The sequence below is a fragment of the Pseudoroseicyclus sp. CXY001 genome (genome assembly GCF_041714655.1).
In the GTDB taxonomy this organism is placed as follows: domain Bacteria; phylum Pseudomonadota; class Alphaproteobacteria; order Rhodobacterales; family Rhodobacteraceae; genus Pseudoroseicyclus_A.
On sequence record NZ_CP168219.1, the window covers coordinates 2,473,766 to 2,527,576 of the forward strand.

56 protein-coding genes (2 of these 56 only partly in view) are annotated in these 53,811 nt (G+C 70.0%); 30 read left to right on the plus strand and 26 right to left on the minus strand.

The genetic code is table 11. The features are described 5' to 3' along the window. Window positions 1-1,048, minus strand: the 5' portion of a protein-coding gene (locus tag ACAZ03_RS12035) for a S1C family serine protease (RefSeq protein ID WP_373353885.1). The gene continues 62 nt to the left of window position 1, outside the view; the window shows 1,048 of its 1,110 coding nt (coding positions 1-1,048); the start codon lies at window positions 1,046-1,048; its stop codon lies off the left edge, out of view. Window positions 1,049-1,134: 86 nt separating this feature from the next. Between ACAZ03_RS12035 and ACAZ03_RS12040 the strand changes: the two genes are divergently transcribed. Then, window positions 1,135-1,950 (plus strand): lytic transglycosylase domain-containing protein, encoded by an 816-nt coding sequence (locus tag ACAZ03_RS12040; RefSeq protein ID WP_373357078.1) that lies wholly within the window; start codon window positions 1,135-1,137, stop codon window positions 1,948-1,950. An 8-nt stretch (window positions 1,951-1,958) separates the two neighbouring features. Here ACAZ03_RS12040 and ACAZ03_RS12045 read toward each other — a convergent pair whose 3' ends face one another. Beyond that, window positions 1,959-2,525: a TetR/AcrR family transcriptional regulator gene (locus ACAZ03_RS12045; RefSeq protein WP_373353887.1), complete on the minus strand. Its 567-nt coding sequence runs from the start codon at window positions 2,523-2,525 to the stop codon at window positions 1,959-1,961. Between the two features lie 140 nt (window positions 2,526-2,665). Between ACAZ03_RS12045 and ACAZ03_RS12050 the strand changes: the two genes are divergently transcribed. Further along, window positions 2,666-3,922, plus strand: a complete 1,257-nt coding sequence (locus ACAZ03_RS12050) for an efflux RND transporter periplasmic adaptor subunit (RefSeq protein ID WP_373353888.1) — start codon at window positions 2,666-2,668, stop codon at window positions 3,920-3,922. A 7-nt stretch (window positions 3,923-3,929) separates the two neighbouring features. Beyond that, on the plus strand, window positions 3,930-7,145 hold the full coding sequence (locus ACAZ03_RS12055) for an efflux RND transporter permease subunit (protein WP_373353890.1): 3,216 nt from the start codon (window positions 3,930-3,932) through the stop codon (window positions 7,143-7,145). A 39-nt stretch (window positions 7,146-7,184) separates the two neighbouring features. On the opposite strand, the gene ACAZ03_RS12060 is transcribed toward ACAZ03_RS12055, so the two are convergent. Continuing rightward, window positions 7,185-7,322 (minus strand): hypothetical protein, encoded by a 138-nt coding sequence (locus ACAZ03_RS12060; protein WP_373353892.1) that lies wholly within the window; start codon window positions 7,320-7,322, stop codon window positions 7,185-7,187. A gap of 100 nt (window positions 7,323-7,422) precedes the next feature. Here ACAZ03_RS12060 and ACAZ03_RS12065 point away from each other — a divergent pair, with 100 nt between their 5' ends. The 7 genes from ACAZ03_RS12065 to ACAZ03_RS12095 all read left to right on the plus strand — a co-directional run bounded on the left by ACAZ03_RS12065 (window position 7,423) and on the right by ACAZ03_RS12095 (window position 13,110). After that, window positions 7,423-8,559, plus strand: a complete 1,137-nt coding sequence (locus tag ACAZ03_RS12065) for an aromatic ring-hydroxylating dioxygenase subunit alpha (protein ID WP_373353893.1) — start codon at window positions 7,423-7,425, stop codon at window positions 8,557-8,559. Window positions 8,560-8,735: 176 nt separating this feature from the next. Continuing rightward, window positions 8,736-10,037, plus strand: a complete 1,302-nt coding sequence (hisD, locus tag ACAZ03_RS12070) for a histidinol dehydrogenase (protein ID WP_373353895.1) — start codon at window positions 8,736-8,738, stop codon at window positions 10,035-10,037. A gap of 230 nt (window positions 10,038-10,267) precedes the next feature. Beyond that, complete coding sequence (locus ACAZ03_RS12075; protein WP_373353897.1) at window positions 10,268-10,744, plus strand: UPF0262 family protein; 477 nt, start codon at window positions 10,268-10,270, stop codon at window positions 10,742-10,744. A 5-nt stretch (window positions 10,745-10,749) separates the two neighbouring features. Continuing rightward, window positions 10,750-11,232 carry a low molecular weight phosphatase family protein gene (locus ACAZ03_RS12080; RefSeq protein ID WP_373353899.1) on the plus strand — a complete coding sequence of 161 codons (483 nt, stop codon included), beginning with the start codon at window positions 10,750-10,752 and terminating at the stop codon, window positions 11,230-11,232. A 10-nt stretch (window positions 11,233-11,242) separates the two neighbouring features. Continuing rightward, on the plus strand, window positions 11,243-11,647 hold the full coding sequence (locus tag ACAZ03_RS12085) for a ketosteroid isomerase-related protein (protein WP_373353901.1): 405 nt from the start codon (window positions 11,243-11,245) through the stop codon (window positions 11,645-11,647). Beyond that, window positions 11,644-12,225: a GNAT family N-acetyltransferase gene (locus tag ACAZ03_RS12090; RefSeq protein WP_373353902.1), complete on the plus strand. Its 582-nt coding sequence runs from the start codon at window positions 11,644-11,646 to the stop codon at window positions 12,223-12,225. Before ACAZ03_RS12085 ends, ACAZ03_RS12090 begins: the two co-directional genes overlap by 4 nt. A 9-nt stretch (window positions 12,226-12,234) precedes the next feature. Next, window positions 12,235-13,110 (plus strand): nitrilase-related carbon-nitrogen hydrolase, encoded by an 876-nt coding sequence (locus tag ACAZ03_RS12095; protein WP_373353904.1) that lies wholly within the window; start codon window positions 12,235-12,237, stop codon window positions 13,108-13,110. Window positions 13,111-13,180: 70 nt separating this feature from the next. Here ACAZ03_RS12095 and ACAZ03_RS12100 read toward each other — a convergent pair whose 3' ends face one another. After that, window positions 13,181-14,977, minus strand: coding sequence for a PRC-barrel domain-containing protein (locus ACAZ03_RS12100; RefSeq protein ID WP_373353905.1), 1,797 nt, complete (start codon window positions 14,975-14,977; stop codon window positions 13,181-13,183). Between the two features lie 211 nt (window positions 14,978-15,188). Between ACAZ03_RS12100 and infA the strand changes: the two genes are divergently transcribed. From infA to yacG, 4 genes are read left to right on the plus strand one after another with little or no spacing between them, the layout of a single operon-like run. After that, window positions 15,189-15,407, plus strand: coding sequence for a translation initiation factor IF-1 (infA, locus tag ACAZ03_RS12105; RefSeq protein WP_163894084.1), 219 nt, complete (start codon window positions 15,189-15,191; stop codon window positions 15,405-15,407). A gap of 9 nt (window positions 15,408-15,416) precedes the next feature. After that, a complete protein-coding gene (locus ACAZ03_RS12110; RefSeq protein ID WP_373353907.1) occupies window positions 15,417-16,001 on the plus strand; it encodes a nucleoside triphosphate pyrophosphatase in 585 nt (194 codons plus the stop codon). Next, window positions 15,998-17,035, plus strand: coding sequence for a ribonuclease E/G (locus ACAZ03_RS12115; RefSeq protein WP_373353909.1), 1,038 nt, complete (start codon window positions 15,998-16,000; stop codon window positions 17,033-17,035). The genes ACAZ03_RS12110 and ACAZ03_RS12115 overlap by 4 nt, the downstream gene beginning before the upstream one ends. Next, window positions 17,035-17,187: a DNA gyrase inhibitor YacG gene (gene yacG / locus ACAZ03_RS12120; protein WP_373353911.1), complete on the plus strand. Its 153-nt coding sequence runs from the start codon at window positions 17,035-17,037 to the stop codon at window positions 17,185-17,187. The genes ACAZ03_RS12115 and yacG overlap by 1 nt, the downstream gene beginning before the upstream one ends. A 40-nt stretch (window positions 17,188-17,227) precedes the next feature. On the opposite strand, the gene ACAZ03_RS12125 is transcribed toward yacG, so the two are convergent. From ACAZ03_RS12125 to ACAZ03_RS12140, 4 genes are all read right to left on the minus strand, one after another. Next, window positions 17,228-17,812 carry a YdeI family protein gene (locus ACAZ03_RS12125; protein WP_373353913.1) on the minus strand — a complete coding sequence of 195 codons (585 nt, stop codon included), beginning with the start codon at window positions 17,810-17,812 and terminating at the stop codon, window positions 17,228-17,230. A gap of 128 nt (window positions 17,813-17,940) precedes the next feature. Continuing rightward, complete coding sequence (locus ACAZ03_RS12130) at window positions 17,941-20,439, minus strand: FAD-dependent oxidoreductase (RefSeq protein WP_373353914.1); 2,499 nt, start codon at window positions 20,437-20,439, stop codon at window positions 17,941-17,943. Between the two features lie 129 nt (window positions 20,440-20,568). Beyond that, window positions 20,569-20,901 carry a hypothetical protein gene (locus ACAZ03_RS12135; RefSeq protein ID WP_373353916.1) on the minus strand — a complete coding sequence of 111 codons (333 nt, stop codon included), beginning with the start codon at window positions 20,899-20,901 and terminating at the stop codon, window positions 20,569-20,571. 89 nt (window positions 20,902-20,990) lie between these two features. After that, window positions 20,991-21,464, minus strand: coding sequence for a hypothetical protein (locus tag ACAZ03_RS12140; protein ID WP_373353917.1), 474 nt, complete (start codon window positions 21,462-21,464; stop codon window positions 20,991-20,993). A gap of 191 nt (window positions 21,465-21,655) precedes the next feature. Between ACAZ03_RS12140 and panC the strand changes: the two genes are divergently transcribed. Together panC and panB are read left to right on the plus strand one after the other, a co-directional pair. Continuing rightward, window positions 21,656-22,498, plus strand: a complete 843-nt coding sequence (gene panC, locus ACAZ03_RS12145; RefSeq protein ID WP_373353918.1) for a pantoate--beta-alanine ligase — start codon at window positions 21,656-21,658, stop codon at window positions 22,496-22,498. Then, window positions 22,495-23,313, plus strand: a complete 819-nt coding sequence (panB, locus tag ACAZ03_RS12150; RefSeq protein ID WP_373353920.1) for a 3-methyl-2-oxobutanoate hydroxymethyltransferase — start codon at window positions 22,495-22,497, stop codon at window positions 23,311-23,313. The genes panC and panB overlap by 4 nt, the downstream gene beginning before the upstream one ends. A gap of 83 nt (window positions 23,314-23,396) precedes the next feature. On the opposite strand, the gene ACAZ03_RS12155 is transcribed toward panB, so the two are convergent. The 3 genes from ACAZ03_RS12155 to efp all read right to left on the minus strand — a co-directional run bounded on the left by ACAZ03_RS12155 (window position 23,397) and on the right by efp (window position 24,951). Further along, on the minus strand, window positions 23,397-23,606 hold the full coding sequence (locus tag ACAZ03_RS12155) for a CsbD family protein (protein WP_373353922.1): 210 nt from the start codon (window positions 23,604-23,606) through the stop codon (window positions 23,397-23,399). An 81-nt stretch (window positions 23,607-23,687) separates the two neighbouring features. Further along, on the minus strand, window positions 23,688-24,377 hold the full coding sequence (locus ACAZ03_RS12160) for a DUF2161 domain-containing phosphodiesterase (RefSeq protein ID WP_373353924.1): 690 nt from the start codon (window positions 24,375-24,377) through the stop codon (window positions 23,688-23,690). Between the two features lie 7 nt (window positions 24,378-24,384). Beyond that, window positions 24,385-24,951, minus strand: a complete 567-nt coding sequence (efp, locus tag ACAZ03_RS12165; RefSeq protein ID WP_373353926.1) for an elongation factor P — start codon at window positions 24,949-24,951, stop codon at window positions 24,385-24,387. Window positions 24,952-25,050: 99 nt separating this feature from the next. On the opposite strand from efp, the gene epmA reads away from it, so the two are divergent. After that, entirely contained in the window at window positions 25,051-26,085 is a 1,035-nt protein-coding gene (epmA, locus tag ACAZ03_RS12170; RefSeq protein WP_373353928.1) for an EF-P lysine aminoacylase EpmA, read from the plus strand. A gap of 169 nt (window positions 26,086-26,254) precedes the next feature. On the opposite strand, the gene ACAZ03_RS12175 is transcribed toward epmA, so the two are convergent. Further along, a complete protein-coding gene (locus tag ACAZ03_RS12175; protein ID WP_373353930.1) occupies window positions 26,255-27,244 on the minus strand; it encodes a 2-hydroxyacid dehydrogenase in 990 nt (329 codons plus the stop codon). 120 nt (window positions 27,245-27,364) lie between these two features. On the opposite strand from ACAZ03_RS12175, the gene ACAZ03_RS12180 reads away from it, so the two are divergent. Genes ACAZ03_RS12180 through ACAZ03_RS12190 form a run of 3 tightly spaced genes read left to right on the plus strand, consistent with a single transcriptional unit; the run spans window position 27,365 to window position 29,312 of the window. Beyond that, on the plus strand, window positions 27,365-28,033 hold the full coding sequence (locus ACAZ03_RS12180; RefSeq protein WP_373353931.1) for an SH3 domain-containing protein: 669 nt from the start codon (window positions 27,365-27,367) through the stop codon (window positions 28,031-28,033). A 58-nt stretch (window positions 28,034-28,091) separates the two neighbouring features. Then, window positions 28,092-29,018, plus strand: coding sequence for a cation diffusion facilitator family transporter (locus tag ACAZ03_RS12185; RefSeq protein ID WP_373353933.1), 927 nt, complete (start codon window positions 28,092-28,094; stop codon window positions 29,016-29,018). A 45-nt stretch (window positions 29,019-29,063) separates the two neighbouring features. After that, entirely contained in the window at window positions 29,064-29,312 is a 249-nt protein-coding gene (locus ACAZ03_RS12190; RefSeq protein WP_373353934.1) for a hypothetical protein, read from the plus strand. Window positions 29,313-29,476: 164 nt separating this feature from the next. Here ACAZ03_RS12190 and ACAZ03_RS12195 read toward each other — a convergent pair whose 3' ends face one another. The 10 genes from ACAZ03_RS12195 to ACAZ03_RS12240 form a co-directional block, all read right to left on the minus strand. Next, complete coding sequence (locus ACAZ03_RS12195; protein ID WP_373353936.1) at window positions 29,477-31,498, minus strand: M3 family metallopeptidase; 2,022 nt, start codon at window positions 31,496-31,498, stop codon at window positions 29,477-29,479. A gap of 79 nt (window positions 31,499-31,577) precedes the next feature. Further along, window positions 31,578-32,111, minus strand: coding sequence for a hypothetical protein (locus ACAZ03_RS12200; RefSeq protein WP_373353938.1), 534 nt, complete (start codon window positions 32,109-32,111; stop codon window positions 31,578-31,580). A gap of 105 nt (window positions 32,112-32,216) precedes the next feature. Then, window positions 32,217-32,594 (minus strand): VOC family protein, encoded by a 378-nt coding sequence (locus ACAZ03_RS12205; RefSeq protein WP_373353940.1) that lies wholly within the window; start codon window positions 32,592-32,594, stop codon window positions 32,217-32,219. 12 nt (window positions 32,595-32,606) lie between these two features. Further along, window positions 32,607-33,197, minus strand: a complete 591-nt coding sequence (locus tag ACAZ03_RS12210) for a sigma factor (protein ID WP_373353941.1) — start codon at window positions 33,195-33,197, stop codon at window positions 32,607-32,609. Next, window positions 33,194-33,988, minus strand: a complete 795-nt coding sequence (locus tag ACAZ03_RS12215; protein WP_373357079.1) for an amino acid ABC transporter permease — start codon at window positions 33,986-33,988, stop codon at window positions 33,194-33,196. The genes ACAZ03_RS12210 and ACAZ03_RS12215 overlap by 4 nt, the downstream gene beginning before the upstream one ends. 9 nt (window positions 33,989-33,997) lie before the next feature. Further along, complete coding sequence (locus ACAZ03_RS12220; protein ID WP_373353943.1) at window positions 33,998-34,789, minus strand: transporter substrate-binding domain-containing protein; 792 nt, start codon at window positions 34,787-34,789, stop codon at window positions 33,998-34,000. 293 nt (window positions 34,790-35,082) lie between these two features. Then, window positions 35,083-36,141, minus strand: a complete 1,059-nt coding sequence (locus ACAZ03_RS12225; RefSeq protein WP_373353945.1) for a ThiF family adenylyltransferase — start codon at window positions 36,139-36,141, stop codon at window positions 35,083-35,085. Beyond that, window positions 36,141-36,605, minus strand: a complete 465-nt coding sequence (gene dut / locus ACAZ03_RS12230; RefSeq protein ID WP_373353947.1) for a dUTP diphosphatase — start codon at window positions 36,603-36,605, stop codon at window positions 36,141-36,143. Before dut ends, ACAZ03_RS12225 begins: the two co-directional genes overlap by 1 nt. A 71-nt stretch (window positions 36,606-36,676) precedes the next feature. Next, window positions 36,677-37,900, minus strand: a complete 1,224-nt coding sequence (coaBC, locus tag ACAZ03_RS12235) for a bifunctional phosphopantothenoylcysteine decarboxylase/phosphopantothenate--cysteine ligase CoaBC (RefSeq protein ID WP_373353949.1) — start codon at window positions 37,898-37,900, stop codon at window positions 36,677-36,679. Between the two features lie 74 nt (window positions 37,901-37,974). Continuing rightward, entirely contained in the window at window positions 37,975-38,853 is an 879-nt protein-coding gene (locus tag ACAZ03_RS12240; protein ID WP_373353951.1) for an RNA polymerase factor sigma-32, read from the minus strand. Window positions 38,854-38,945: 92 nt separating this feature from the next. On the opposite strand from ACAZ03_RS12240, the gene cobU reads away from it, so the two are divergent. The 4 genes from cobU (at window position 38,946) to ACAZ03_RS12260 (ending at window position 42,367) form a co-directional block, all read left to right on the plus strand. Further along, on the plus strand, window positions 38,946-39,455 hold the full coding sequence (gene cobU, locus ACAZ03_RS12245) for a bifunctional adenosylcobinamide kinase/adenosylcobinamide-phosphate guanylyltransferase (RefSeq protein ID WP_373353953.1): 510 nt from the start codon (window positions 38,946-38,948) through the stop codon (window positions 39,453-39,455). Further along, entirely contained in the window at window positions 39,452-40,033 is a 582-nt protein-coding gene (locus ACAZ03_RS12250) for a histidine phosphatase family protein (protein WP_373353954.1), read from the plus strand. The genes cobU and ACAZ03_RS12250 overlap by 4 nt, the downstream gene beginning before the upstream one ends. 77 nt (window positions 40,034-40,110) lie before the next feature. Next, on the plus strand, window positions 40,111-40,800 hold the full coding sequence (locus ACAZ03_RS12255; protein ID WP_373353956.1) for a glutathione S-transferase: 690 nt from the start codon (window positions 40,111-40,113) through the stop codon (window positions 40,798-40,800). A gap of 55 nt (window positions 40,801-40,855) precedes the next feature. Continuing rightward, window positions 40,856-42,367, plus strand: coding sequence for a YifB family Mg chelatase-like AAA ATPase (locus ACAZ03_RS12260; RefSeq protein WP_373353958.1), 1,512 nt, complete (start codon window positions 40,856-40,858; stop codon window positions 42,365-42,367). Here ACAZ03_RS12260 and gshB read toward each other — a convergent pair. The 3 genes from gshB to rsmI form a co-directional block, all read right to left on the minus strand. After that, window positions 42,364-43,305: a glutathione synthase gene (gene gshB / locus ACAZ03_RS12265; RefSeq protein ID WP_373353960.1), complete on the minus strand. Its 942-nt coding sequence runs from the start codon at window positions 43,303-43,305 to the stop codon at window positions 42,364-42,366. The genes ACAZ03_RS12260 and gshB overlap by 4 nt on opposite strands. A 61-nt stretch (window positions 43,306-43,366) precedes the next feature. Further along, window positions 43,367-43,759, minus strand: a complete 393-nt coding sequence (locus tag ACAZ03_RS12270) for a YraN family protein (protein ID WP_373353962.1) — start codon at window positions 43,757-43,759, stop codon at window positions 43,367-43,369. After that, complete coding sequence (gene rsmI / locus ACAZ03_RS12275; protein WP_373353964.1) at window positions 43,756-44,628, minus strand: 16S rRNA (cytidine(1402)-2'-O)-methyltransferase; 873 nt, start codon at window positions 44,626-44,628, stop codon at window positions 43,756-43,758. Before rsmI ends, ACAZ03_RS12270 begins: the two co-directional genes overlap by 4 nt. A 140-nt stretch (window positions 44,629-44,768) precedes the next feature. Here rsmI and ACAZ03_RS12280 point away from each other — a divergent pair, with 140 nt between their 5' ends. From ACAZ03_RS12280 to murJ, 3 genes are all read left to right on the plus strand, one after another. Further along, window positions 44,769-45,953 (plus strand): penicillin-binding protein activator, encoded by a 1,185-nt coding sequence (locus tag ACAZ03_RS12280; RefSeq protein WP_373353965.1) that lies wholly within the window; start codon window positions 44,769-44,771, stop codon window positions 45,951-45,953. Next, the gene (locus tag ACAZ03_RS12285; protein WP_373353967.1) at window positions 45,913-48,753 is read left to right on the plus strand and encodes a [protein-PII] uridylyltransferase; all 2,841 of its coding nucleotides are present in this window, start codon (window positions 45,913-45,915) and stop codon (window positions 48,751-48,753) included. Before ACAZ03_RS12280 ends, ACAZ03_RS12285 begins: the two co-directional genes overlap by 41 nt. Before the next feature lie 288 nt (window positions 48,754-49,041). After that, window positions 49,042-50,616, plus strand: a complete 1,575-nt coding sequence (murJ, locus tag ACAZ03_RS12290; RefSeq protein ID WP_373353969.1) for a murein biosynthesis integral membrane protein MurJ — start codon at window positions 49,042-49,044, stop codon at window positions 50,614-50,616. Between the two features lie 15 nt (window positions 50,617-50,631). On the opposite strand, the gene ACAZ03_RS12295 is transcribed toward murJ, so the two are convergent. Beyond that, window positions 50,632-51,306, minus strand: coding sequence for a rhomboid family intramembrane serine protease (locus tag ACAZ03_RS12295; protein WP_373353970.1), 675 nt, complete (start codon window positions 51,304-51,306; stop codon window positions 50,632-50,634). 76 nt (window positions 51,307-51,382) lie between these two features. Between ACAZ03_RS12295 and trpS the strand changes: the two genes are divergently transcribed. From trpS to ACAZ03_RS12310, 3 genes are all read left to right on the plus strand, one after another. Then, window positions 51,383-52,399 (plus strand): tryptophan--tRNA ligase, encoded by a 1,017-nt coding sequence (trpS, locus tag ACAZ03_RS12300; RefSeq protein WP_373353972.1) that lies wholly within the window; start codon window positions 51,383-51,385, stop codon window positions 52,397-52,399. 185 nt (window positions 52,400-52,584) lie between these two features. Next, the gene (locus ACAZ03_RS12305; RefSeq protein ID WP_373353974.1) at window positions 52,585-53,088 is read left to right on the plus strand and encodes a VOC family protein; all 504 of its coding nucleotides are present in this window, start codon (window positions 52,585-52,587) and stop codon (window positions 53,086-53,088) included. Between the two features lie 265 nt (window positions 53,089-53,353). After that, a protein-coding gene (locus tag ACAZ03_RS12310) for a branched-chain amino acid aminotransferase (protein ID WP_373353976.1) crosses the window boundary here: on the plus strand, window positions 53,354-53,811 show its 5' portion. Its footprint extends 409 nt past the window's final position; only the first 458 of its 867 coding nucleotides appear in the window; its start codon is at window positions 53,354-53,356; its stop codon lies off the right edge, out of view.

The following is a 53,811-nucleotide window of genomic DNA, read 5'->3' on the forward strand; positions in this document are numbered from 1 at the left end:
TCTCGACGCTCTCGCCCACCGCCTTGCGGTCGATGGCGGCCATTAGATCCTCCAGCCGCTGCACCGGCGTGCCGTCCACTCCGACCACGACGTCGCCCGGCGCGATGCGCCCGTCGCGGCTCATCTGCGCCGGCTGGATGCCTTCCGCTGCCGCGGCGGAACCCGGCTCCACCGCCAGCACGAGCGCACCGTCGAGCCCCTGCCGGTTGACGGCGGCATTGACGCGGGCGTCGAAGGTCAGCCCGAGCGAGGGCGGCAGGTAGCGGCCCTCCTCGATGAGCTGCGGCACCACCCTTGCCAGCACATGCGCCGGGATGGCGAGGCCGATGCCGGAGGACGAGCCCGAGGGCGACAGGATCGCCGTGTTCACCCCGATGAGCTCCCCCCGCATGTCGATCAGCGGCCCGCCGGAATTGCCGGGGTTGATCGCCGCATCGGTCTGGATCAGCCCGGTGATGGTCACGCCCGTGCTCTCCGCGAGGTCGCGGTCGAGCGCCGAGACGATGCCGGTGGTCAGCGTCCAGTCGAGCCCGAAGGGATTGCCGATGGCCAGCACCCCCTGCCCCACCCGCAAATCGGCGCTCTCGCCTATAGGCAGGGGCGCCGGCAGGTCGCCGCCCGCGATCTTGAGGACGGCGAGGTCATGGCTCGGGTCGCTCCCCACAAGCTCCGCCTCGAAGCTGCGGCCGTCGGCGAGGGTCACCGAAACGGCGCTGGCGCCCGAGATCACATGCGCGTTGGTCACGACATGCCCCTCGGCATCCCAGATGAAGCCCGAGCCGGAGGCGAGCGGCCGGTCGACGCTGGCGCGGGTGAAGGGGTTCATCCGCCGCTCGGAGGTGGTGATGGCGACGACGCTGTCGCGCGACGCCTCGAAGAGCGCGATGAGATCGGCCTCTTCGCCCGAGAGCACGATGGGCGCCGGCGGCACCGGCTCGGGCGCTTGGGCCTGCGCCCAGCCCCAGCCGATGAAAATGCCGAGCCCGCAGGCGAGGAGCATTCCGGGGCCGATCAGCGCCCCGCCCAAGGATCTGTGACGTCTTGCCATCTCTGCTCCGTTGGTCGCACCGGCTTGCGCGTGATAGGCTCTCCCTAGTGTTTGACGCTTCTCACCTCAAGGAGACTGCTCCAGTGTTGCCCCGTTCCCTCCGTTCCGCGATCTTCGGCCTCTCGGCCCTGGTCGCCCTGCCCCTCGCAGCCCCGCTCGCCGCCGCGCCCTGCGGCAATGATGCCAGCGGTTTCGCCGCCTGGAAGGCCGTCTATGCCCAGGAGGCGGCGGCCCAGGGCGTCGGTCAGGCCGGGCTCGCGGCGCTGGCGAATGCCTCCTACGCGCAATCGACCATCAATGCCGACCGCAACCAGCGCGGCGTGCGCTACGAGCTCGACGAGTTCATGCGGATCCGCTGGTCGGATGCCTACACACGCCAGGCGCGCGGCTTTCTGGCGCAGTATCCGGATTTCTGGGCCTCGCTCGAGAGCGCCTATGGCGTGCCGGCCGAGGTGATCCTCGCGATCTGGGGGATGGAGACGGGCTTCGGCGGCAACACCGGCAATTCCAACGTGCTCAACGCCATCCTGACGCTGGCCTATGATTGCCGGCGGCCGGAGTTCTTCGCCCCCCATGCGCTCGCGGCGCTGAAACTGGTGGATCGCGGCACGATCTCCGGCGGCTCGATCGGGGCGCTGCATGGCGAGCTCGGCCACACGCAGTTCCTGCCCGGCAGCATTCTGTCCTTCGGGGTCGACGGAGACGGCAACGGCCGGCTCGACATGACCAACATGACCGACGCGCTCGCCTCGACGGCGAATTACCTCCGCCAGCACGGCTGGCAGCCGGGGCAGCCCTATCAGGAGGGCACCGCGAACTTCCGCGTGATCGAGGAATGGAACGCCGCGACGGTCTATCAGCGCGCCATCGCGCTCATCGCGAGCCGCATCGCGGCCGGCTGAGCCGCGCCCTATTCGGCGGCGGCGCGCACATCCTGCGCGGCGCCGTCATAGATCGGCGCCAGTTCGACGATATTGGCGCCGATCAGCGTGAAGGGCGACGTGCCGCCCACGTCCATCCAGGATTCATAGGCCGAGCGCACGGCCGCCGTGGTGAGCGCCGCCATGAGCGGCGCGCGCTCGCCGCCGACATTGCCTCCCCGCTGGCGGAACAGCTCGGTCAGCTGCGCCTCGACACTCCTCAGAAAGTCGAAATGCAGCGCCATGAGCCGCGGGTTGCCCTCCGCCAGGTCGCGAAGGCCGCTCAGCATGTCGCGGTCCTGCGGCATGGCGGAGGCGACGGAATAGAGCAGCGTCAGCAGATCCTCCGCCACCCGCCCCTTGCCCTTGCAGAACCGAATCCGCGCCTCTTCGGGCAGCTCGACCTGCGGCGGCACAAAGGCCGCCTCCTTGAAGGGGAAGTAGTTGAAGAAGGTCCGCGGCGAGATCCCGGCCGCCGTTGCCACCTCTTCGGTCGTGACCTGGGCAATCCCGCGGTCTCTGGCCAAAGAAAGGGCACAGCGCTGGATCGCCTCCATCGTCCGCTGCCTGTTTCTCTCTCGTAAACTTGACAAGGGTACTCCGTGAACCTACCTCGCGCTCGTCTGCACTTAGTGCAAATATTGCACCATGTGCAAATAACAAGTCGCCTCGCCGGTTCTCATTTGCGGAAGTCTTTATGCGCGCGCTCAAGTCCTATGGCCTCGCCATTGTCATCACCATCATCCTTGCCCTGTGGCTGTCCACGGGCGTGTTCGTGGAGGGGGGACAGGGCCCGCATGACAGCGAAATGACCGTGGCCCAGCTCATCGAGGGCGAGGATGGCGGCCCGGTGACAGAGTTCGTCGATGCCACGGGCATCGGCCGCGAGGTCGAGCATGGCGAGGGCGAGAACGATCCCACGCTCACCATCGCGGAGCGCAACGAAGAGCGCGACGGCCCGCAGGACGACGCCCGCTCCGTCCGCACCCAGCTCTTCATCCTGGAGCAGATGCCCCTTGAGGTGACGCTGCGCGGCACCACCCGGTCGCCGGCGACCCGCGACGCGGTCGCCCAGATCAGCGATACGGTGGCCGCGATGCACGTCGTCGAGGGCCAGCGCGTCGAAGCGGGCGACCCGATCTGCACGCTCAACACAGGCACCCGCGAGGCGGCGGTGCTGCAGGCCTCCGCCCAGGTGGCGCAGGCCGAGGCGGCGCTCGAGGCGGCGCAGACCGATTTCGACACGAACACGCGCCTGCGGGAAAGCGGCATCGCCTCGCCGAACTCGGGCGAGGCCGTCGCCTCGCAGCTCCGCCTCGCCGAGGCCAATCTCGAAAGCGCCCGCATCGGGCTCCGCCAGCGGCAGGACGATCTCGCCCATACCGAGCTGACGGCCACCGCCGCCGGCTTCGTGCAGCGGCCGGTCGCCAATGTGGGCGACCTGCTGCCCATCGGCGGCTCCTGCGCCCAGATCGTGCAGCTCGACCCGATGCGCTTCCAGGGCTCGGTGCCGCAGGCCTATATCGACCTGGCGCGCCGCGGCCTGCCGGCCGAGATCACGACGATCACCGGCCAGGAGGCGACGGGCGAGATCACCTATGTGGCCGTCTCCGCAGACCCCGCCACGCGCAGCTTCGAGGTGGAGATCGAGTTCCCCAACCCCGACGGCGCCATCCGCGACGGCGTCACTGCCGAAGCAGACATCAGTCTCGGCACCGTCCCGGCGCATCTGCTGCCGCAATCCGCCCTGACGCTCGACGAGAACGGTCGGATGGGCGTACAGCTCGTGGATGAAGACAGCGTGGCGCGCTTCGTCGAGATCGAGGTTCTGAACGATACGACCGAGGGAATCTGGGTTTCCGGCCTGCCGGCCGAGGCGCAAGTGATCACCATCGGTCAGGAATACGTAACCGATGGTCAGGTGGTGAATGCCACCCTGGTCAGCGAGGAGTAGACCCCTCATGGTCGATTTCATCGAAAAACTGCTGAGGATGCCGCGGGCGGTCCTGACCGTCATGATCCTGCTGATCCTCGGCGGCGCCTCGGCCTATGTCTCGCTGCCGAAAGAGAGCTTTCCGGCTATCGACGTGCCGTATTTCTACATCTCGGCAAGCCAGACGGGCATCTCGCCCGGCGATGCCGAGCGCCTGATCGCCAAGCCCATCGAGGACCGCGTGAAGGATCTCGACGGGATCGAGGCGGTCACCTCGACCTCGACCCAGGGCCATGTCTCGGTCTTCCTCGAATTCGACGTGAACACCGACAAGGACGAGGCCTATTCGGACATCACCGACGCACTCAACGGCATCGCCGCCGACCTGCCGGAGGATGCCAGCGAGCCCGGCGTCTTCGAGATCGCGCTGACGGACATCCCCGTCCTCTCCGTGGCGCTCTACGGCGACGTGTCCGAGCGGACGCTCATCAACCGCGCGGAGGAGCTTCAGGAGGTCCTCGAGAATGTCGAGGGCGTCCGCGAGGCTGAGCTGCGCGGCGTGCGCGACGAGGTGCTGGAAGTCACCGTCGATCAGCTGACGATGGAGGCCTACAACCTCACGGCGCCGATGCTGCTGAATGCGCTGCGCCAGAACAACACGATGGTGCCAGGCGGCACGCTCGACACCGGCCAGGGCTCGTTCAATGTCGAGATGAACGGCCTCATCACCAGTTCCGCCGATGTCTTCAACATGCCGGTGAAGACCGTGGACGGCACCGTCGTCACCTTCGGCGACATCGCCACGGTGACGCGGACCTTCCTCGACGCGACCGAGTATTCCTACGTGAACGGCTCGCCGGCGATCATCATCGAGGTGGGCAAGGAGCTCGGCTCCAACATCATCGAGGTGGCCGAGATGGTGCGGGAGGCCAGCGACGCCGTCACGGCCGACTGGCCGGACGGGGTGCAGACCTCCTTCCTCCTCGATCAGTCGGTCTCGACCCAGTCGATCTACCTCTCGCTCGAGGCGGCGGTGATGACGGCCGTCGTGCTCGTGCTCATCATGTGCGTGGCGACGCTGGGCCTCCGGCCCGCGATCCTCATCGGCATGTCGATCCCGCTCAGCTTCATGATGGCCTTCCTGGTGCTCCAGATCATGGGCATCACAGTCAACATGATGGTGATGTTCGGGCTGGTCATCGCCGTGGGCGTGCTCGTCGACGACCCGATCGTCGTCGTCGAATATGCCGAGCGCAAGCTGGCGGAGGGCGTCAGCCGCAAGGAGGCGTTCATCCTCGCCGCCCGCAAGATGTTCATCCCCGTCGTCTCGGCGACGGCCACCACGCTCGCCGCCTTCGTGCCGCTCCTCTTCTGGCCCGGCATCATCGGCAAGTTCATGAGCTACCTGCCCATCGTGGTGATCGTCACCATGTGCGCCTCGCTCGTCTCTGCCCTCCTCTTCATGCCCGTGATCGGCGCCTTCATCGCCAAGCACGAGACCAGCAAGGAAGAGCAGGAGGCCGCCGACGTCGTCATGTATCCCGAGAAGTTCCACCCCTCAAAGGTGCGGGGCATGATCGGCGTTTATGTGCGGATGATGAACAAGCTCCTGCACCGGCCGATCATCACGCTAGCGCTCGGCTTCGCTCTGATCGCCGGGGTCTTCGTGCTCTATGCCAAGAACCCCACGGGCGTTGAGGCCTTCCCCTCGATGGAGCCCGAATACGGCACCGTCTCGGTCGTCACCCGCGGCAATTACTCGCCGGTCGAGGTGCGCGACATGCTGCTCGAGGTGCAGGACGAGGTGCTGCAGGTCGAGGGCATCCAGGACGTGATCCTGGCCTTCGGCGGCGGCGACGGCTCGCCGCCCGACACGATCGGCAACCTGCAGCTGCAGCTCCAGCCCTGGTCGGCCCGCCGCACGGCGGAGGAGATCTTCGCCGACATCCGCGAGCGGACGGCCGACATCTCCGGCCTCGAGATCCAGATCTCCGAGCAGGAAAGCGGCCCGCCGGCCGGCAAGGCCATCAACCTGCGCATCGAGGGCTCGAGCTATGCCGATGTCGAGGCCGCCGTCGCGCGGATGCGCGAGCATCTCGAGAGCATCGAGGGCGCCGTCGACATCGAGGACGGCCGCCCTGCCCCGGGCATCCAGTGGAGCCTCGATTTCGACCGGGCGGAGGCCTCCAAATACGGGCTCGGCCTGACCGACATCGGCCCCTATATCCAGCTCGTCACCTCGGGCGTCACCATCGGCTCCTACACGCCGAGCGACGCCACCGACGAGATCGACATCGTCGTGCGCCTGCCCGAGGCCGACCGTACGCTCGACACGCTCGACGAGCTGCGCATCGTCACGCCGCAGGGCCTCGTCCCCGTCTCCAACTTCGTGGAGCGCCGGGCGGCGCCGAGCGTCGGCGAGATCACGCGGCGGAACGGCATCTACTCGATCAACGTCGCCGCGGGCCTCCTGCCCGGCTACGACACCGCCGCCACCGTGGCCGCGGTGCAGGCCTGGGATGCCGAGCAGGAGTGGCCGGGCGATGTCGACGTCATCTACGGCGGCGCCGAGGAGCAGATGGGGGATGCCAATGCCTTCATCGCGCAGGCCTTCACAGCGGCGATGTTCCTGATCTTCTTCGTGCTGCTCCTCGAGTACAACAGCTTCTACCAGGTGTTCGTGACGCTCTCGACGGTGCTCATGTCCATCGCCGGGGTGCTTCTCGGCATGGTGGTCACCGGCATGAGCTTCTCGGCGATCATGTCGGGCCTCGGCATCGTGGCCCTGACGGGGATCGTGGTGAAGAACGGCATCGTGCTCATCGACACCTACAACCACTACCACCGCGACGATAATGTCGACGCCATCACCGCCATGCTCCTGACGGTCGCCCAGCGCATCCGCCCGGTGCTGCTGACCGCGACGGTGACGGCGCTCGGCGTCATCCCGATGGCCTTCAACATCGAGTTCGACTTCATCCGCCGCGAGATCCAGCTCGGCGGCCTCGCCGGGCAGTTCTTCGTGCATCTCTCAGCGGCGCTGGTCTCCGGCCTCTTCATGTCGACGCTGCTGACGCTGATCATGGTGCCGGTCATGATCACCGCGCCGACGGTGATCCGCGGCAAGCTCGCCTCCGTCTGGAGCCGCATCCGGCGCCGCAAGCCGGAGACCGAGCCTGAGCCGGAGGAGGAGGTGCGCCTGACCCCGGCCCACAAGCCGGCGCCACCGCTCGCCGCAGAATAACACTCAAGGGCGCCCCGTCGGGCGCCCTTTTGCTATGCCCTAGGGCGCGTCGGCCGGATCGTCGGGATCGGTGAACGAGCGCGTCTGCGCCTTCTTGGTCGCCCGATAGCCGAGCCAGGCGCCCAGCGAGAACAGCAGGATGAAGGCGACGATGGCGATGAGAATGTAGAGTTTCACGTGGCCCCCTCCGGCGGCAGAGCGCCGCCTTGCCGGAGTTTGTCTCGACTTCCGCCCCAAAAGAAAAGACCCTTGCCGGGTCAGAGAGCCGGAGGCCCCCATGAAGGACGAGATTGCCACGCCCTCCCCCCTCGCCGAGCTGCGCGACGCCCTTGCCGGCCCCTTCGCCGAGGCGCGCGCCATGCCGAAGAGCGTCTATACCTCGCCGGAGTTCCTGGCGCTGGAGCAGGAGCGGCTCTTCGCCCGCGACTGGGTCTCCGCCGGCCGCGCTTCGCGCCTCAAGGTCCCCGGCGACTACCTGACGCTGGAGGTGGCGGACGAGCCGGTGATCGTGCTGAGGGACAGGGACGGGGCGCTCCGCGCCATGTCCAACGTCTGCCGGCACCGGATGTCGGTGCTGCTGGAGGGCGAGGGCAACACCCGAACCATCACCTGCCCCTACCACGCCTGGACCTACAATCTCGATGGCACGCTCCGCGGCGCCCCGGGTATGGGGCTGAACGAGGCCTTCTGCCGCGGCGACATCGCCCTGCCTCAGATCGCCTGCGAGGAGTGGAAGGGCTGGATCATGCTCTGCCTCGACCCCGCGGCGCCGCCGCCCTCCGAACGGCTCGGCGCCCTCGATGCCCTCATCGGCCACTACCGGATGGAGGATTACGTCGAGCTCTTCCAGGAGCGCTTCCGCTGGGCGACCAACTGGAAGGTGCTCGGCGAGAACTTCATGGAAAGCTACCACCTTCCCGCCTGCCACGCCGGCACCATCGGCGGCACGGTCAGCCTCGAGGAGATGACCTGCCCGCCGGGCGAGGAGGGCTTCAACTACCACTGGATCCTCAAGAACGAGAGCGCGAAACTCGCCCTCGCCCATGAGGCGAACACCTGGCTGGAGGGGGAGGACCGCCGCAAGACCTGGCTGATCTCGCTCTATCCCTCGCTCTTCATCACGCTCACCCCCGGCTATTTCTGGTATCTATCGCTGACCCCAGTCAGCCCCGGCGAGGTCGACGTGCTCTATGGCGGTGGCCTTGCGCCTGAGTTTCTCGGCGAGGCGGAGGCGGAGGAGAATTTCCACGCGCTGAAGACGCTCCTCGACGAGGTGAACCGCGAGGACAAGGGCTGCACCGAGGCCGTCTACCGCGGCCTCACCTCCCGCCTTGGCAAGCCCGGCCCGCTCAGCCATCTGGAACGCCCCAACTGGGATTTCGCGCAGTATATCCTCAGCCGGCTCGACGCCTGAGGCCCCCCAGTCTTCGCTCCCAGAAAATCCTCGGGGGGTTCGCCATTGGTGCGCCATTGGTTCGAGTACCAATGGCGACGGGGGCAGGCAGCCCCCGGCCTCTCAGCCAGCGCAACGCCCGCATCTTGCTCCCTCCGCCCCCCCGGGCTATCCGCCACCCCGGAGGGACCTTGCCCATGCCCATCACGCTCACCACGACCGACCCCGATTTCGAGACCGCCTTCACGCAGCTTCTCTCGATGAAGCGCGAGGAGGCGCCGGATGTCGCCGAGGCGGTCGCCGGCATCATTGCCGATGTCCGCGCCCGGGGCGATGCGGCGCTGATCGAGCTCACCTCGCGCTTCGACCGGCTGGACCTCACGCCCGAGACCTTGCGCATCTCGCCAGAGGAGATCGCCGCCGCCGTGGCCGAGGTCCCCCCCGAGGAGGCCGAAGCCCTTGCCCTCGCCGCCGAGCGCATCGCCGCCTATCACGAGCGCCAGCTGCCGGAGGATGCGCGCTTCACCGACGCGGCCGGCGCCACATTAGGCTGGCGCTTCACGCCCATCGAGGCCGCCGGCCTCTACGTGCCGGGCGGGCTCGCCTCCTACCCCTCCTCCGTCCTGATGAACGCCCTGCCCGCCCGCGTCGCGGGGGTGGAGCGGCTGGCCATCACCGTGCCGGCGCCTGATGGCGTGCTGAACCCGCTGGTGCTGCTCGCGGCGAAGCTCGCCGGGGTGGACGAGATCTACCGGGTGGGCGGCGCCCAGGCGATTGCCGCCCTCGCCTACGGGACGGAGACGATCGCCCCCGTCGACAAGATCACCGGGCCCGGCAATGCCTTCGTTGCCGCCGCCAAGCGCGCCGTCTTCGGCAAGGTCGGCATCGACATGATCGCGGGGCCTTCCGAGATTCTCATCATCGCGGACAAGACGGCGGACCCGGAGTTCCTCGCGCTCGACCTCCTCGCGCAGGCGGAGCATGACGCGAGCGCCCAGTCGCTGCTCGTCACGCCTTCCGCCGAGCTCGCCGCCGCCGTCGCGGCGGAGGTTGAAAAAGTGCTGCAAACACTGCCCCGTGCCGCGATTGCCGGGGCAAGCTGGTCGGATTTTGGTGCATTGATCGTCACGCGCGACCTCGCCGAGGCCGCCGCGATCTCAAACCGGGTGGCCCCCGAGCACCTCGAGATCTGCACGGAGGAGCCCGAGGCGCTCCTCGATCACATCACCCATGCCGGCGCCATCTTCCTCGGGCAATGGACGCCGGAGGCCATCGGCGATTACGTCGGCGGGCCGAACCACGTCCTGCCGACGGCGCGCTCGGCGCGGTTCTCCTCCGGGCTCTCGGTCATGGATTTCCTCAAGCGGACGACCATCGCCCGGATGACGCCCGAGGCGCTGAAGGCCATCGGCCCGGCGGCGGAGGTGCTGGCGCGGGCCGAGGGCCTCCATGCCCATGGCGCCTCCGTCACCGCGCGCCTGCGCAAGCTCAACCTCTGAGCTATAGGGGGCTCCCCCCTCACCCTTGCCCAACGGTGCCGCGCAGGGCGAGCGCCGGCCCTCACCAGAGCGCCGACCCGCGGGACGGGCCGGCGCTCGTCCTGCGCCGTGCCGGCGCGTATCGGGCGGGGGCGTCGTTCGAGCGTTGCGCCAACGGCGGGCCAAGCCCGCCCCAACTTGTCAGCCCCGGCCCCGGCCGCTAGGCATCGAAGACATGCCCCGGGGGCCTCATGAGCCGCATCTGTCAGATCGACATCGACGATTCCAACCTGCCGCCTCCGACACCGGAGATAGAGCAGGAGCGGCGCGTCGCCATCTTCGACCTCCTCGAGGAGAATTCCTTCACCCCGCTCCGCGCCGGCGTCTCCGTGCCCGAAGGCCCCTACCGCCTGTCGCTCTGCATCCGCGAGCGGCGGCTGGTGATGGACATCGCGGCAGAGGACGGCGCAGAGGTCGGTGCCATCCAGCTCGCCCTCGGCCCCTTCCGGCAGGTGGTGAAGGATTACGCGCAGATCTGCGAAAGCTATTTCGACGCGGTGAAATCCATGCCCGCCAGCCAGATCGAGACGATCGACATGGCCCGCCGCGGCATCCACAACGAGGGCGCGCGCCTCCTGGTCGAGCGGCTGGAGGGCAAAGCCGAGCTCGACATCGACACCGCCCGGCGGCTCTTCACGCTCATCTGCGTTCTCAACGTAGGCGGGTGAGCGCGATGGAGGGGCAGACGCGCAAGACCTCCGCCGAGCTGCCCCAGTCCGTGCTCTTCTGCTGCGATCACAACGCCGTCCGCTCGCCCATGGCGGAGGGCATCATGAAGAAGTTCTACGGCACGGATTGCTACATCCAGTCCGCCGGGGTGCGCAACGACATGGAGATCGACGGCTTCGCCATCTCCGTCTGCGCCGAGATCGGCGTTGCGCTCGAGCGGCACCGCTCGCGCAGCTTCGAGGAGATGGTGCAATGGGGCGACGACCTCACCTCCTTCGATCTCATCGTGGCGCTGACGCCGGCCAGCCACCGCATGGCGCTGGAACTGACCCGCGTCGTGCATCTGGAGATCGAATACTGGCCGATCCTCGACCCCACCGGGCTCGGCGAGGGCCGCGAGGAGAGGCTTGCCTCCTACCGCAAGACGCGGGACATGATCGCAGAGCGCCTTCAGGCGCGGTTCGGCCCGCCCCGCAACCCCTCATGACGGAGCTCCCATGCGCGAGACCACCGAAGCCCTGATCGCGGCCTATTACGAGGCCTTCAACGCCAAGGACACCGGCGCCATGCTGGCCCTCGTGTCGGAGGATGTGGCCCACCACGTCAACGAGGGGCAGGTTCGCACCGGGCGCGCGCTCTTCGCGGAGTTCTGCGACCACATGAGCCGCAGCTATGACGAGCGGCTGACCGAGATGGTCATCTTCGCGACGCCCGACGGCTCCCGCGCCGCCGCCGAGTTCATGGTGAACGGCACCTATCTGGAGACGGACCCGGGCCTGCCCGAGGCAAACGGTCAGGGCTATCGCCTGCCGGGCGGCGCCTTCTTCAACGTGGCCGAGGGCAAGATCAGCCGCGTCACCACCTATTACAACCTGGCCGACTGGGTCGCGCAGGTCTCGTGAGCCTCCGCTTCGAGACCCTGACGGGCGCGGAGGTCGAGGCGCGGCTCGATGCGCTCGCGGCGCTGCGCATCGAGGTGTTCCGCGACTGGCCCTATCTCTACGACGGCGATCTCGCCTACGAGCGGCGCTACATGGCGAGCTATCAGGGCAGCCCCCGCGCCATACTCGTGGGCGCCTTCGCCGGCGAGGCGCTGGTCGGCGCCGCCACCGGCACGCCGATGGAGGATCATGCGGAGGATTTCGCCGCCGCCTTCGCCGGGCGGGACCTGACCGAGATCTTCTACTGCGCCGAATCGGTGCTCCTGCCGGAGCATCGCGGCCAGGGCGCCGGCCATGCCTTCTTCGACGCGCGCGAGGCCCATGCGCGGGCGCTCGGGCGCCGCTATTCCGCCTTCTGCGCGGTGGAGCGGCCCGCCGATCATCCGCTCCGGCCCGAGGGCTACCGGCCGCTCGATCCCTTCTGGCGGGCGCGGGGCTATGCGCCGCTCCCCGGCGCCGCGGCGACCTTCCACTGGAAGGATGTGGATAAGGCGGCGGAGACGGACCACCGGCTGCACGTCTGGATGAAGTCACTCTAGGGGCACGAGATGAAGATCGCGGTATCGGGATATGCGCCGGAATGGCGGGAGAGCTGGGCGGCGCTGGAGGATCACCTCGACGCCCATGTGGCCGAGGCGGCGGGCGCGGGGGCGGAGCTGCTCGTCTATCCCGAATACGGCGGCATCGCCTCGGCCCTGATCGGGGCGCGGCAGGACGCCACGGCGGCGGACTGGGCCGCCCGGCTTGCCGAGACGGCCGAGGATTGGGCCGCGCTCAACCGGCGGCTGGCCGCGGCGCATGGGGTGCATATCCTCGCCGGGTCCACCTGTGCGGAGGCCGCGGGCGGCCTCGTCAACCGCACCTGGCTCTGCACGCCCGAGGGCACGGCCGGCGTCTATGACAAGGCAATCCTGACGCCCTACGAGCGGCAGGAGATGGGGCTGATCCCGGGCGAGGCGCTCCCCGTCTTCGACACGGCGCTCGGCCGGATCGGGGTGCTCATCTGCTATGACAGCGAATTCCCCCTCCTCGCCCGGGCGATGGTGGAGGCGGGGGCGGAGCTGCTGCTCGTCCCGTCCTATACCGACCTCCCCGCCGGGGCGACGCGGGTGCGGCAATCCTGCCGTGCGCGGGCGATCGAGCAACAATGCCTCATCGTCAACGCGCCGCTCCTCGGCACCTGCCCCTCCTGCGAGCTCTATGACCTGGGCCGGGGCATCCCCGCCCTCTTCGGCCCGCCCGACAAGGGCCAGCCGCCCTCCGGCATCCTCGCCGAGGCGGCGGACGAGACGCCCGGCTGGCTGATCGCCGAGGCGGACCCGGCGGCCATCGCCGCACCGCGCCTCACCGGCGAGGTCGGCAACCATGCCCACTGGCCGGAACAGGCGCGCTTCGGGGCCGCGCGCATCGTGACGCCAGGCTGAGCCCCCCAAGCGAAACGGGCCGCCCGAAGGCGGCCCGCTTGCAGTGCTTTCCTCAGAGAGGGGGCGGAGCTCAGTCGAGCTGGGCCGGCTCCATCTCTTCGAGCTGCTCTTCGGTGTAGTCGGCATAGACGCGGATGTCGTCACCGTCGTCTTCCACCATGACCGTCAGCGTGTCGAAGGCGATGGCAACGTCCTTCTCGCCGAGGCCCAGGAAACCGCCGACTTCGACGATGACCGAGGTCACCTGGCCGCTCTCGTCAAAGACGAGGTTGCCGATGTCGCCGATGGCGTTGTCGTCGACACCATAGAGCGTCCGGTCGAGGAGCTGGTCAGCCGGGATCGCGTTGAATTCGGCGGCGGTGTAGCCGTCGAGCGCAACTTCGGGGCCGCTGCCGACCATGGCCTCGCCATCCATCTCGGCGTCGGCTTCCGCCATCTCGCCTTCGACTTCATCAGCGGCTTCGTCGATCTCGGCACCGGCTTCCGCCACTTCGCCTTCGATCTCTTCGCCAGCATCGTCCATCTCGGCTTCGGCTTCGGCCATTTCGCCTTCGACAGCGTCACCGGCTTCTTCGATCTCGGCGCCGGCTTCCGCCACTTCGCCTTCGATCTCGTCGCCAGCTTCATCCATCTCGGCTTCGGCTTCGGCCATCTCGCCTTCGACTTCCTCACCGGCGTTGTCGAGGGCGGCATCGGCCTCGGCAGCTTCCTCCTCGATCTCGTCACCGGCTTCGGTCATCTCGGCTTCGGCTTCGGCCGTGACCTCTTCGGTCTCTTCGGCCATCTCATCACCGGCCTCGTCAAGGGCGGCAACAGCTTCGGCGGAGTCGTCATCCGCCTCGGCGTCGACATCAGCCTCGGCAGTATCGGTCTCGGGCTCGTCCGCCTCGGCGGTGCCTTCGGCCTCGGCGAAGGTCACAGTGGCCTCGCCGCTCTGCACCCAGTCGACGACCGGCTCGCCGGAGGTGGCGATCTCGATGTTCGGCTCGGCGCTCTCGTAGGTGACCGTCGGCTGGCTGCGCTCGATCGACACATTCGCGGCAGTGTCGTTCTCGGCGAAGGTGACGCGCGGCTGGTTGGCCGTCATGTTCACCTGCGCATCGGTGACCTCACGCTCGGCGCCGGCCTGACCCGTCTGGTAGGTCTCGCCGGTCGCGCGGTCGGAGACCTGCACGCCTTCGCTCGCCTCTTCATCGGTGGCGCGGCGCAGCTCGAGCTCGACGCGGGGCTGGGCCTGCGTCACCGTGATGATCGGCTCGGCCTGGCGCACCTCGACCTGCGGCTCGGAGGTGGCGACATCGACGCCCGGCTCGGGCATCGTGATGATGATCTCCGGCGCCGGCTGCTCGATGCGGATGGTCGGCTGCGGCATCTCGAGCGTGATGGTCGGCGCGGCCTGGCGGACGACGATCTGGGCCTGACCTTCGGTCACGCGCACATCGGGGGCCGACTGGCTGACCGAGACTTCGGCGTCGCCGCCTTCGATATCGACGGTCGGCGGGCTCTGCTCGAGATAGACCATGCCCTCGATGACGGCTTCGTCCTCGAGTTTCACGGTCGTCTGCTCCTGATCGACGAGCTCGGCGTCAGCCATGTCTTCGTCCATGTCCTCATCGGCCATGTCCTGCGACGTCTCGCCGTCCGTGGTGAACTGAACCAGAAGCAGCTGGCAGCTTTCGACGTCGCCGGCTTCGATGGCGGCCATCATTTCTTCGGTTTCGGCATCCGTCGCCTCGATGGCGCCGTCGTCGAAAGCCGCCTGCAGATCGGCACAGATTTGAGCTTCCGCATCCTGGGCAAGCGCTGCGCCGCCCATCGGGATGGTCAGCGCCGTTGTCATGAGACACGCGCGGGTGATAGCGTTCATGGGGTGGTCTCCCTGTCGTTGCTGTTCGTTGACACACACACAACGGCGGGAGCGCGGTGACGTTCCTAAAAAAGTGAAGGCAATGTCATCGCAGCAGCCGATCCGGGGCCAAAGCTCCGGGTCGGCTGCGTTTACGGCCTTGAATTTCTGCGGCTCCGGTAGCATATCCCACGGCACCCGTCTGGAGCGGGTGACGAAGCATGGAGATCACATGGCCAAGGAAGACACGCTCGAATTCCCTGGTGTCGTGAAGGAACTCCTGCCGAATGCGACGTTCAGGGTCGAGCTTGAAAACGGCCATGAGATTATCGCGCATACGGCGGGCAAGATGCGCAAGAACCGCATCCGTGTTCTGGCTGGCGACAAGGTCCAGGTAGAGATGACCCCCTATGATCTGACCAAGGGTCGGATCAACTACCGCTTCCGGTAAGCCGGAAGCGTGACTCCCTCCTCCCCGAGGCTGATCCTCGGCTCGGCCAGTCCGCGCCGGCTGGAGTTGCTTGCGCAGCTCGGCCTGACCCCCGCCGACATCCGCCCGCCGGAGATCGACGAGACCCCGGCGAGGGCCGAGACCCCCCGAGACTACGTGCGCCGCATGGCCCGCGAGAAGGCCGCCGCTGTCCCCGTAGGCGCCGGTGAGGTGGTGCTCTGCGCCGACACGACCGTCGCGCTCGGCCGCCGCATCATGGGCAAGCCCGAGGATGCGGCGGAGGCGGAGGCGTTCCTGCGGCTCCTCTCCGGACGGCGCCACCGGGTGATCACAGCCGTCGCCGTGGCCCGCGAGGGGCGGCTCTGGGAGCGCGACGTGGTGACGACCGTCGCCGTGAAGCGCCTCTCGGATGTCGAGATCCGCGGCTATCTGGCGACGGATGACTGGCGCGGCAAGGCCGGCGCCTATGGCATCCAGGGGCCCTTCGGGGCGCTCTGCCCGTGGATCCAGGGCTCCTTCTCCGCCGTCGTCGGGCTGCCGCTCGCCGAGACGGCGCAGCTTTTGCAGGCGGCAGGTCTGGAGGTCTGGCGATGAAGGGCCGGCGTATCGTGCTCGACCATCTGGGGGCGCGCCCGGCCGCGGCGCTGATGGTGGACGGGCGGCTCGACGATCTTCTGATCGACGATGAGGGCACCCGCCCCGGCGCCATCTTCCGCGGCATCTGCGACCGGCCGATGAAGGGCCAGGGCGGCATGTTCCTCCGCCTTGCCGGCGGCCAGCGCGGGTTCCTGCGCGGCGCGTCGGGCCTCAAGCCCGGCCAGCCGCTACTCGTGCAGGTCACCGGCATCGCCGAGCCGGGCAAGGCGATCCCGGTCACCGAGCGGCTGCTCTTCAAGTCCCGCCTCGTCATCGTCACCCCCGGCGCCCCCGGCATCAACATCTCCCGCGCCATCAAGGGCGAGGAGGAGCGGGCGCGCCTACGCATCGCCGCCGAGGAGGCGACGGACGGCGCCCATGGCCTCATCCTCCGCTCCGCCGCCGAGACGGCGGAGGAGGAGGAGATCGCCGAGGACATCGCCACGATGGAAGCCCTTGCCGCTGCCGTGCTGGCCGATGCGGAAGGGTCCGAGCCCGAGGCGCTGACCGAGGGCGACGGCCCGCATGAGCTCGCTTGGCGCGACTGGTCGGCGCCCGAGGTGGTGACCGAGCCCGGCGGCTTCGTCCGCGAGGGCGTGCTCGACGCCATCGCGATGCTGGAGAGTGCGGATGTCGACCTCGGCGAGGGCTTCCTCAGCATCGAACCGACGCGCGCGCTTGTGGCGGTCGACGTCAACACCGGCGGCGACACGACGCCCGCCGCCGCGCTGAAAGCCAACCTCGCCGCCGCCCGCGCCCTGCCCCGGCAGCTCCGCCTCCGCGGTCTAGGCGGCCAGATCGCCGTCGATTTCGCGCCGATGCCGAAGTCCCAGCGCAAGCAGCTCGAGCAATCGCTCCGCGCCAGCTTCAAGGCCGATGCCATCGAGACCTCGCTGGTCGGCTGGACGCAGATGGGCCTCTACGAGCTGCAACGGAAACGCGAGCGCGCGCCCATGGCGCCGATCCTCGCCGGCCTCCGGGAGCACCTTTGATGACCTGTCCGACCTGCGGCAAGCCCGCGACCCCTGAGCACCGCCCCTTCTGCTCCGCCCGCTGCAAGGAGGTCGACCTCGGCCGCTGGCTGAAGGGCGCCTACCGCATCCCGACACCGGAAGCGCCGACCGACGAGCCCGACGAAGAGTAGGGTGGGTTTGTAACCCACCATCCGGCGTCGGCCGCCCCCCTCAGTCGTGCATCCCCTTCCCCTGAAGGATCGCCGGCCGCCACTTCTCGATCCGCCGCTCCCGCGTCTCGGCCCTCTTGGCGTCCGAGATGTGGATCACATAGCCCCGCTGCCGCCCCGGCGTCAGCGCCTCCCAGGCCTCCTGCAGCTCCGGATCGCCCTCGAGCGCGGCCACAAGCTCCTCGGGATAGTCGAGCTCCTCCGGCTCCAGCTCGACCTCGCGCCCGTCCTTCACGAGCTGGATCGCCTCCTCGACGTAAGCGGTGATGAGTCCCTCGGCCGCCTCCACCTCCTCGAGTGAGCCGAAGACCAGCTTGCGCATCGCCCGCGAATGCTTGCCGGGCGCCACCAGCACCCCCTCGGGGTCGCTCAGGAGCACGCCCCTGTGAAAGCCCACCGCGCAATGGTCCTTGTAGCCCCAGATGACGCAGACATTGCCCTCCGCCGCGCCCTCCCCCCAGACGTAGCAGGGCTGGTTCCACTTCCAGGTCTCGCGCGCCTCGGTGGCGCGGACGATCCGGCGGAGGAGCCGCCGCTCCTCCACCCAGATCTCCCGGCTGGCATACCACTCATCGGCCTTGGTCATCGGGGGCCCTCCTTGGCTCCCAAAATATCACCCGGCAGTTATACGTCCACCGGCTCCCCCTTCACCTGGCCGAAAGTACCTCGGAGGTGTGGAGGCAGCGCCTCCACCCGGCCCGGAACGGGCCGGCCCTACCCGTCCACCCGGATCCGCGCATTCGTCGGGTCATATGGCGAATCCTCCGCCACCTCGGCGTCATAGAGCTCCCGGAACATCCGCACCTTGAGCTTCGTGCCCACCGCCGCCAGCGCCTCGGGCACATAGCCCATGCCGATCTGCTTACCGAAGGCGACGGACCAGCCGCCGGAGGTCAGCCGGCCGACCTTCTCGCCCTCGTGGAAGATCCCCTCCTTCCCCCAGGGGTCGGCATCCGCCGGCCCGTCGATCAGCAGCGTCACGCATTTCGAGCGGATGCCGACCGCCTCCATAGCCGCCTTGCCATGGAACTCCTTTCCGAGGTCGACGAACCGGTCGAGGCCCGCTTCCAAAGGCGTCGCGTCGCGGCCGAGCTCTGTCCCGAAGGCGCGGTAGCTCTTCTCCTGCCGCAGCCAGTTCTGCGCGCGGGCGCCGACCAGCTTCATCCCCAGCGGCTCGCCCGCCGCCATCAGCCGATCGAAGAGGTGGTTCTGCATCTCGATCGGGTGGTGCAGCTCCCAGCCGAGCTCGCCGGTATAGGCGACGCGGATGGCGTTCACCGGGACCATGCCAAGCTCGATCTGACGGGCCGAGAGCCAGGGGAAGCGCTTGTTCGACAGCGCCGTCTCCGGCTCCGCATCGCGGATCAGTTTCGCGAGGATCTCCCGCGACTTCGGCCCGGCGAGCGCGAAAACGCCCCACTGGGTCGTGACGTTCTGCACCTCGATCCGGCCGAACTCGGCCTCCTTGTCCTCCACGGCTTTCCGCAGGAAGTCGGCATCGTAATCCGTCCAGGCGCCGGCGGAGACGAGGTAGTAGCGATCCTCGGCGAGCCGCACGATCGTGTATTCCGTCCGCGTCGTTCCCGCCGCCGTCAGCGCATAGGTGAGGTTGATCCGCCCGACCTTCGGCAGCTTGTTGGTGGTGAACCAGTCGAGGAAGGCCGTCGCCCCCGGCCCCGTCACCATGTGCTTGGTGAAGGCGGTGGCGTCGATCAGCCCGGCGGTCTCGCGGACGGCCCGCGCCTCGGCCTCGGCGAACTCCCACCAGGCGCCCCGCCGGAAAGACCGGCTGTCGTGATCGAACCCCTTCGGCGCATCCAGCGGCCCGAAGTAGTTCGGCCGCTCCCAGCCGTTCACCTGGCCGAACTGGGCGCCGCGCGCCGCCTGCCGGTCATAGGCGGGCGAGGTGCGCAGCGGCCGCGCCGCCTCGCGCTCCTCGTCCGGGTGGTGGAGGATGAAGACGTGGGAATAACATTCCTCGTTCTTCTTCTCCGCATATTCCGTGGTCATCCACGAGCCGTAGCGCTTGGGATCCAGCGAGGCCATGTCGATCTCGGCCTCTCCCTCGACCATCATCTGGGCGAGGTAATAGCCCGTGCCGCCCGCCGCCGTGATGCCGAAGGAGAAGCCCTCGGCCAGCCACATGTTGCGCAGCCCCGGCGCCGGGCCGACCAGCGGGTTGCCGTCGGGCGTGTAGCAGATCGGGCCGTTGAAATCGTCCTTCAGCCCTACCTCCTCCGACGAGGGAATCCGGTGGATCATGCTCATGTATTCCTCCTCGATCCGCTCCAGATCGAGGGGGAAGAGGTCGGCGCGGAAGCTGTCCGGCACACCATAGGAGAAACGCGCCGGGGCACCCTCCTCATAGGGGCCGAGGATCCAGCCACCCCGCTCCTCGCGCACATACCATTTGGCATCGGCATCGCGGAGCACCGGGTGCTGGTCGTGGGTCTTGCGCCATTCGACCAGCGCCGGATCCGGCTCGGTGACGATATACTGGTGCTCGACCGGGATCGCCGGGATCTTCAGCCCGAGAAGCTTCGCGGTCCGCTGCGCATGGTTGCCGGTGGCCGTCACCACATGCTCGGCGTGGATCACCTCATGCTCGTCCGAGGGCACGAGATTGCCGCCCTTCTCGACCATCTTGGTGACCGAGACCTCCCATTCGGAGCCCGTCCAGCGGTAGCCGTCCACCTGCCACTTGCGCTCGATCGCCACCCCGCGCTGCCGGGCGCCCTTGGCCATGGCCATGGTGACATCGGCGGGGTTGATGTAGCCGTCCTGCGGATGGAAGAGCGCGCCCTTGAGGTCCTCCGTGCGCACCAGCGGCCAGCGCTCGCCGATCTCCTTGGGGCTGAGGAATTCGTGGTAGACCTCCGCCGTCTCGGCGATGGAGGAGTAGAGCCTGTACTCGTCCATCCGCGCGTCGGTCTGCGCCATGCGCAGGTTGCCGACGATGTAGAAGCCGGCGTTGAGCCCGGTCTCTTCCTCCAGCGTCTTGTAGAAATCCACGGAATACTTGTGGATATGGGTCGTGGCGTAGCTCATGTTGAAGAGCGGCAGCAGGCCGGCGGCATGCCAGGTCGAGCCGGAGGTCAGCTCGTCGCGCTCCAGCAGCATCACATCGGCCCAGCCGGCGCGGGCGAGGTGATAGGCGATCGAGGTGCCGACGGCGCCGCCGCCGACCACCAGAGCTTTGACATGGGTCTTCATGAGATCTCCCCGGGGGTTGCCGGCGCCAATCTGGCGCAAACCCGTGAGAAAGGGGAGAATACGGCGACGCCTCGCGCGCGAAATGCGACGCGGGGGGGTGCGCGGGGGGGCCCGCAGGTCCGGGCTAGCCTAGTCGGAGAGCGCCCCGGCGCGGCGGATGCGCGGCAACGCGGAGCGCTCGGTGGCGGCGATTGTCAGTTGCCCCGCCTGGGCGTCGATCCCGTAGAGATGCTGGAAGGGCGCGCGCCGGGCGGTGTCGAGCGCCTCGACATCGAGCCCGACCCTGTGCTCCGCCTCGATGGCGATGAGGCCGCGCGCCTCGGCGGCGGCGAAGGCCTGCCCGCCGGTCTCTTCCGGCTCCTCCGCCGGGGCGACGGTGGCGGTGAGCGACTGGGCGATCGGGCCGGCCGCGAGGATGAGCCCGAGGCCGAACACGAGATGCTTGATGCCGAATTGCGCCATGGCAGGACTCCCGCCGTCAGGTTGGAATTCCTGAAAATTGGCGGAAAAATCGGGCTGAATTTAGGCGATATGCGCGAAAAATCGAAAGGTCAGTCGCTGAGCGCGCCCGCCCGCCGGATGCGCACGGCCCCCTCCTCGCGGCTCGCCCCGCCCGGCAGGACGCCGGAGGAGAGCTGACCGGGCGGCAGCGCCCCCTCCTCCATCGCGGGCCACTGGCCGGGAATCTGGGACGGGACGGCCCCGGCGTTCGTCAGCGCCTCGGGGAACAGCTGCGGCAGGCGGCCTTCCGCGACATGGGCGTTGTAATCGTCGAACGCGCCGGCGTCGTTCAGGAGGTTTCCGGCGACGGCGGTGATGTACTCGCTCATCGCCCGGCCGGCGGCACTGTCGGCGACGCCGTGGAGGAAATCGAGGTCAATGCCGGTGATCTCGCCGGTGGCAAGGTCGATGCCGAACTCGGTGCCGAAGACGGCATTCAAGGGCGATTCGCCGCCGGTCAGCACGCCGGTATTCGCCGTCACCGCGGCGCTGAGGAGGAGATAGTTGAGCGTGCGAAAGATCATCCGCGCCCCTCGCTGAAAACCCCTCCCCTCCTTGCCGGGAAGACCGGCACAAATGGGGCGGGGCCGGCACGATGATGTGGCGCCGCCCCCTCGCCAGTCGCGCCCCAAAGACCAACAGCCCCCAAAGCACGGCGGTTGCGGCCCCTCCGCCGCCGCCGTATCACGGGGCGCCGAAGACCGAGGGGGCGCTCATGAAGCTCTGCCGCACCATTGCGGACATCCGCGCCGATGTGGACGGCTGGCGGCAATCGGGCGCCAGCGTCGGGCTCGTCACCACCATGGGCGCGCTTCACGCCGGCCATATGGCGCTGGTGGCGGCGGCGCGCGGTGCCTCCGACCGGGTCATCGCGACGATCTTCGTGAACCCCACGCAGTTCGGCGACCCGAAAGACCTCGAGGCCTATCCCCGCACCGAGGCGGAAGACCTCGCGCTTCTGGAGGAGGCCGGCGTCGACGCCGTCTTCCTGCCCGATGTGGCCGAGATGTATCCGCCCGGCGACGAGACCATCGTCGAGACGACCGGCCTCGGCCAGCGCTACCACGGCGCCGTCCGGCCCGGGCATTTCCGCGGCGTGGCGACGGTGGTCACGAAGCTCTTCAACATCACCGGCGCCGACGCCGCCTGGTTCGGCGAGAAGGATTACCAGCAGCTCGCCGTCATCCGCCGCATGGTCCGCGACCTGCACATGCCCATCGCCATCCATGGCGTGGCGACGCTGCGCGAGCCCGACGGGCTTGCCATGTCCTCGCGCAACCGCCGCCTGACGGCGGAGGACCGCGCCGCCGCGCCCGTCCTCTCCCGCGCGCTCGATGCGGCGGAGGCCATGGCGCCCGGCTCCAGCGTCGAGGCCATCGCCGAGATCATCCGCGCCACCATCGCCGCCGAGCCGCGCGCCCGCCTCACCGGGCTCGACATCGTCGACGCCGCGAGCTTCGAGCCGGCCACGGGGCCGATCACCCGGCCCGTCGGCATCATGATCTCCGCCCTCTTCGGCGAGATCCTTCTCATCGACCAACGGGAGATCGCCCCATGAGCGCAGAGCCGCAGATCCGGCGCACCACCGCCCCCGAGATTGCCCGCCGCAAGGGCGGCGAGCCCATCGTCTCGCTCACCTCCTACCACGCCCACACGGCCGCCATCGTCGACAAGCACGCCGATTTTATCCTCGTCGGCGACTCGCTCGGCATGGTCATGCACGGCATGGAATCGACGGTCGGCGTGCCGATGGAGCTGATGATCATGCATGGCCGCGCCGTGGTGCGCGGCACGCGCCGGGCGCTCATCGTCGTCGACATGCCCTTCGGCTCCTACGAGGAGAGCCCGAACGTCGCCTTCCGCAACGCCGCGACCATTATGAAGGAAACGCAATGCGGCGCCGTGAAGCTCGAGGGCGGCGCCCGCATGGCCGAGACGATCCACTTCCTCACCCAGCGCGGCATCCCGGTCATGGCGCATGTGGGCCTCACGCCGCAATCGACGCACACGCTGGGCGGCTTCAAGACCCAAGGGCGCGACGAAGAGAGCTGGCCCGCCCATATCGCCGACATCAAGGCGGTCGCCGAGGCCGGCGCCTTCGCGGTGGTGATCGAGGGGGTGGTCGAGCCGCTCGCGGCCCAGATGACGGCGGTGGTGGAGATCCCCACCATCGGCATCGGCGCCTCGCCGGTCTGCGACGGGCAGATCCTGGTGCTGGAAGACATGCTCGGCCTCAACCCCCGGCCGCCGAAATTCGTGAAGGTCTATGGCGCGCTCTCCGACGCCATCGAGGAGGCGGTTGCGGGCTATGCCGAGGACGTGCGTACGCGCAGCTTCCCCGGGCCGGAGCATGTCTACAAGCCGAAGAGCTGAGCCCCTCATAGCAGAACGCCGGGCCCATTGGGGCCCGGCGCTTGTCTCTACAGGCGTCTAGAGTGACGCCGATCGGGCCTGGATCAGACCGCTTCGTTCTGGCGGGCAACCCAGTCGTCGACCGAGCGCTGCGCCTCTTCCTTGGTCTTGCCGTAGCGCTCCTGAATGAGCCCTTCGAGCTGGGTGCGGTCACCCTCGATGCGGTCCATGTCGTCGTTCGTGAGCTCGCCCCATTCGGTCTGGGCACGGCCCTTGAACTGCTTCCATTGGCCTTTGACTTGATCCCAATTCATGGCGTTTCCTCCATTCTGCGCCCCCGCATGGGGGCATTTGACAGGAAAACGCGGGCGGGCGCGGGCAAGTTCCCCTTCACGTCAATCGTGATCGCCCGCCGCCTCGGGCCCGCCTGCCGGCAGGGCGGCGCGCCCCTTCTCCGTCAGGCCGTAGACCCCGCGCGAGACGCGCTCGAACCAGCCGAAGTAATCGTCCGCCATCATGCGCGTGGCCCGGGCCACCCCCGTCGCCCGCGCCACCTCGGCGCCGCGGCAGGGGCCGTGGGCGGCCAGATGCGCTGCGATGCGCTGCGCCTCCTGCCTATAGGCGGTGACGACGCCGCCCCGCCGCGCCATGCCGCCCACATTGGGGTCCCCCTCGCGGCGGGCGAATTCCTTGAGAAGCCGCGCCTTCCGCGCCGCGCTCTGCCGGGGCGTGTAGGGCGCGGGGTCGAGCGCCACCTCGACGGTCTCGCCCGCCACGAGGATCAGCCCCAGCCCGAGCCGCCGACAGAGCGCCCGGTTGGCCCGCATCGCCGCCTGCCAGCGCCGCCCGCGGCCCCGCTCGACGGCGAGGTAGACGGCATCCGTCACCGCCTGCCGGGCGATGCCCTGATGAACCAATGCCAGAGAGAAGGCGCGCTTCAGCTCGACGATGAGCGGCGGCTCCTCGCCGCGAAGCGCCACGAGATCGGCCGCGCCGATCTCGGCCTTGACCACATAGCCCTGCCCCTCGAGCAGCGCCTTCACCGGCGCGTAGAGATCCTGCTCGCGGGGCGGGGCGGCCGTCACCCGGCGCTCACTCCTTGAAGCGCTCGACGTAGGACAGATCGTCGGTGTTGATCACCACCTTCGTGCCGGCGTCGATATGCGGCGGCACCATGATCCGGAGGCCATTGGTGCAATCGGCCGGCTTGTAGGAGGAGGACGCGGTCTGCCCCTTCACCACCGGCTCGGTCATCTCGATCTCGACCACCGTCTTCTGCGGCAGCTCGATGGAGATGGCGCGCTCCTCGTGGATGGCGAGGATTACCTCGATCCCGTCGGTGAGGAAGACCTTGCTGTCGCCGATGATATCGGGCGAGACGGCCACCTGCTCGTAGGTGTCGGGCTGCATGAAGTGGAAGCCCTCTCCATCCTCGTAGAGGAAGGTGAACTTCATCTCCTCCACATGCGCGCGCTCGACGCCCTCGGTGGTCTTCCAGCGCTCGGAGACCTTGGTGCCATCGGAGATGCGGCGCATGTCCACCTGCGTGACGGGCGTGCCCTTGCCGGGGTGGAAGTTCTGGGCGGTGAGCACGACATAGAGCTTGCCGTCGATGTCGAGCACGTTGCCCTTGCGGATCTGCGAGGCGATGACTTTCAAGGTGGTCTCCTGTCGCCGCCCGGCGTGACGGCGGGGGCATTGAACTCTGTGGCCCGAGGGCCTAGCGGAAAGCGCCCGGGAATTCCAGATGGGACCGACATGACAGAGAAGCCCTGGTGGCATCCCGCACGGCACGAGGGCCGGCGCCCGCTCCTTCACGCCCGCGCAAGGCTGGCGGCGGCGCTGCGCGGCTGGTTCGCCGAAGAGGGATTCTGGGAGGCCGATCCGGCGGCGCTCCAGGCCTCGCCGGGCAACGAGGTGCATCTGCACGGGCTGGCGGCGGAGCTCACCCTCCCTGACGGGAGGTCTCGCGGCATGTACCTCCACACCTCGCCCGAATTCGCCATGAAGAAGCTGCTGGCGGCGGGGGAGGAGCGCCTCTTCTCCATGGGTCATGTCTGGCGCGGCGGCGAGCGGGGGCCGCTCCACCACCCCGAGTTCACCATGCTCGAATGGTATCGCGCCCGGGCGCCCTACGAGGCGCTGTTCGAGGATTGCGCCGTGATCCTGCGACTTGCCGGGGAGGTGGGCGGCGGCCCCCTCCGCTGGCGCGGCGCCACCTGCGACCCGAGCCTGCCGCCGGAGCGGCTGACGGTGGCGGAGGCCTTCGCCGCCCATGCCGGCATCGATCTGGACGCGACGCTCGGCCCGGATGGCACTCCCGACCGCGCTGCCCTCGCGGCGCAGCTGCCGGAGGGGATCCGCGCCGCCGAGGACGATACCTGGGCCGATCTCTTCGCCAAGATCCTCACCGCCCGCGTCGAGCCGAATCTCGGGCAGGGTCGCCCCACGATCCTCGACCGCTACCCCGCCTGCGAGGCCGCCCTCGCCCGCCGCGCCCCGGGCGATCCACAACATGCCGAACGCTTCGAGCTCTATGCCTGCGGCGTCGAGCTCGCCAACGGCTTCGGCGAGCTGACGGACCCCGCCGAGCAGCGCGCCCGCTTCACCGCCGACATGGACGAGCGCCGCCGCCGCTACGGCTCCGCCTATCCGCTCGACGAGGAGTTCCTCGCGGCGCTCGAACACATGCCCCCCGCCTCCGGCATCGCCCTGGGGTTCGACCGGCTGGCGGTGCTGGCGACGGGCGCCCCGAACATCGAAGCGGTGCTCTGGGCGCCGGTGCCGGGCTAAGGGGGCGCTGCCCCCGCGAGCGGCCAATTCACTCCCGGAGTATTTGCAAGCGAGAGGCAGGGCGCGCCCCTCCTCGCTTTTCCGCAAATACCGGCGAGGGAGGTTGAGGGGGCTGCAGGCACCTCATCGCACAAAGGGAATGCGCCGCAGGCGCTCCGCCGAGCAGCCGTCACGGCGCGCCCGGCACCACGAGGTCCGGAGGCCGGTGCCCGTCCTGGAAGGTGCGGATGTTGACGATGACCTTCTCGCCCATCTCCACCCGCCCCTCGATCGTCGCCGAGCCCATATGCGGCAGGAGCACGACGTTCGGCAGTTCGCGCAGCCGCGGGTTGATGTCGGCGCCGCCCTCGTAGACGTCGAGCCCGGCCCCGGCGAGCTCGCCGGCGCGGAGCCCGCGGGTGAGGGCATTCTCGTCCACCACATGTCCGCGCGAGGTGTTCACGATCACTGCCGTGGGCTTCATCAGCTTCAGCCGCCGGGCGTTCATCAGGTGATAGGTCGCGGGCGTATGCGGGCAGTTGATCGACAGGATGTCGACATGCGCCACCATCTGGTCGAGGCTCTCCCAGTAGCGGGCGCCGAGCTCCGCCTCCGTCTCGGCGCGCAGGCGATGGCGATTGTGGTAATGCACGGAGAGCCCGAAGGCCCGCGCCCGCCGCGCCACGGCCTGGCCGATCCGCCCCATGCCGAGGATGCCGAGCGCCTTGCCGCCGACCCGCCCGCCGAGCAGCGTCAGGGGCGACCAGCCCGACCAGACACCGGCCTGCATCATCGCCAGCCCCTCCGTCATCCGGCGGGTGACGGCGAGGATCAGCGCCATCGTCATGTCGGCGGTATCCTCGGTCACGACGCCGGGCGTGTTGCTGACGAGGATGCCGCGCTGCCGGGCGGCGGCGACGTCGATATGATCGACCCCGGCGCCGTAATTGGCGATGAGCCGGAGGCTCGCCCCCGCTTCGTCCATCAGCGCCGCATCGACGGGCTCCGACAGCGTCGGCACCAGCACCTCCGCCCCGCGCATCGCCGCCGCCATCGCCGCGCGGGTCATCGGGCCGTCGTCCTCTTCGCGCAGGCGCGCGTCGAAGAGCTCGCGCATCCGCGCCTCGACAGGCGCCGGCAGCCGTCGCGTCGTAACCACACTCAGCGGTTTGTTGGCCATAAGAGCGCCTTCCGCTTTCCTGCCCCGTTCCTTCGGGTCTAATAGCATGAGCCGGCGGACGGGGCACAAGAACCCCGCTGACAAGACCCGCCGGCCCCGGGGCGATCATCGAGAGGGAGCATGTCCAGACGCGCGACCGGCTGCGGCCTTCTTCTGGCCCTGGCGCTTCTCGCCGCCCCCGCCGGCGCCGAGCTGCGCCCCGTCGCGCGCCCGGCTGACCTCACCGGCCCGATTGCCGCGCCCGAGGCCTCTCTCGCCCCGACAGACATCGCCGTCACGCCCGAAGCGCGGCCCGCCGAGCTCGGGTCAGGAGCCGGGGCCGAGGACGCGCCGGCGCTCGCCAGCGCCGACCCGGCCCAGCGCCTCGGCCCCGTCACCCATCTGCCGCTGCCCCGTTTCGTCACGCTCAAGACCTCCGAGGGCAATGTGCGCCGCGGCCCCTCGCTCACCCATAGGATCGACTGGGTCTTCGTCCGCCGCGGCATGCCGCTCATGGTCACCGCCGAATACGGCCACTGGCGGCGGGTGGAGGATGTCGAGGGCTTCGGCGGCTGGGTCCATTACGCGCTGATCTCCGGCACCCGCAACGTGCTAGTGGAGGAGGATCACGCCCCGCTCCACCGCCGCCCCGACGCCAGCTCCCCCGAGGTCGCCGAGCTCGAGGAGGGCGTCATCGCCCGGCTCGAGGAATGCACCCGCGACTGGTGCCGGCTGAGCGTTTCAGGCTTTCGCGGCTGGGCCGAGAAATCGGCGCTCTGGGGCGTCTTCCCCGAGGAAGTGCTCGACTGAGCGCCCCCACCCGCCGCCCGCTCTTGCCGCTCCGGGCCCGGGTGGCTAGGTGAGCGACATGGAGAGCCAGGGTCCGCAACGCCACGCGATGAACCTCTCCGCCGGCGGCCTCGCCGTCGGAATGGCCGGCCTCCTTGTGCTCCTCAAGCTCTGGGCGCTCCTGCAGACCGGCGCGCTGTCCATCGGCGCCTCGCTGGCCGACAGCGGGCTCGATCTGCTCATGTCGGGCGGCGGGCTCTTCGCCATCGTTTATGCGGCCCGGCCGGCCGATGAGGACCATGCCTTCGGCCACAGCGCCGTCGAGGATATCGTCGGCCTGTTCCAGGCCTCCTTCATCACCATATCCGCCATCGTCCTCCTCACCGCCGCCCTCGCCCGGCTCGCCTCCGGCGCCCCGCCGGAGCTGGAGGCGGAGGGCTTCGGCCTCGCCATCATGCTTCTGGCGCTGGCGCTGACCTTCGGCCTCGTTCTCTGGCAGCGCCGCGTCGTGGCGAAGACCGGCAACCGCGTCGTCGCCGCTGATGCGCTCCATTACACCGGCGATCTCGTGCCCGGCCTCGGCGCGCTGGCGGCGCTCGGCGCCTCGGCGCTCTGGGGCTGGACCTGGGTCGACCCGGTGGTGGCCATCTGCGCGGCGCTCTTCCTCCTCCGGGGCGCCTTCGGCATCGGCCGCGGGGCGTTCGACGCGCTGATGGACCGGCGCGTGGATCCCGACGTGCTGACCCGCATCACCCGTCTCGCCGACAGCTTCCCCGGAGTGCTCGGTCATCACGACCTCAAGACCCGCCGCTCCGGCTCGCGACTCTTCATCAACCTGCATCTGGAGCTCGACGGCGCCCAGACGCTGGAGGAGGCCCATGCCATCGGCGCCGCGCTCCGCCGCGCCATCGTGGCGCTCTATCCCGAGGCCGACGTCCTCATCCACAAGGATCCCGTCGGCACCCCGCGCCACCCCGACGATCCGCGCCGGCAGGGCTTGCCGTAGCGGGCGGAAGCTCCTAGCCCTGTGACCATCCAGGGAGGAACCCCCATGTCCACCAGCCCCGAAAGCCTCGAAGGGCGGCTCATCGCCCAGCGCAAGCTGCTCGTCCGCCTGATCGCGGCGCTCGACCTGCCGGAGGTCGAGGATTTCCTCGCCAGCCGCGACCATGTCGAGCTGCAATCGGAAGATCCGGGCGCGGAACCCGACCCGGCCTTCGCCATCGAGGAGGGGATCGCCGCCGAGCTGCGCCTCATCGCGCGCCTCGTGACCGAAGTGCGGGGCTCGCCGGCCGACTAGCCGGCCTGTCCGTCCCCCGTCTTTGCTCCCGAAAAATCCTCGGGGGGAGTCGGCCTTCAGGCCGACGGGGGGCAGACAGCCCCCCTCCCCGTCCGCAACCGGGCGCGCCGCCGCCGCGGGGGCCCAAAATTCTTCTCGGAGAATTTTAGGCCCGCCCGCACGCCTCAGCCCGCGACCAGCCCCCGGCCCTTCAAAAGCGGCTCCACCCCCGGCATCCGGCCGCGGAAGCGGGTGTAGAGCTCCGCCGCCTCTTCGGATCCGCCCTTCGAGAGGATGTTCTCCTCGAGGCTCTTCGCGAGGCCCGGGTCGAAGGCATCGCCCGCCTCGGTGAAGGCGGCGAAGGCGTCGGCATCCATGACCTCGGACCAGAGGTAGGAATAATAGCCCGCCGCATAGCCCGAGCCGGCGAAGACATGGGCGAAATGCGGGGTGGCGTGGCGCATGGTGATGGCGCGCGGCAGGCCCGCCTCTTCCAACACCTCGGCCTGGCGCTGCATCGGGTCCGCCGGCGGCGGACCCTCGTGGAAGGCGAGGTCGACCATCGCCGAGGCGAGATATTCGACCGTCTGGAAGCCCATGTCATAGGTCGAGGCCGCCAGCACCCGGTCGCGCAGCTCCGCCGGCATCGGCTCACCCGTCTCGGCATGGGTCGCGAATTCGTCCAGCACCGCCGGCACTTCCAGCCAATGCTCGTAGAGCTGGCTCGGCAGTTCCACGAAGTCGCGGGCGACGGAGGTGCCCGAGATGCTCTCGAAGGTCACGTCCGACAGCATCTGGTGGAGCGCATGGCCGAACTCGTGGAAGAGCGTCCGGGCGTCGTCCCAGCTCAGGAGCGCCGGCTGGCCCTTCGGCGGCTTCGAGAAATTGCAGACGTTGAGCACGATCGGCGTCACATCGCCATCGAGCCGGTTCTGCTGTCTCATGGCGGTGCACCAGGCGCCGGAGCGCTTGGAGCCGCGGGCGAAGTAATCGCCCATGAAGAGCGCCACATGCCTGCCGTCCCGCGTCACATCCCAGAGGCGCACATCGGGATGGTAGAGCGGCCCCTCGGCCGGGGTGAACTCCAGCCCGAAGAGGCGGTTCGCGCAGGCGAAGGCCGCCTCGATCATCCGGTCCAGCTGGAAATAGGGCTTCAGCGCCCCCTCATCGAGGTCGTGCTCCGCCACGCGGCGCTTCTCGGCATAGTAGCGCCAGTCCCAGGGCTCGAGCGGCCCGGCGTGGCCGTCGGCATGGAGCATCTCCTCCAGCACCGCCGCATCGGCCTCCGCCGCGGCGCGGGCGGGGCCCCAGACGGCCTCCAGAAGCTCGCGGACGGCGGCCGGCGAGCCGGCCATCTCGGTCTTCAGCTTCCAGTCGGCATAGCTCGTCTCGCCGAGGAGCGCGGCGCTCTCGGCGCGGAGCTTCAGCGTCTCCGCCGCGATGCCGCGGTTGTCGGTCTCGCCGCCATTGGCGCCGCGGGCGGCCCAGGCGGCGAAGGCTTTCTGCCGGAGCGCGCGGTTGTCGCAAAACTGCAGGAAGGGCGTGATGAGCGAGCGCGAGGTGGTGACGACCGGGCCTGTCCCCTTCTCCTCCCCCGCCGCCGTGGCGGCGTTCTGGACGAAGCCGGGGAGCTTGGCGAAATCCTCCTCGGGGATCTCCATTGACCAGCCGCGCTCGTCGGCGAGGAGGTTCTGGGTGAACTCCGTTCCCAGCACCGAGAGGCGCGAGCGGAGGGCGGCCATGCGGTCGGCCTCCTCCCCCTCGAGCGCCGCCCCGGCGCGGACGAAGCCGCGGCGGGTGAGGAAGAGCACACGCTCCTCCTCCGCCGAGAGGCCGAGCTCGTCCTTGCGGGTCCAGAGGTCGTCGATGCGCGCAAAGAGCGCCTTGTTGGAGATGACCTCCGAGCTGAAGGCCGAGAGCTTCGGCGCGAAGTCGCGCTGCAGCGCCTCGCGGGCCGGCGTCGAATCCGCGCCGGCCACGCCGTAGAAGGCGCCGAGGATGCGGCCGAGCTCTTCGTCGTTGCGCTCCATCGCGGCGATGGTGTTGGCGAAGGTCGCAGCCTCCTCGTTGCCCGCGATGGCGGCGATGCCCTCGCGGGCGCGGGCGAGCGCGGCATCGACCGCGGGGGCCCAGTCGTCGTCGCTTATGGCGTCGAAGGGGGGCAGGCCGAAGGGCGTCTCCCAGTCCTGCAGCAGCGGGTTCGACATCGGGGGGCTCCTCTTGCGGTGTCCCCCCGAGGTATTTTGCACCGGGGGCCGGTGCAAGGGCGCGGGCCGCCCCCGCCGCTCAGCTCCGGCGGAAGAACGCCGCCGCGCCCGCGAAGAGGGCGGCGAAGCCGGCGTTGAGGCCCAGGATCTCCACCACCGGGCTGCCGCCGCCCCAGCCGGCCGGTATGGCGAGCACGCCGACGGCGATCAGCGCCACGGCGGTGGCGATCATCGCCCGCGCCATGCCCGCCGGCTCCAGCCGCGCGCCGATGGCCCCGCCGAGGCCGATGCCGATCACGCCGAGATAGAGAAGGTTCGCCGGATTGCCCTCGCTGCCGAGAAGGCCGACCGCGCCGCAGGCCCAGACGAGCGTGACGGCGCCGAAGAGCGCCAGCGCCAGCCCGGCGCGGTAGCGCCAGGACCGGCCCGCGCGGATGCCGATCTCGAAGGCGGCGCCGGCGCCGCCGAGCATGGTCGCGGCGAAGAGGAAATCGCCCGCCGACCAGTCGACCCCGGTGCCGAGCTGCATCGCAACGAGGGGCACGAGGAGCAAAAGCCCCGCCCCGCCCCAGAGCGCCAGCCGCAGCTGGCCGGCCCGTGCCAGATTGCCCATCGATGAAATCTCCCCTCGACATGATCGGTTCAAAGGGAGGCTAGCACCGGGGCGGGGCCGATGTGCGCAGCACTCGTGCAGGCGGCGGCGGGGCCGGCCCCGCCCTCAGCGCGGCTTGGCGCCGTCCTGATAGAGCGAGACGATATGCCCGTCGGGGTCCGTCACCTCGGCCGACCAGCCGCCCGGGGCATGGCTGACGGGGGTCATCAGCGTCGCGCCGCCGGCGACGAGGCTGTCCACCACGGCATCGATGCCGCCCTCGTCGAGATCGAAGACGATCATCGGGCAATTGCCGGTCTTCGGTTCGCCCTTGAAGAACAGCAGGTCCACCCCGCCAGCGGTCGGCGCCATGAGGAAGTCGCCGGTGTCGTCATCGAGAATGCGCGTGACCTCGAGCCCGACGACGTCGCGCCAGAAGGCCTCGGTCCTGTCGATGTCGCTGACCCAGTAGAAGATGTTGGTGATGGTCTTGGCCCCGAGCATGGCTGGCTCCTTTCAGGTTGTCTCACCGGGATGTTGCCGCGGCGGGCGGTTCCGTGAGGCGGAGACGAGAAAAAAATGTCCGTCGGGGTCGTGGCTGGCGAAGAGCGCCTCCGGCCGGCGGGCCAGCGCCGCGCCGAGCGCGGGGCGGAGCGCCCCGCCGGCGCCGGGCCGCTCCGGCGGGCGGGGCCGGCCGGCGAGCTGACGGCGGAGCGCCGAGAGGCGCTGGCGCAGCGCCGTGTCGGTGAGGCCGAGGAGCCAGCGAATCTCGGCCCGGGTGCAGCCGGCGGCGGCGAGCCGGGCCACCTGCGCGAGGGCGGGCGGCAGCGGCGGCAGCGGCCCGGTCTCGGGCGGCTGGTCGGGGGCCGCGGCCTCCGCCCAGGCAATCTCCCGCGCGCGCCGGCGCCCCGCCCCCCGCGCCGCCATCGCGGCCTGGCGGCGGATCACCCCGGCGATCCAGGGCAGGTCCGCCTCGGTCAGGCGCCCGGCCTCGTGGGCGGCGACCAGCGCCTCCTGCACGAGATCCTCCGCCTCCTCCGCCCGGCGCGCATGACGGCGCGCGAGCGCCAGGAGCCGGCCGCGATGCGCCGGCGTGAGGGCACTCACCGCCGGTTCATCCCGCGCTCGATGCGCCGGAGCCCCAGGGACAGGCCGATGGTCATGGTGAGGTAGAGGAGCGCCACGACATTGTAGGTCTCGAAATAGCGGAAGTTGCCCGCCGCCGTGACCTTGCCGAGCTGGGTGATGTCGGTGACGCCGAGCACCGAGACCAGCGAGGAATCCTTCACCATGGCGACGAAATCGTTGCCGAGGGGCGGCAGGATCAGCCGGAAGGCCTGGGGAAAGGTCACGAGCCGGAAGCGCTGCCAGCGCGACAGGCCGAGCGAATCTGCCGCCTCGAGCTGGCCCTTGTCGACAGCCAGAAGCCCGGCGCGGAAGACCTCCGCCAGAAAGCTCGCATAGGCGAGGATGAGCGCGATCACCGCCCGCCAGAGCAGCGGGAAGTCGCGGCCCCGGAGCGGTTCCATCCCCGTCCAGGCGGTCGCCCAGTTCCAGAACGAGACGAGCGCCGGGGCGAGGACGAAGGCGACGTAGAGCAGGAGCACGATGATCGGCACCCCGCGCATCACCTCGACATAGAGCCGCGAGACCTCGCGCAGGATCCGGCTCTTCGAGAGCTGCATCGCGGCGAGGCCGAGCCCGAGAAGGCAGGCCCCCGCATAGCCGATCACCGTCACGAGGACGGTGATGAAGATCCCCTTGCGCAGCGTGGAGAGGACGGCGGCGTAATGCTCGTCGGTCAGCACCTGCCAGAACAGGTAGACCCCGGTGACGGCGAGGATCGCCAGCCACCAGGGGAATTCCCGATCGGGGGACCGTCCCGTGCGGGGCGGCAGAAGCAAGCCTTATTCGCCCATCTTGTAGTCGAGGAACCAGGTGGTGTTGAGCGCGTCGAGCGTGCCGTCGGCTTCCATCGAGGCGATGGCGGCGTTGATCGGTTCGACGAGCTCGGAGCCCTTCGGGAAGATGAAGCCGAAATCCTCGGTGCCGAGCGGCTCGCCCACGACCTTGAGGCTGCCCTCGGAGGCGGCGACATAGCCGTTGCCGGCGGTGCCGTCGGTCAGGACGAGGTCGACATCGCCGTTGCGGAGCGCCTCGACGCCGGCGCCGAAGGTCTCGAAGAGCTTGATGCGGGGATTGGCCTCGTCGCCGTCGAGCACGTCGTAGACGCCGACGTAGAAGGGCGTCGTGCCCGGCTGGGCGGCCATGAGGAGGTCTTCGTCGGCGGCGAAGGAGGCGGCGTCGGAGAAGCGCTCCTCATCGCCGCGGACAAGCATGACCATCTGCGAGGTCATGTAGCTGTCGGAGAAGTCGACGACCTCGGCGCGATCCTCGCGGATGGTGATGCCGGTCATCCCCATGTCGAACTGGCCCTCGGCCACGGCGGGGATCATCGCATCCCAGGAGATGGTCTCGTAGGTCACCGTGGCGTTGAGGCGCTCGGCGATCTCGGCCATGGCGTCATATTCCCAGCCGATGGGCGTGCCCTCGGCATCGAGGAATTGCAGCGGCGGATAGGCGTTCTCCGTCGCGATGACGATCTCCTGCCCGCCGAGGTCCGGCAGGTCCTGGGCGGCGGCGGGGGCGGAGAGCGCGGCGATGGCGGCGGCAGCCGCGGCGGCGAGGGTGAGGCGCATGTGAGGGAACTCCCTGTTGAGGTCAGGATTGCGGCGGCGAGTATGACCCGCGGCGGGGCGGAGGCAAGGGTCGTGACGACTTTATCGCTGGGGTTGGAGGGGGATCTCAACGTGCTGTCGGAGGCGTGGGCGCGCCTCCCAAAAAATTCTTCGAGAAGAATTTTGGCCCCCGATCCGGCCGGCGGACCCGGCGGAGAGGGCGGAGCCGGGGGGCTGTCTGCCCCCGGTCGCCCTGAAAGGCGACTCCCCCCGAGGATTTCGGGGAGCAAAGACATGGGGGGCCGGGCGCTGGCCTAGCCTGCCGCCTCCCCGCAGACCGGGCAGTCGGGGCGGCGCTTGATGGCGATGACCTGCGTCTCGGCATGGAGCCCGTCGTAGATCATCAGCCGGCCGCGGAGGCTCTCGCCCGCGCCGGTGATCGCCTTCACCGCCTCCATCGTCATCATCGCCCCCAGCACCCCCGGCAGCGGCGCGGCGACGCCCGCGACGGCGCAGGAGGGCACGAGCTCGGGCGCCGGTGCCTCGGGAAAGATGCACCGGTAACAGGGCCCGCCGCCGGCTGGGTGCCAGAGGCTGATCTGCCCCTCCCAGGGCGTCAGCGCCGCGCCGATCAGCGGCACGCCCGCCGCCACGCAGGCGGCGTTGACGGTGTAGCGGGTGGCGATGCTGTCGGTGCCGTCGAGGACGAGGTCATGGCCGGCGACGAGCGCGGGCGCGTTGGCCTCGGTCACCGGCTCCGCCACCGGGACGATGTCGACATGGCGGTTGAGGGCGCGGAGGGCGGCTGCGGCGCTCTCGACCTTCGGGCGGCCGACCATGGCCTCGGTATGGATCACCTGGCGCTGGAGGTTCGTCTCTTCCACCACATCGCCATCGGCGATGGTGATCCGCCCCACCCCGGCGGCCGCGAGATACTGCAGCGCCGGCGCTCCCAGCCCCCCGGCCCCGATGACGAGCACCCGCGCCGCTTTCAGCCGCGCCTGACCGGGGCCGCCGATCTCCTGCAGGATGATGTGGCGGGCATAGCGGCGGAGCTCGGCCTCGCCGAGGGCGCCCGGGGGCGGCGGCTCCTCCGCCCCGGCGTCCAGATGCCCCGGCCGCGCCCGGGCGCGGAGCCAGCGGAGCCCGGCGCCATAGGCCGCGGCGATCACCAGCGCCGCCAGCACCAGCGCCCAGAGGCGGGCGTCGCCCCCCGTCGCCATGCGGAGCGGATGGCCGGCCGGCAGGGCAAGCTGCGCAGCGAGGACCAGCGCGAAGAGCGCGCCGACGGTCACGAGCCGGGCCCGCCGGCTGGCCCCGAAGAGCCGGCCGAGGAGCCACAGGCCCAGCGCCAGCGCGAGCACCAGCAGCATCAGCCCGTCCCGGTGGAGCCGAAGCCGCCGCCGCCCCGCGCCGTCTCGCTCAAGGCCCCCACCACCCGGAAGGCGGCGCGCGTCACCGGGGCGAGCACCGCCTGCGCCACGCGCATCCCGTGCGTCACGTGGATCGGCTCGGCCCCGGCGTTGAGGAGGATCACCCCGAGCGGCCCCCGGTAATCGCTGTCGATGGTGCCGGGGCTGTTGGGCAGCGTCAGCCCGTGCTTCAGCGCGAGGCCGGAGCGGGGGCGCACCTGCAGCTCATAGCCCTCCGGCACCGCGATGCGGAGGCCGGTGGGGATCAGCGCCCGCCCGCCGGGGGCGATCTCCACCCCCTCCCGCGCGCCCTCGGGGAAGTTGGCGCGCAGATCCGCGCCCGCCGCGCCCGCCGTCTCGTAGGCCGGCAGCGGCAGGGAGGTGTCGGCGCCCTCCACCCAGGTGATCTGGACCTCGATCTCCATCCTGTCTCCTCGACGGCGGCCTGCCCCGGCTAAGCACGCCGGAAGAAAGGCCGCCCCCCTCTCGCTTTCTTTCAAATACTCCCGCCGGAGGCTCCCGACCCTGTCGCCAGCGCCTCCGCCAGCTTCATGGCGAGCCGCTGCGCCACCTGGCGCTTCGACATGCGCGGCCAGTCCTCCGCCCCCTCGGCGGTGATCAGCGTCACCGCATTCTCGGTGCCGCCCATGATGCCGGTGCCGGGGGAGACGTCGTTGGCGAGGATCCAGTCGCAGACCTTTCGCTGCCGCTTGGCGGCGGCGTGCTCGGCCACCCGCTCCGTCTCCGCCGCGAAGCCGACGACCAGCCGGGGGCGCTGCGGCCCGGGGGTGGAGAGGCGGGCGAGGATGTCGGGGTTCTCGACGAGGCGGAGGTCCGGCAGGCCGCCCGCCTCCTTCTTCATCTTCTGGCCCGAGGCCTCCGCCACGCGCCAGTCGGCGACGGCGGCGGCGCAGATGGCGGCATCGGCGGGCAGCGCCGCCTCGGCGGCGGCCAGCATCTGGGCGGCGGTTTCGACGCGCACGACCTTGACGCCCCCGGGCGGCGGCACCTCCGCCGGGCCGGTGATGAAGGTCACCTCCGCCCCGAGGCCCGCCAGCGCATCGGCAATCGCCGCCCCTTGGGCGCCGGAGGAGCGGTTGGCGATGTAGCGCACCGGGTCGATCGGCTCATGCGTGGGGCCGGAGGTCACCAGCACATGGCGGCCCTTGAGCGGCCCGTCGGCCAGCGCGGCGCCCACCGCGGCGACGATGGCCGGCACCTCGGCCAGCCGGCCGGGGCCGAATTCGCCGCAGGCCATCGGCCCCTCGTCCGGCCCGACGAAGAGGATGCCGTCGCCCTCCAGCACCTCCCGGTTTCGCCGGGTCGCCGGGTGGCCCCACATGCGCACGTTCATCGCGGGTGCGAGGAGCACCCGCTTGTCGGTGGCGAGGAGCAGCGTCGAGGCCATGTCATCCGCCAGCCCGGCCGCCATCTTCGCCATCAGATTGGCGGTGGCCGGGGCGACGACGATCAGGTCGGCGGCGCGGGAGAGCTCGATATGCCCCATCTTCGCCTCCTGGGAGAGGTCGAAGAGCTCGGTGATCACCTCGCGGCCCGCCAGCGCACCGACGGAGAGGGGCGTCACGAATTCCGCCGCCGCGCGGGTCATCACGGGCGTGACCTCGGCGCCGGCATCGCGCAGGCGCCGGATCAGATCCAGCGCCTTGTAGGCCGCGATGCCGCCGCCGATGATGAGAAGGATGTGCCGTCCGGCCAGCATGCCCGTGCCCCCTACTGCACCCGGTAGTCAGGCGCAAAGCTAGGCGCTCCGCCGCCCGGGGGCAATGAGGGCGCTCAGTGCAGCAGTTCGCGCAGGCCTGGCTGATGCGTCTCGAGATCGCGGCGCATCTTGCCGAAGGCGCCGGCCTCGAGCTGCCGCACACGCTCCTTGGAGAGGCCGAGCTCCGCGCCGAGGCTCTCCAGCGTCCGCGGGTCTTCCGTCAGGCGCCGTTCGCGCAGGATGAACCGCTCGCGCTCGCTGAGCGCATCCATCGCGACGCGGAGCCAGCTTTGCAGCGCTTCCAGCCCCTGGCGGCCCGAGACCTCGGTCTCGGGATCGGCATCCTCCGAGGGGATCGTCTCGATCCAGTCGCGGCCGCCCTCCTCGTCGCCGCCCTGGGCGACGTTGAGCGAGAAGTCGGAGCCGGCGAGCCGGCCCATCATCATCTCGGCGTCGCGCTGCGGCACACCCAAAGCCTTGGCGATCGCATCGGCCCGCTCGACGGGCGACACCTGCCGCCCCTCGGCGGCGGCATTCGCGTCGATCTCGGCCGAGACCCGGCGGAGGTTGAAGAAGAGCGACTTCTGGCTGGCCGTCGAGCCCGTCCGCACCAGCGACCAGTTGCGCATGACGTAATCCTGCACCGAAGCGCGGATCCACCAGATGGCATAGGTCGAGAATCTGAGCTGCCGTTCGGGGTCGAATTTCTCCGCCGCCTTCATGAGGCCGAGCGAGGCTTCCTGCACCAGATCGGCCATCGGCGCGCCATAGCGCCGGTAGCGACTTGCCACCGAGATCGCCAGCCTTAGGTATGCGGTGGTGAGGCGGTGCAACGCCGCCTCGTCCCGGTCATCCCGCCAGGCGCGGGCAAGTGCGAACTCGGTCTCGGCGTCGAGCCATTCGGCGCGGAGCGCCTCGTCCTTAAGATCGTGATCGGGGTCCGTTCTTGCCATACTTTTTTTAAGGCCAGCGGGCTGGCCCTTCCCTCTCTGTGGCTCCACTCTGAAAAGTCAAACGCGCGGAGCGGCCGAAGGGTTCTTAAAAAATGTTGAACGGACTCACTTTGGTGATCGGCGGGGCGGCCTCAGGCAAGTCCGCCCATGCCGAAAGGCTGGTGATGGAGGGGCCGGGGCGCCCCGTCTACATCGCCACGGCCGAGGCGCATGATACTGAAATGTCAGAGAAAATCTTGCGCCATCGAGAGCGGCGGGACCAAGCCTGGCGCGAGGTCGAAACCTCCGCCGGGCTGCCGGCGGAGCTCCGCTCATGCGCCGCGGACGAGGTCGTGCTGGTCGATTGCGCCACCATGTGGCTGACGGCGCGCTTTCTTGCCGAGGAGGACCTTGCCGCCGCGACCGAGGCCCTGCTGGACGCTCTCGCCGCCTGCCCGGCGGCGGTGGTGATCGTCACCAACGAGATCGGCCTCTCGCCGGTGCCGGACCATCCGATGGCCCGCGCCTTCCGCGAGGCGCAGGGCGCGCTCAACCAGCGGTTGGCGGCAGCGGCGGATCGCGTCGTGGCCGTCTGGGCCGGCCTGCCCCTGGTGCTCAAATGAGCGGCTGCACCTGGCACTGGGTCCGCCACGGGCCGACGCATGAGAAGGCCTTCACCGGCTGGCGCGACGTGCCGGCCGACCTCTCCGACACCGCCGCCATCGCCCGGCTCTCCGCCGCGCTGCCGGAGGAGGCGATCCTCGTCGCCTCCGACCTGGCCCGCGCCTCCGCCACGGCGGACGCGCTCGGCACGTCGCAACAGCACCGCCGCCGCCTGCCCGACAGCCGCGCCCTCCGCGAGTTCGACTTCGGGGCCTGGGACGGCGCCACATTCGATGTCGTCGCCAGCCGCTGGCCCGACCTCTCCCGCGCCTATTGGGAGGATCCCGGCCCCCATGCCCCGCCCGAGGGCGAAAGCTGGGACGCGGCCGCCGCCCGCGTCGCCGCCGGCGTCGCCACGTTGGAGGCCGCCCACCCGCGCGCGACCTTCATCGCCGTCGCGCATCTGGGAGTGATCCTCACCCGCTTTGCCGCGGCGGCGGGGCTCCCCCCGCGCAAGGCCATCGGCCAGCACATCGCCCCCCTGTCGGTCACCACGCTCTCCCCCGGCAGCGTACAGCGCATCAATCACTGTCCGTGATCGTCTTCGCCACAATTCATCGCTTCCCGTGATGCGGGGGCGCCCCTAGGCTCCGCCGAAACTTGCAGGAGACACGCATGGGCTACCGCCTCTTTATCGGCGATCAATCCTTCTCCAGCTGGTCGCTGCGCGGCTGGCTGATGTTCGAGGCCTTCCACCTGCCGGCGGAGGTGGTCGAGGTCGGGCTCTATTCCGGCACGATGGCGGAGGATCTCGCGCCCCTCGCCCCGGCGCGGCTGGTGCCGGCGATGAGCACGCCCGAGGGCGCGGTGGTCTTCGACACGCTGGCGATGGCGGAGACACTGGCCGAGCGGCACCCGGGCCTTTGGCCCGACGATCCCGCCGCCCGCGCCTTCGCCCGCTCGATCACGGCCGAGATGCATTCGGGCTTCACGGCGCTCCGCAGCGAATGCCCGATGTATCTCCGCCACGCCTGGGCGGGCTTCACGCCGTCGGAGGCGGTGACGGCCGACCTCGCCCGCATCGAGCTCCTCTGGCGGACCGCCCGCGCCCGCCACGGCGCGCCGGACAGCCCCTGGCTCTTCGGCCGCTATTCTCTGGCCGATGCCTTCTATGCGCCCGTGGCGCTCCGCATCGCCGGCTACGGCCTGCCGGTCAGTGACGAGGCGGCCGCCTATGTCGCCGCCCATCTGGCGCATCCCGCAGTCATCGCCTGGCGCGCTGCGGGTCAGGCGAAGAGCTACGAGACCCTGCCCTACCAGCAGGACCTGCCAGAGGCCCCCTGGCCCGGGCCGGAGGAGCCTTAACGCTTTCTAAACCATCCCGCCGCAGGCTTGCCCGAGGGCAATCACGCGGGGGCACATGGTGGCACTGGCCTATGGCGTCGCCTTCGAGGGCGTGGAGGCGCGGCTGGTCGAGGTGCAATGCGCGATGTCGCCGGGCCTGCCCGGCTTCGCCCTCGTCGGCCTGCCCGACAAGGCGGTCAGCGAGGCGAAGGAGCGGGTGCGCGCCGCGCTCGGGGCGCTGAACGTCGCTCTGCCGTCGCGGCGCATCATCATCAACCTCTCCCCGGCGGATCTGCCGAAGGAGGGCGCGCATTTCGACCTCGCCATCGCGCTCGCCCTCCTGGCCGCGCTCGATGTCGTCCCCGCGGAGGCGGTGGCCGGCGCCGTCGCCATCGGCGAGCTGGCGCTTTCCGGCGCGCTCCTGCCGGTGATCGGCGCGCTCCCCGCCGCCATGGCGGCGGCGGAGGCGGGGCGCGGGCTCTTCTGCCCGCGCGCCGTCGGGCAGGAGGCGGCGTGGGTCGGCGGCGCCGAGGTGATCGCCGCCGCCAGCCTCGGCGAGATCATCGGCCACCTGACCGGCGCGCATCCCCTCGCCCCCTCCGAACCCGGCCTCGTCACCGAGCCTCCGGGCGCCCGCGACCTCGCCGAGGTCAAGGGGCAGGAGCGCGCCAAGCGGGCGCTGGAGATCGCCGCCGCCGGGCGCCACCATATGCTGATGGTCGGCCCGCCCGGCTCCGGCAAGTCGATGCTCGCCGCCCGGCTGCCCTCGATCCTGCCCGATCTGACGCCCGAGGAGGCGCTCGAGACCTCGACGATCCATTCCCTCGCCGGGCTGATCTCCGAGGGCGGGCTTTCCCGCACAAGGCCCTTCCGCGAGCCGCATCACTCCGCCTCGATGGCCGCCATCGCCGGCGGCGGGCGGAAGGCGGCGCCGGGCGAGATCAGCCTCGCCCACAACGGCGTTCTCTTCCTCGACGAGCTGCCGGAATTCTCCCGCGTCGTGCTCGAGACGCTCCGCCAGCCGATCGAGACCGGCGAGGTGGTCATCGCCCGCGCCAATGCCCACAGCCGCTATCCCTGCCGCTTCCTGCTGATCGCCGCCGCCAACCCCTGCAAATGCGGCCATCTGGCCGACCCGAACCGCGCCTGCAACCGCGCGCCCAATTGCGGCGAGGATTACCTCGGCCGCATCTCGGGGCCGCTGATGGACCGGTTCGACCTGCGCGTCGACGTGCCGCCGGTCGCCTTCCGCGACCTCGACCTGCCGGCCTCGGGGGAGGGCTCGACGGAGGTGGGGGCGCGGGTCCGTGCCGCGCGGGCGCTGCAGGCGAAGCGATTCGCGGGCAGCCCCCTCCGCCAGAACGCCGATGCCGAGGGAAAGGCGCTGGAGGAGTTGGCGACGCCCGATGCCGAGGGGCGCGAATTGCTCCTCAAGGCCGCCGAGCGCTTCTCGCTGACGGCCCGGGGCTATCACCGGGTGCTGCGCGTGGCGCGGACGATCGCCGACCTCGCGGGCTCGGCCGAGGTCCGCCGCCCGCATGTGGCCGAGGCGGTGAGCTTCCGCCTGAAGATCGCGCCGCCCTCCTAGGCGCGCTTCGCCTCGATCGCGTCCCAGATCAGCGCGGCGCCATTGGTGCCGTCGAAGCGCTCCAGCTCCTGCAGGCCGGTGGGGGAGGTGAGGTTGATCTCCGTCAGCCAGTCGCCGATGACGTCGATGCCGACGAAGATCTGCCCCTTCTCCTTGAGGAGCGGGCCGATGGCCGCGCAGATCTCGCGGTCGCGCTCGGTCAGCGCCACCTTCTCCGCCCGGCCGCCGACATGCATGTTCGAGCGGGTCTCGCCGGCCTGCGGCACGCGGTTGATGGCGCCGATGGGCTCGCCATCGACGAGAATCACCCGCTTGTCGCCCTTCGCGACGGCCGGCAGGAATTTCTGCGCGATGAGCGGCTCGCGGCTGATCTGGCTGAACATCTCGTGGAGCGAGGCCAGGTTGCCGTCCTCCGCATGCAGCTTGAAGACCCCGGCGCCACCGTTGCCGTAGAGCGGCTTGACGATGATGTCGCCGTGTTTCGCACGGAAGGCGCGCAGGGTGGCGAGGTCGCGGGCGATGGCGGTGGGGGGCGTGAGCTCGGGGAAGGAGAGGACGAGCAGCTTCTCGGGGTAGTTCCGAACCCAGAACGGGTCGTTGACCACGAGCGTACCCGGGTGGATCAGGTCGAGAAGATGCGTCGAGGTGATGTAGGACATGTCGAACGGCGGATCCTGCCGCAGCCAGACGACGTCGAACGCCTTCAGATCGACCTCCTCCTCCGCCCCGAAGCTCACATGGTCGCCGCGCACCCGGCGCAACTCCGCCCGGCGACCCCGCGCCGTCACCCGGCCCTCCTGGAAGGCGAGCTTGTCCGGCCCGTAGACGAAGATCTCGTGCCCGCGCTCCTGCGCCTCCAGCGCGATGCGGAAGGTGGAATCGGCGTCGATATCGACGCCCTCGATCGGGTCCATCTGGAAGGCGACCTTGAGGGCCATGGCTGCTCCGGCTTTGTTGCTGCGATGCCTCGCCGATCAGCCGGGAGGTCCTCCCGCCGACTTAGGCCTCAAAGACGGCATTGTGAAGGACGCGCACCTCTCCCCTGCCATCGACCAGCGCCACGTCGATACGGAACGGGGTCATCAGCCCGCGCGGGCGGCGGGAGACATAATCGCAGGCCGATTGCATGATCCGCTCCTGTTGGCGCCGGCTCAGGCGCAGCGCCGCGGCATCATGGGTGGCGGCCTTCTTGACCTCGATGAAGACGATGTCTTCGTCGTCCTCGGCGATGATGTCGATCTCGCCGTAAAGGCCGCGCCAGCGCCGCTCCATGATCTCGTGGCCGTCGGCGGCGTAATGTTCGGCGACGATCTCTTCGGCCGCCTGCCCGGCGACATGGCTGAGCCGCCCGCGCCGCGCGCGGATCTCGCCGAGACTGGCGGCAGCAGTCATCGCTGCTTCTCCAGCTCGAGCGCCGCCTGATAGACCTGCCGCTTCGGCAGGCCGAGGGCGCCGGCCACCGCATTCGCGGCATCCTTCACCCGCATCGTCTGCATGGCCTCGCGCAAGGCAGCCTCCATATCCCCGGTTTCGGCGCCGCCCTTGGGCGCCCCGCCGATCACGACCACGATCTCGCCCTTGGGCGCCTCCGCGAGCCCCTCCGCCAGCGCGCCGAGGCTGCCCCGGCGCACCTCTTCGAAGCGCTTGGTGAGCTCGCGGCAGAGTGCCGCCGGCCGGTCTGTTCCCAGAATATTCACCAAATCACTGAACAATTCGCTAACGCGCCGCGGCGATTCATAGAGCACCATGGTGAAGGGATGCGCGCGAAGCTCGGCCAGCGCGGTCCGCCGCGCCTCGGCCGCGGCCGGCAGGAAGCCGAGGAAGGTGAAGCGGTCCGTCGGCAGGCCGGCCACCGCCAGCGCCGCCAGCACGGCCGAAGCGCCGGGCGCCGAATGGACGGGCACGCCCGCCGCCACCGCATCACGCACCAGAGCATAGCCGGGGTCTGACACCAGCGGCGTTCCCGCCTCGCTGACATAGGCGAGCGAGCCGCCGGTCTTGAGGGGCTCCAGCAGCGCCGCCCGCGCCGCCGCGCCCGAATGGTCGTGATAGGCCGTCAGCCGGCGCCCGCCGAGCTTCACCCCGTGGATATCCATCAGCTTGCGCGCCGTCCGCGTGTCCTCCGCCGCCAGCGCATCGGCCCGGGCCAGAAGATCGAGCGCCTTCAGGGTGATGTCATCCGCCGCGCCGATCGGCGTGGCCACCAGATGCAGCCCCGGAGGGATCGGCGCGCCGCCGGAAACCTGTCTGCCGGAATTCATGCCTAGACCCTTTCGTCCCCCGCCCTATGATATTGGCAACCGCCGCCCCGGCCGCGCGCCCCCCGCGCGCAAGGCCTCGGCAGGACAACCATGCCCCGAAGAGCCAGACCGGCCGAAGGGGAGCGAGGGAGAGGACCCCTATGTTCGCCCAATTTACCATTACCGGCAAGGCCGCCGCCTCGCGCCTTCTTGCCATCCTGTCACTCGTCTGGCTCTCGGCCTGCGCCGTCTCGACGGCGCCCGGCAGCGGCCCCGCGCCCGAGCTGGAATCCGGCGCCGCCGTGCCGGTGGCGCTGCTCGTCCCCGCCGGCTCGGGCGTTTCGACCGATGAATTCGTCGCCCGCTCGCTGGAGAACGCCGCCCGGCTCGCGATGGCCGATCTCACGGGCGTGCAGATCGACCTGCGGGTCTATCCGACCGGCGCCTCGCCCTCCGGCGCCACCTCGGCCACGGTGCAGGCGATCAACGACGGCGCCAAGATCATCCTCGGGCCGCTCTATGCCGAAAGCGCCAATGCTGCCGGCGTGGCCGCGGCCAGCTCCGGCGTCAACGTCCTCGCCTTCTCGAACAACCCCTCCATCGCCGGGGGCAATGTCTTCATCCTCGGGCCGACCTTCGCCAGCATCGCCGACCGGCTCGTGAGCTACGGCGGGCGCCAGGGGCTCGACACCTATCTCGTCGCCTATGGGGACGACCTGCAGGGCCAGCTCGGGCGCGACGCCATCGTCAGCGCCGTGAACCGCTTCGGCGGCACCGTCGCCGCGGTCGAGAGCTACAACCTCACCCAGCAGGACATCGTCGCCGCCGCGCCCGGCATCGCCGCCGCCGCCCGCTCCACCGGCGCCGATGCGATCTTCCTGACGGCCGGCGTCAATGCCGACCTGCCGATCATCGCCACCGCCCTGCCGGACAACGGCATGACGCCCGATACCGTCCGCTATCTCGGCCTGACGCGCTGGAATGCCGTGCCGCAGGCGCTGACCCTGCCCGGCCTGCAGGGCGGCTATTTCACCCTGCCGAACGAATCGACCACCCGCGCCTTCGAGAGCCGCTACTCCGCCGCCTATGGCGAGGCGCCGCACCCGGTCGCCGGGCTCGCCTATGACGGCATGGCCGCCATCGGTGCCCTTGCCGCCTCGGGCCGCGGCGACGCGCTCAGCCGCGCCGCGCTCACCCAGCGCCAGGGCTTCTCGGGGACGCAGGGCATCTTCCGGCTCCTCGGTGACGGCACCAACGAACGCGGCCTCGCGGTCGCCACGATCCAGAACTCGCAGGTTGTCATCGTTGACCCAGCTCCCAGCAGCTTCGGTGGCGCCGGCTTCTAGGCCCGGCGACACCGACACGTTCCAACGCTTCACCGCACCGCCCCCCGGCGGGCTCTGCCGTCCGCCGGAGGTCATCTTCGACGAGCCCCGGGTGCGGGCCGAGCTCGCGGAGGCCCTAGCGGCCACCGCCGAAGCCGGGGGCGGCCCGCGTGACAAGCGGACCGCCGCGGCGAAGGTGCTCATGGCGGCCCGCCAGCGCGGCATGGCCGAGATCGAGGCAGCGCTCGCCGCCGAGCCCCGCCGCGCCGCGCCCGTCACCCATGCCATCGCCTGGCTGACGGATTGCCTGACGACCCTGGTGCTCGAGACCTGCCAGACGCATCTGCATCCGCAGGGCACCCCGAGCCAGGCCGAGCGCATCGCGATCGTCGCCGTGGGCGGCTACGGCCGGGGCGAGATGGCGCCCTCCTCCGACGTCGATCTGCTCTTCCTGACCCCCTACAAGATGACCGCCTGGGCGGAGAGCCTCATCGAATCGATGCTCTATCTGATGTGGGATCTGAAGCTGAAGCTCGGCCACGCCTCGCGCACCATCAAGGAATGCCTCCGCCTCGCGCGCGACGATTTCACCATCCGCACCTCGCTCCTCGAGGTCCGCCACCTCGCCGGAGACCCCGCGCTCACCAGCGAGCTCTCCCGCCGGCTCCGCCGCGAGCTCTTCATGGGCAGCGAGAGCGAGTTCGTCGCCGCCAAGCTGCAGGAGCGGGACGAGCGCCACCGCAAGCAGGGCGGCCAGCGCTATGTCGTCGAGCCGAACGTGAAGGAGGGCAAGGGCGGCCTCCGCGACCTGCAGTCGCTCTACTGGATCGCCAAATACGTCTATGACGTGCGCTCCGCCGCCGCGCTCGTCCGCAAGGGCGTCTTCCGGCCGGAGGAATATGCCGCCTTTGCCGCGGCGGAGGATTTCATCTGGGTGGTGCGCTGCCACCTGCATGTGCTGACCGGCCGCGCGATGGACCAGCTCACCTTCGACCTGCAGGTCGAGGTGGCCGAGCGCATGGGCTACCGCGACCGGGGCGGCCGCCGCGCCGTCGAGCAGTTCATGACCGAGTATTTCCGCCATGCCACCCAGGTGGGCGAGCTGACGCGGATCATGCTGACGGCGCAGGAGGCGATCCACGTCAAGGCGGCGCCGAAGCTGACCTCGCTCATGCGCCGCCGCCCCCGCGTCCGCCCGCCCTATGCGATCAAGCAGAACCGGCTGACAATAGGCGACGAGGCGCTCTTTCTCGCCGACAAGCTGAACATCCTGCGGATCTTCGAGCAGGCCCTGCGCGCCGGAACGCTCGTCCATCCGGATTCGCAGCGGCTCCTCTCGGCCCATCTCGACCTCATCGACGACGAGATGCGCGAAGACAAGACGGCGAACCGGATCTTCATCGACCTGCTTCTGAAACACGGCAACCCGGAGCGGGCGCTCCGGCGGATGAACGAGATCGGCGTCCTCGGGGCCTTCATCCCCGAATGGCAGCACATCGTCGCAATGGTGCAATACAACATGTATCACCATTACACGGTCGACGAGCACACGATCCAATGCGTCTCAACGCTGGCGCAGATCGAGCGCGGGCTCCTCAAGGAAGAGCTGCCGATCGCCAGCCGCATCCTCGAGGCCGGGGTCAACCGCAAGGTGCTCTATGTCGCCGTGCTGCTGCATGACATCGGCAAGGGGCGGGACGAGGATCATTCGATCCTCGGCGCCCAGATCGTCCGCCGCCTCGCGCCCCGGCTGGGGCTCAGCAAGCGCGAGGTGACGACGGTCGAATGGCTGGTGCGCTACCATCTGCTCATGTCCGACATGGCGCAGAAGCGCGATATCTCCGACCCGCGCACCGTGCGCGACTTCGCCAAGCTCGTGACCAGCAAGGAGCGGCTGGACCTGCTGACGGTGCTGACGGTCTGCGACATCCGCGGCGTCGGCCCGGGCACCTGGAACAACTGGAAGGCCATGCTGATCCGGGGCCTCTACCGGGCGACCGAACAGGCGCTGGCCGGCGGGCTCGAGGCGCTCAACCGCACGGCGTTGGAGAACGAGGCGAAGCGCGACCTCCGCGCCGCGCTGGAAGGCTGGGACGCGAAGGACGTCCGCACCGAGATCGCCCGCCATTACGGGCCCTACTGGCAGGGCCTGCCGGTGGAGGCGCATGCCCGCATCGCCGAGATGCTGCGCGAGCTGGGGCCCGACGAGATCCGCCTCGACCTCACCCCCGACGAGGGCCGCGACGCGACGCGGGTGCTCTTCTCGATGGCCGATCACCCGGGCATCTTCAGCCGCGTGACCGGCGCCCTGGCCCTCGCCGGCGCCAATGTGGTCGACGCGCGCATCTACACGACCCGCGACGGCTTCGCGACGGCGGCCTACTGGGTGCAGGATGCGGAGGGCCATCCCTACGAGACGGAGCGCCTGCCCCGGCTCCGCCAGACGATCCTGAAGAGCCTCAAGGGCGAGGTGGTCACCCGCGACGCCATCCGCGGCCGCGACAAGATCAAGAAGCGCGAGGCGCGCTTCACGGTGCCGACCTCGATCACCTTCGACAACGATGCCTCCGACATCTTCACCGTGATCGAGGTGGATACGCGCGACCGGCCGGGCCTGCTCTACGATCTGACGCGGCAGCTCGCGAACATGAACGTCTACATCTCCTCCGCCGTCATCGCGACCTATGGCGAGCAGGCGGTGGACACGTTCTACGTGAAGGACATGTTCGGCCTGAAATTCCAGTCTGAGTCGAAGCGCGCCCAGGTGGAAAAGCGGCTCCGCGAGGGCATCGCCACCGGCGCCGAGCGCGCGCGCTCCTGACCCTGCCGCGCGCCGCCCCCTTGCGGTAGCGTCTCGTGAGCCGGCTGGCGGGGCGCGCGCCCTGCCCTTATGATCGCCGGCGACCGCGCCCGCGAAGAGGCGCCAGGGGGCAGTCATGACCGAGCACAACCTCATCCACCCGATCCTCCTCCCCCTTTCATCTGGCCGAAAATACCTCGGGGGTCGCCATTGGTGCGCCATTGGTTCGAGAACCAATGGCGACGGGGCTGGCCCCCACTCCCGCAGGTGCCACCCGCGCCGCCGCCCGCAGCTTCAGGAGCACCGCCCGTGAAGGCCCCCACCCTCATCCGCGGCTTCGTCACCGTCGGCGGCTGGACGCTCCTCTCCCGCGTGCTCGGCTTCGCCCGCGACATCGCCATCGCCGCCGCGCTCGGCGCCGGGCCGGTGGCGGAGGCCTTCCTCGTCGCCTTCTCGCTGCCCAACATGTTCCGCCGCTTCTTCGCCGAAGGGGCGTTCAACATGGCCTTCGTGCCGCTCTTCTCCAAGAAGCTCGAGGGCGATGCGGAGGAGGCGGGAGACTTCGCCGCCGATGCCTTCGCCGGCATGGCCTTCGTCCTGACGCTCTTCTCGGTGGCGGGCGTGCTCCTGATGCCGCTGCTCGTCGTCGCCATGGCCTCGGGCTTCCTCGAAGACGAGCGCTTCCCGCTCGCCGTCGCCTATGGCCGCATCGCCTTTCCCTATATCCTCTTCATCTCGCTGGCGGCGCTCCTCTCCGGCGTGCTCAACGCCTCGGGGCGCTTCCTCGCCGCCGCCGCCGCGCCCGCGCTGCTGAACATGATTTTCCTCGCCGCGCTCGTGGTCGGCTGGCTCCTCTTCGGCGCCGAATTGGGGGAGGCGACAGTCGAGCGCTTCGGCCTCGCGCTCGCCTGGGCCGTGCCGCTCGGCGGCGTCTCCCAACTCGCGCTCGTCTGGCTCGCCGCCGCCCGCGCCGGCTTCCGCCTGAAGCTCCGCCGGCCGCGCCTGACGCCGGACCTCCGCCGGCTCTTCCGCATCGCGGTGCCCGCGGCGCTGGCGGGCGGCGTCGTGCAGGTGAACCTCCTCGTCGGCCGTCAGGTCGCGAGCTTCTTCGAAGGTGCCGTCGCCTGGCTCAACTATGCCGACCGGCTCTACCAGCTCCCCCTGGGGACCGTCGGCATCGCCATCGGCATCGTGCTCCTGCCCGATCTCTCGCGCCGCCTCGCCGCGGGGGACGTGGCCGGCGGCCGCGACGCCTTCTCGCGCGCGGTCGAATTGTCGCTCGCCCTGACGCTGCCCGCCGCCGTGGCTCTGGTGGCGATCCCGCTGCCGCTGATCTCCGTCCTCTTCGAGCGGGGGGCCTTCGATGCGGGGGACACCGCCGCCACGGCGCTGGCGCTCGCCATCTACGGCGCGGGCCTGCCGGCCTTCGTGCTGCAGAAGGCGCTCCAGCCGCTTTACTACGCCCGCGAGGACACGCGGGCGCCCTTCCGCTTCGCGCTTGTCGCGATGGTGGTCAATGCCGTCGTGGCCATCGGCCTCGCGCCGGTCATCGGCTTTCAGGCGGCGGCCTGGGCGACGACGCTGGCGGGCTGGGCCATGGTGGCGCTCCTCTGGCACGGCGCGCGGGCCATGGGGCCGGCGGCCCGGCTCGACGCCCGCGCGCTCGCCCGCCTGCCGCGCATCCTCGCCGCCTCCTTCGGCATGGGCGTGCTGCTGGTGCTGCTGGCCGCCGGGCTCTCGGGGCCGCTCGGCTCGGAGCATTGGCGCTACCCGGCGCTGGCGGGGCTCGTGCTCGCCGGAATGGTCAGCTACTTCGCGCTCGGCCACCTCGTCGGCGCGTTCCGCCTGTCGGAGTTCCGGCGCAACTTCCGGCGGCGGCGCTAGAGGGTCCGGGCGCGCTCAGCGCATCCGCAGGCGCGCGACGAGCTGTCTCGTGCCGCCGGGGATGAGCAGGATGGAAAGGAGGAAGCCGGCGACGAAGCCGCCGAGCTCCGCCACCCAGACCGGGTCATTGCCGAAGAGCAGCGAGAAGACGAGCTGGATCGCCAGAAGCACGCCGACGAGCCGGAAGGCGACGAGCTGGTTGCCGCCGGTCTGCCGCAGGCGCAGCCACATCAGGCAGGTGAACCCGCCGATCAGCCCGTAATCGAGCGGCCAGAGCCCGAAGAGCGGCACCCGCCCGGGCACGAAGATGCCGAAGGCCACCGCCCCCGCCGCGCCCGAGACGATCATCAGGAGGAGGAGCCTCCACGGGCCGATCACCTCCCCCACCCATTTGCCCAAGGCGAGCAGGATGGCACCGCCGAAGAGCGCCTGGATCGCCGAGCCGTGGACGACGAGGTAGGTCAGGAGCCGCATCACCATATCGGGCGCCAGGTTGCCGCGCCAGATCTGCTCCCAGACCGCCGGCGAGAAGCCGAAGCGGCCGATCGCCTCAAGCCGCCAGCCGATACCCGTCGGGCCGCCGACGAGCCCGTAGTCGGCGAGGCTGAGCACCACTTCCATCGCGACCACGATGGCGGCGACGGCCAGCACCGGCCACGGCAGGGCATTGATGGCGCTCTCGCGTTGCATGGGCGGCGGCTCCGGTTGACCTCAATTCCGCGCCTCTGGTAAGCCAGCCCGCAGCCTTTTGCCAGCGAGACGCCTCATGACATCCCCCAGCTTCGCCCCCCGCGTGTTTTCCGGGATCAAGCCGTCCGGCGGCCTGACGCTCGGCAATTACCTCGGCGCGATCAAGCGCTGGGTCGGGATGCAGGGGCCGGATTTCGAGACGATCTACTGCGTCGTCGACCTGCACGCGATCACCGTCTGGCAGGACCCGGCCGAGCTGGCCGCCGCGACCCGCGAGGTTGCCGCCGGCATGCTCGCCTCGGGCATCGACCCCGAGCATTCGATCCTCTTCAACCAGGCTGCGGTGCCGGAGCATGTCCAGCTCGGCTGGATCTTCAACTGCGTCGCCCGGGTCGGCTGGATGAACCGCATGACCCAGTTCAAGGACAAGGCCGGCGACAATGCCGAGGCCGTGTCGCTGGGGCTTTATGCCTATCCGGCGCTGATGGCCGCTGACATCCTTCTCTATCACGCGACGCATGTGCCGGTCGGCGAGGACCAGAAGCAGCATGTCGAGCTCACGCGCGACATCGCCCAGAAGTTCAACCATGACTTCGGCCGCGAGTTCTTCCCGCTGACCGAGCCGGTCACGGAAGGGCCGGGGATGCGGATCATGAACCTGCGCGACGGCACCAAGAAGATGTCGAAATCGGGCGAGAGCGACATGGAGCGCATCAACATGCTCGACGATGCCGACACGATCGCCAAGAAGTTCAAGAAGGCGAAGACCGACCCCGAGGGCCTGCCGGAGGATGTCGCGGGCCTCAAGGCCCGGCCGGAGGCGAAGAACCTCGTCGACATCTACGCCGCGCTCTCCGACCAGTCCGCCGAGGCGGTTCTGGCGGAGTTCGGCGGGGCGGGCTGGGGCCGCTTCAAGCCGGCGCTGGCCGATCTGGCGGTCGACAAGCTCGCCCCCATCTCCAGCGAGATGCGGCGGCTGATGGCCGACCCGGCGGAGATCGACCGGCTCCTCGCCCGCGGCGCCGAGCGCGCCCGCGGCATCGCGGCGCCGATCCTGAAAGAGACCTACGAGATCGTCGGCCTGGTCTCCTGAGACCCCCATCGGTCACCTCCGGGTGACCTCTTGCGGCAAGGGCGTGGCCGCCCGATCTTTGCAGGGCAGATGCAACAGGAGACGGCCATGATCGCCATCGCTCTCTCAGCCCTCGCCCTCGCGGCGCTCGCCCGTGCCGCCCGGCCCGCTCCGGTGCCGGTCCCCATCCCGGTGGAGACCCGGCGATGAGCAAGGCCCCGCCCGAGACGCGCATCGGCCATGTGCACCTGAAGGTCTCCGACCTCGAGCGGTCGATCGCGTTCTACCGCGACGTGCTCGGCTTCGACGAGGTGATGCGCTACGGCCCCTCCGCCGCCTTCCTCTCGGCCGGCGGCTATCACCACCATATCGGCCTGAACACCTGGGACTCGCGCGGCGGCCCGCCGGCGCCCCGGGGCAGCGCCGGGCTCTATCACACCGCGATCCTCTATCCCGACCGGGCCTCGCTCGCCGAGGCGCTGCAGCGGGTCATCGCCGCCGGCGTGCCGCTCTCCGGCGCTGCCGATCACGGCGTCTCGGAGGCGATCTATTTCGACGATCCCGACGGCAACGGGGTGGAGATCTACCGCGACCGGCCCCAGGCCGACTGGCCGCGCGCGGCGGACGGCAGCATCGCGATGAGCAACACGCCCCTCGATCTGCAGGCCCTCCTCGCCGAGGCGGCGCCAGACAGGCTGTCACAAGACTGAATCGGGGCGCGCCTAACCTGCCGTCACCCGGGACTCGCATCCCGGCGTCCCCCGCGTCGGCCCGACCCTGCCGATGTACCTCAGCGCGCCCGGGCCTGCCTCCCGGGCGCGCTTTTTCGCGCCCGGTCCGGCGGCGCGCCGTTCCGACCCCCGCCCCTCTCGCCGTCCCCGCCCCTCTTGGCGCCCCCGCCCACTTGCCGCCCCCGCCCCGCCCGCCTACCCTCCGCCGGTCTGGCAAGGGGCCGGTCTGGCAGGGGAGCGCGCGATGGCGACGGGGCAGAACATCCGGACTTGGTTCGAGGGACGCTGGCATGAGGGCGACGCCTATATCCTGCGCGCCGCCGATCATGGCGCCTGGCTCGGCTCCGGCGTCTTCGACGGGGCCCGCCTCGCCCATGGCCTCGTCCCCGACCTCGGCCGCCACTGCGCCCGCGTGAACCGCTCCGCCGAGGCGATGCTGCTGCAGCCTTCCATGAGCGTGGAGGAGATCGAGGCGATCACCCGCGAGGGGCTGAAGCTCTACGCCCCCGGCAGCGCCGTCTATATCCGGCCGATGTACTGGGCGATCGAGGGCGGGCTCTCGGCCATCCTGCCGGCCGAGGCGCCGCCGGGCTTCGCCATCTGCCTCGAAGAGATTCCAATGCCGCCGGAGGATGCCGCCGTGCGGCTCTGCCGTTCGTCCTTCCGCCGGCCGGTGCTGGAAAGCTCGGTGGTCAATGCCAA

What these genes read in the sequence shown, in the direction of transcription:
- epmA (WP_373353928.1), top strand. Translation starts at nt 25,051, where the DNA reads ATGACAGAGAAGCCCTGGTGGCATCCCGCACGGCACGAGGGCCGGCGC.
- ACAZ03_RS12135 (WP_373353916.1), bottom strand. Translation starts at nt 20,901, where the DNA reads ATGGCGCAATTCGGCATCAAGCATCTCGTGTTCGGCCTCGGGCTCATC.
- ACAZ03_RS12200 (WP_373353938.1), bottom strand. Translation starts at nt 32,111, where the DNA reads ATGGGCAATCTGGCACGGGCCGGCCAGCTGCGGCTGGCGCTCTGGGGC.
- ACAZ03_RS12080 (WP_373353899.1), top strand. Translation starts at nt 10,750, where the DNA reads ATGGAGGGGCAGACGCGCAAGACCTCCGCCGAGCTGCCCCAGTCCGTG.
- panC (WP_373353918.1), top strand. Translation starts at nt 21,656, where the DNA reads ATGAAGCTCTGCCGCACCATTGCGGACATCCGCGCCGATGTGGACGGC.
- ACAZ03_RS12260 (WP_373353958.1), top strand. Translation starts at nt 40,856, where the DNA reads ATGGTGGCACTGGCCTATGGCGTCGCCTTCGAGGGCGTGGAGGCGCGG.
- infA (WP_163894084.1), top strand. Translation starts at nt 15,189, where the DNA reads ATGGCCAAGGAAGACACGCTCGAATTCCCTGGTGTCGTGAAGGAACTC.
- ACAZ03_RS12140 (WP_373353917.1), bottom strand. Translation starts at nt 21,464, where the DNA reads ATGATCTTTCGCACGCTCAACTATCTCCTCCTCAGCGCCGCGGTGACG.
- ACAZ03_RS12100 (WP_373353905.1), bottom strand. Translation starts at nt 14,977, where the DNA reads ATGAACGCTATCACCCGCGCGTGTCTCATGACAACGGCGCTGACCATC.
- ACAZ03_RS12225 (WP_373353945.1), bottom strand. Translation starts at nt 36,141, where the DNA reads ATGCTGCTGGTGCTCGCGCTGGCGCTGGGCCTGTGGCTCCTCGGCCGG.
- ACAZ03_RS12130 (WP_373353914.1), bottom strand. Translation starts at nt 20,439, where the DNA reads ATGAAGACCCATGTCAAAGCTCTGGTGGTCGGCGGCGGCGCCGTCGGC.
- ACAZ03_RS12295 (WP_373353970.1), bottom strand. Translation starts at nt 51,306, where the DNA reads ATGCAACGCGAGAGCGCCATCAATGCCCTGCCGTGGCCGGTGCTGGCC.
- yacG (WP_373353911.1), top strand. Translation starts at nt 17,035, where the DNA reads ATGACCTGTCCGACCTGCGGCAAGCCCGCGACCCCTGAGCACCGCCCC.
- ACAZ03_RS12185 (WP_373353933.1), top strand. Translation starts at nt 28,092, where the DNA reads ATGGAGAGCCAGGGTCCGCAACGCCACGCGATGAACCTCTCCGCCGGC.
- cobU (WP_373353953.1), top strand. Translation starts at nt 38,946, where the DNA reads ATGTTGAACGGACTCACTTTGGTGATCGGCGGGGCGGCCTCAGGCAAG.
- ACAZ03_RS12055 (WP_373353890.1), top strand. Translation starts at nt 3,930, where the DNA reads ATGGTCGATTTCATCGAAAAACTGCTGAGGATGCCGCGGGCGGTCCTG.
- ACAZ03_RS12075 (WP_373353897.1), top strand. Translation starts at nt 10,268, where the DNA reads ATGAGCCGCATCTGTCAGATCGACATCGACGATTCCAACCTGCCGCCT.
- ACAZ03_RS12280 (WP_373353965.1), top strand. Translation starts at nt 44,769, where the DNA reads ATGTTCGCCCAATTTACCATTACCGGCAAGGCCGCCGCCTCGCGCCTT.
- ACAZ03_RS12180 (WP_373353931.1), top strand. Translation starts at nt 27,365, where the DNA reads ATGTCCAGACGCGCGACCGGCTGCGGCCTTCTTCTGGCCCTGGCGCTT.
- coaBC (WP_373353949.1), bottom strand. Translation starts at nt 37,900, where the DNA reads ATGCTGGCCGGACGGCACATCCTTCTCATCATCGGCGGCGGCATCGCG.
- ACAZ03_RS12125 (WP_373353913.1), bottom strand. Translation starts at nt 17,812, where the DNA reads ATGACCAAGGCCGATGAGTGGTATGCCAGCCGGGAGATCTGGGTGGAG.
- ACAZ03_RS12220 (WP_373353943.1), bottom strand. Translation starts at nt 34,789, where the DNA reads ATGCGCCTCACCCTCGCCGCCGCGGCTGCCGCCGCCATCGCCGCGCTC.
- ACAZ03_RS12195 (WP_373353936.1), bottom strand. Translation starts at nt 31,498, where the DNA reads ATGTCGAACCCGCTGCTGCAGGACTGGGAGACGCCCTTCGGCCTGCCC.
- ACAZ03_RS12175 (WP_373353930.1), bottom strand. Translation starts at nt 27,244, where the DNA reads ATGGCCAACAAACCGCTGAGTGTGGTTACGACGCGACGGCTGCCGGCG.
- dut (WP_373353947.1), bottom strand. Translation starts at nt 36,605, where the DNA reads ATGGAGATCGAGGTCCAGATCACCTGGGTGGAGGGCGCCGACACCTCC.
- trpS (WP_373353972.1), top strand. Translation starts at nt 51,383, where the DNA reads ATGACATCCCCCAGCTTCGCCCCCCGCGTGTTTTCCGGGATCAAGCCG.
- ACAZ03_RS12065 (WP_373353893.1), top strand. Translation starts at nt 7,423, where the DNA reads ATGAAGGACGAGATTGCCACGCCCTCCCCCCTCGCCGAGCTGCGCGAC.
- ACAZ03_RS12155 (WP_373353922.1), bottom strand. Translation starts at nt 23,606, where the DNA reads ATGAATTGGGATCAAGTCAAAGGCCAATGGAAGCAGTTCAAGGGCCGT.
- gshB (WP_373353960.1), bottom strand. Translation starts at nt 43,305, where the DNA reads ATGGCCCTCAAGGTCGCCTTCCAGATGGACCCGATCGAGGGCGTCGAT.
- ACAZ03_RS12305 (WP_373353974.1), top strand. Translation starts at nt 52,585, where the DNA reads ATGAGCAAGGCCCCGCCCGAGACGCGCATCGGCCATGTGCACCTGAAG.
- ACAZ03_RS12250 (WP_373353954.1), top strand. Translation starts at nt 39,452, where the DNA reads ATGAGCGGCTGCACCTGGCACTGGGTCCGCCACGGGCCGACGCATGAG.
- hisD (WP_373353895.1), top strand. Translation starts at nt 8,736, where the DNA reads ATGCCCATCACGCTCACCACGACCGACCCCGATTTCGAGACCGCCTTC.
- ACAZ03_RS12095 (WP_373353904.1), top strand. Translation starts at nt 12,235, where the DNA reads ATGAAGATCGCGGTATCGGGATATGCGCCGGAATGGCGGGAGAGCTGG.
- ACAZ03_RS12190 (WP_373353934.1), top strand. Translation starts at nt 29,064, where the DNA reads ATGTCCACCAGCCCCGAAAGCCTCGAAGGGCGGCTCATCGCCCAGCGC.
- ACAZ03_RS12115 (WP_373353909.1), top strand. Translation starts at nt 15,998, where the DNA reads ATGAAGGGCCGGCGTATCGTGCTCGACCATCTGGGGGCGCGCCCGGCC.
- ACAZ03_RS12205 (WP_373353940.1), bottom strand. Translation starts at nt 32,594, where the DNA reads ATGCTCGGGGCCAAGACCATCACCAACATCTTCTACTGGGTCAGCGAC.
- rsmI (WP_373353964.1), bottom strand. Translation starts at nt 44,628, where the DNA reads ATGAATTCCGGCAGACAGGTTTCCGGCGGCGCGCCGATCCCTCCGGGG.
- ACAZ03_RS12240 (WP_373353951.1), bottom strand. Translation starts at nt 38,853, where the DNA reads ATGGCAAGAACGGACCCCGATCACGATCTTAAGGACGAGGCGCTCCGC.
- ACAZ03_RS12085 (WP_373353901.1), top strand. Translation starts at nt 11,243, where the DNA reads ATGCGCGAGACCACCGAAGCCCTGATCGCGGCCTATTACGAGGCCTTC.
- ACAZ03_RS12045 (WP_373353887.1), bottom strand. Translation starts at nt 2,525, where the DNA reads ATGGAGGCGATCCAGCGCTGTGCCCTTTCTTTGGCCAGAGACCGCGGG.
- ACAZ03_RS12270 (WP_373353962.1), bottom strand. Translation starts at nt 43,759, where the DNA reads ATGACTGCTGCCGCCAGTCTCGGCGAGATCCGCGCGCGGCGCGGGCGG.
- ACAZ03_RS12050 (WP_373353888.1), top strand. Translation starts at nt 2,666, where the DNA reads ATGCGCGCGCTCAAGTCCTATGGCCTCGCCATTGTCATCACCATCATC.
- ACAZ03_RS12255 (WP_373353956.1), top strand. Translation starts at nt 40,111, where the DNA reads ATGGGCTACCGCCTCTTTATCGGCGATCAATCCTTCTCCAGCTGGTCG.
- panB (WP_373353920.1), top strand. Translation starts at nt 22,495, where the DNA reads ATGAGCGCAGAGCCGCAGATCCGGCGCACCACCGCCCCCGAGATTGCC.